The sequence below is a fragment of the Oceanobacillus sp. FSL W7-1293 genome, assembly GCF_037969815.1.
Taxonomy (GTDB): Bacteria; Bacillota; Bacilli; order Bacillales; family Amphibacillaceae; genus Oceanobacillus; species Oceanobacillus oncorhynchi.
This window is the reverse complement of the sequence record NZ_CP150212.1, coordinates 1,949,805-2,007,475: the sequence shown is the minus strand read 5'-3', so window position 1 is coordinate 2,007,475 and position 57,671 is coordinate 1,949,805. Positions and strand designations below refer to the sequence as shown.

The window sequence follows — 57,671 nt, the reverse complement described above, 5'->3', positions numbered from 1 at the left end:
GTGTCTTTTGTTAAATCCGTTAATGCTTCTGAAAACCCCCGCATTCCAAATTTACTGGCACTATATATGATTTCATCTGCTTTGGCAGTTTTGCCAGAATTGGAAATAATATTTAAAATATCTCCCCCATTCCTGCGTTGCATATCTGATAAAACCTCTTTGGTGCAATAAATTGCTCCTTTTACATTTGTATCAATCAACAAATCAACTTCTTTGTTATCCATTTCAGCTAATGATTTAAAAATACCAACTCCGGCATTATTTACGAGACAGTCTATCGTATCATGTGATTCATATATTTTTTTGAACACTTCTGTTACACCTTTGGATTCTGTAATATCCACTTCATATATGGAGGATTTTCCTTTGATTTTTTGCGATGCCTTCTCCAATTTATCAAGTGTTCTTCCCAACAGACACACTTCATAATCAAGTTCAGAAAAAGCATATGCTAATTCTGAACCCAAACCGCTCCCTGCTCCTGTGATAACCACTGTTTTCATAAAATCGACCACTCCTAAAAACCGAATGAACCCGTATGCTTTCTTAACCTGTCCCACCGGAATCTAAAGACATCATTAAACTAAACTGGACCAATCAGCAAACGCTTACAATAAACTAAATAACCTTTCTTTCTTTTTTAGCTGGCTGCACACTTTCCTCTTGTGCCGGTTCCCAAAAATCCGCATTTTTAATTCCAGCTTTCACCGAATCAAATACTGGATCTTTTCCTTGTTTTTTCTGCGCATCATAATCCTTTACTGCCTTTAAGACTGGCTTTGTCAGAAATAGCAATGCTATCATGTTTAGCCAAGCCATGACCCCAAATCCTAAGTCGCCAAAACTCCATGCCAGGGCAGCTGAATTTGTACTATTATAAAAAACGGTGACTAAAAGCCCACATTTCAATACTGTTAATGGCCACTGCAGCTTCTTTTTACGGTTACGGTTAAGATAGGCCAGACTGGTTTCCGCTTTATAGGAGTACGTAATCAAACTGGTAAAAGCAAAGAAGAAGATCGCAACAGCAACGAAAGGACCCCCGAATCCCGGTAAAATCGTTTCAACGCTTAATTGGACATTGTTGGAACCTGCTTCCACAGCACCAATATTGTTCTCAACCACTGTGCCATCATCCAGCTGAACATTATACATTCCAGTAATCAAGACCATAAATGCAGTAGCAGAACAAATAACCAGGGTGGTGATATACACGGATAATGCTTGCACTAATCCTTGTTTAACAGGATGGGAAACCTCTGCTGCTCCTGTTTCAAAGGTTTCACTTCCAAAGCCGGCAGCATTCGAAAAGGCTCCTCTTTGTACGCCCCAGGCGATTGCTGAACCTATGATTCCGCCAAATGTAGCACTTGGATTGATTGCGCTGGAAACAATTAATGAAAGTACATCTGGTATGGCTGTAAAATTAACAGCTAAAATAACAACACATACACCGATATAACCAATTGCCATAACTGGAACAATCGTCTCCGCTGTTTTTGCGATTCTTTTTACCCCTCCAAAAATAACAACAGCCAGTAAAATCACGAGTAACGTACCTGTTATTGCCGGAGCTATACCAAATGCGTCATCAAGAGAAAGCGCTATAGTATTTACTTGAATCCCCGGGACAAGAATCGTCATAGAAACCATTGTCACGGCTGCAAATATGACGGCAAACCATTCTTTCTTTAACCCTTTGCCAATATAATACGGGACGCCTCCGCGGTATTCCCCATCCTGCTTCACTTTATAAATCTGTGCAAGCGTGGTTTCCATAAAAGCAATACTGGCAGAGAAAAAAGCCAAAATCCACATCCAGAATACAGCTCCCGGCCCCCCTAATGTGATTGCAGTCGCTACACCGGCTATATTACCAATACCAATTCTGCTTCCAATCGACATCGATAATGCCTGAAACGAAGAAATACCTGCCTCCGACTTTCCGCCAGTAAATGTCAGTTTAAACATGTCCTTAATATATCGAAAATGAATGAAACGCGTTGCTATGGAGAAAAACAATCCCAGTGCCAGAATAAAAATAACCAACGCTGGACTCCATACAACATCGTTTAATCGCCCTATAAATTCACCCATGTTATCCCCCTTGTTCACGGGCCTAAAAACTAGAATCCATTTTAGGCCCCGTACCAGAAAATCGGTTAATATACTTTATATGCCTGACCCGTTTGCGCTCCAAAGACACTTTTTCGATAAGCTAAGCCAATCCGTTTGGAAGAAACAGGTTCGAACCCTTGGAATAGTTTACCATATTTTTCTTTTGATTTCTCCAGCATCGATGGACTGACATGATTGATCCGGATTCCACGCGGCATTTCAATGGCTGCTGATTTCACAAATGCAGTTACTCCGCCATTCGCCATTGCCGATGAGGATGCTGTTTTCAATGGATCATCCATTAAAACACCCGTTGTCAGCGTAATGCTTCCGTTATCTCTCAGATAATGTAAACCAATTAACACGAGGTTAACCTGTCCAAGCTGCTTGCTGTTTACCGCAATCATATTCTGTTCCGGTGTCAGTTCATCCACTGTGGCAAAATGGGCCGAACCTGCAGCGCAAATGATGCCATCCACCTGTCCTACCTTTTCAAAAAGCGCTCTGATGCTTTCTTCTGAAGTAATATCTACTGGATATTCTGAAGAATTCCGGCTTGCTTGGATAATTTCTGCGTCATCCTTTAATTCTTCATACGCTACTTCTCCGATGGATCCGGTTGCTCCGATTAATAGTATTTTCATATGACATGTCTCCTTACCTTTTCCATTTTAAGCATTTTGTTGATAATCTTGATACAATGTTTCTCTTTCCTTTTCAATTTCTGGATGAAATTGAATTAAGGCGGCTGCTCTTACCTTTTTTACATTTTGAATTGCGCGATTTATACGCTCTGTTATTGCGGGATTTTCTCCAATTACTTTCGATGCTATATTTAATCCGGCGACTTCCCCTTGTGCCATGGCAACCTTTGAGCTTTCTACTCCTGTGATATTGCCAGATACATATAAATCAGGGAGTGTTGTCTCCATTTTTTCATTATGAACCGGAATATGTCCTCCTAATGCTTCGACATATTTAAAGGAACAACCGACAACAGAAGCCAGCTCTGCCATTGGCGTCAGTCCCCCTGAAATACAAACCACATCAGCTGTTTCCGTCTTTTCTGTTCCTGGAATGGGTTCGCCTGCTGTGTTTATTTTTACGGTTTTCACTCCTTCAACAACATCATCCCCGATAATCTCTGTTACAGCCGTTTTTAATTTGATTGGAATCCCATTCATTTTCAATCCATTACTTGGATAAAATTTTGTCGCAAAACTCACGGGCACATGTTTTCCCAGCCTGCCCAGCTGTTTTAGTAAAGGAGAAGGAGCCAGATGGGTCAAGCGCATTAATGACGCTAATACTTCCTGCGGCTGACCAGCTTCCTTTCCTATCTGTTCGGTTACTGGTAAAATAATGGCCTTCACATCTACGCCGCACAGCTTTAACTCATTGGCAATGGCCATCGATAATACATTCGCTCCGATGATAATACAAGAATTCCCCGGCTTTACCCTGTGGACATTCCCCATTACCTGTGCCGCTCCAATTGACATTACCCCTGGAAGCGTCCACCCCGGCAGCGGAATATGTGTTTCACTTGCGCCTGTTGCCAACAGCAGATGCACTGTATCGATAGTGCCGCTGGAAGCATAAATTCTCCAGCCAGCTTCTATTTTTTCCAAATTATAAACGGATGTTTCACATTCTATTTCCACACCTAGAGATACAGCTCTATCTACCAGATTTTCAGATTCTTGGATGCCATTCCACCACTCCCCGTTCGGCTCCTCATGCAATTGACCTAATAACCTGCCTCCCGGGCGGGGAAATTCATCGATCACCTTAACGGCTACTCCATTTTCTGCGGCTGCTATTCCTGCTGTTAAACCCGCTGGACCAGCACCGATAATCACCAAATTCCACATAACCATCACTTCCTTAAAGAATAAACAGTCATCCCATCCTTGACAGCAGTTACACAAGCCCGGACAACTTGCCTGTCCTCCAGCTGAACTCTGCATTCAAAGCAATGACCGATATTACAATAGATTCCTCTGCCTTTTCCGCTTACATCATGCTTTCGTAATTCTCGATATCCTTCTGCTAATAATGCTGAAGCAATGGTATCTCCTTCAAGCGCTTCTATCGTTTGATTATTAAACGTAAAGGTTAATTTGTTTTTATTCGATAAAGGCCCTAAAATCGGGTGCTCCTCAATCCTCACTGACATGATTCATCCCTCCCAGAGTGCCAAATGATACTGGTCTGACCGGCGGACGATAGCTGAGAGAAATGTCATCTGTCCTTGGAGCAGATTCATGGGACTGAACAATTTGATCAATCATGCTCCGGCACGTTCTTCCTCCGCAATATCCCATCCCTGCTCTTGTTCTCAGCTTCACTTCACGAGAGGAACAATGGTAATGATCTATCGTCTGATTAATTTCTTTTAATGTTATCTCTTCACATCTGCAAATGATGATATCTTCATCCGCCATCCGTACTCCTCCTTTGTTTTAAATAAAACCATAATACGGTTTCTGAGCCGTTGCCATATGCGCCCATCGAATCATTGTAATAAAATCAAAAACGGGCAATCCGACTGCTTGTTGAATTGCTGCGGCATAGGGAGGCAAATCACTGCATTCCAGCAGGATAGCCCCAATATCCGGATGATCCTCCACCAGCTCTTTTGCTGCTTGAACAACCTCTTCTCTAACTACACCGTTGTCAAAGCTTCCTCTGCTTTCCACAATGGCAGAGAATTCCGGTAATTTCCCCAAGTCTTTTACCACGACATCATCTACATTGGTTACTCCACAGCTGTCAAACAGACTTTCCGTTATGCCATCACTGTCTGCTGTCAGCATGCCAATACGCTGATGGCTTTTTAATCCTGTTTTAATCCATAGGATCTGGACAACACTCGACATAAAGACGGGGATGTCTACTGCATCGGCAACCTGCTTTTGATAATTCCCAAAGAAGCCGCATGCTCCGCAAATGACTCTTGCTCCCTCTCTTTCCAGCTGCTGTGCTGTTTGAATCACATCGTCCACCAGCGTCGGGTCGCCAACGTGAATTCTATCCTGTGTACAATTTGGAACAACCCGTGGCACAACAGGAAAATCATAGGTGGATAAATTAGCTACGTTGCCAGGTAATACCGGGTACCAGCAATCATCCAGGAATAGAATTCCTACGGAGAAACCCGCTACATATTGCCCTTTTTTCATTTCAATCAGCTGACTGTGATCCGATTTCACAAAGCCATATTCTCGATTTCTGCTGCTCGCCATATTTTTTCCTCCATCATCTCAATTCAAAGCAGCGGCACAGAGAAATCAAACAAAATATATTTTTATGCTGTTTTTCTCTGTGCCTTTGCCTGCTAAAAACCTAAACCGGCTTTACTTCATAGCCTAATTCTTTTAATGTTTTGCTCATCTTCTCTTTTAGCTCCTCGGAAGCTGGCACTAATGGTTTCCGTACGGTTCCGCCTTCCAGGCCAATAATATCTAAACCGGCTTTCACAGGACCAGGTACCGGCTCTGCTTCCACATAATCATATAGCGGAAGTAAACGCTGATTGATAGCTAATGCGCCGTCGATATCTTTTTCCTTTGTAAATAACTCGTACATTTCTACGATTTCTTTTGGAACCAGATTGTGAATAATTCCTGTCGCCCCGTGTCCACCTACAGATAACGTCGGCAGAATCAGGTGTTCAAATCCGGTTAATACAGTAAAGTCATCGTTATCCTTGGTTAAAGCAATCACTTTACAAGTATGCTCCTGGTCTGTTGTATTTTTGACCGCTACAATTCCTTCCTCTTCACTTAATTCCGTAATAAATTCAGGGGAAAGCTCTACATTGGTTGCTGCAGGATAATGATAGATAACAATCCCTATTCCTGCTTCGGCAGCTAATTTTTTATAATATGCTTTCATTCCTTCTTCACTTGTTGTCATATAATATGGTGTTACGACAAGCGCACAATCCGCGCCAACTTCTGCTGCATATTTTGTCAGCTCCAGCGTTTCTTCTTCCCGGTGCGCACTCGTACCTGCCATGACAGGCACACGTCCGCCGGCATATTCTACCGCTGCTTTTAATAGACTCTTTCTTTCTTCTAACGACATCAGCGAATATTCTCCTGTGCTTCCTCCAGCAAGCAGGCAGTGTACTCCGCCGTCAACCAGGTGATTAATCAAGCCTTGATAGGCAGAAAAGTTAATCGATCCGTCCTCATTAAATGGTGTTGGCATTGCAGGTATCATTCCAGTTGGTTTATACATCATTCATTCCTCCAATAATTAAATAGTTTGTAAGATTTCTTCTTGCGCTTTATATCTTGAAAATTTCAAGCGATCAATATTAAATTCGGTTTCTTTTCCTGAAATAAGCTCTGTCATCATTTTCCCGGTAATTGGTGCCATACTGATTCCGTCACCCTCATGGCCGCTGGCAATATAGAAGCCCGGCACCTCATCTACCTCGGATACAATCGGCAAATGATCCACTACCCATGGGCGGATGCCGGCATAGGCACGTATACAATTGACATCCTTTAAAATCGGCAGGAAACGCGTTGCCCGTTCGGCAATTCCCCGCATCACATCATGTTCCGCACTGGTATCATAGCCTTTAAATGCGCGATGTCCGCCTACTAAATAATTACTTGCTTCTGTCGGTTCAATGGTAAAGGCAATATTATAATCTTCTACGAGTTTACTGACATTTCTTTTGTAGTTGATATCTTCAAATTTAGAGAGCATATAGCCAAATTCATGTACTTTTTGATGAACGATCCTGTCTGTCCGTTCTGTTACAAGGACCATTCCTTTTCTTGGCCGAATCGGAATGTCTATCCCGACCATTTCCCCAATATGACTTGCCCAGACACCGGCGCAATTGACCACATTTTTCGTATATAACGTTGTGGTACTGGTTTTCACAGACTCTACAGAGCCATCCGGACCCTGTGCGATTTCTTTTACTTCCTGATTCGTAAAGAGCTGCAATCCGTATTTTTTTGCTTCTTCAATAAAGGCGTAGCAAACGAGATATGGATTCATCGTAGAGTCAACCTCTGTCCAGACACCGCCTGCCAAATCGTTAGCCAAATGCTTTTCGATATCCGGAAGCTCCTCTTTACTTACCATCTTCATATCGTAGCCGGCAGCGACCTGCTGCTTGACATACCCATTTGCAATTTCCAATTCCTGTTCTGTTTCACAAACATACAGGCTTCCCCGGGAGAAAAACTCGTAATCAAAAGAGAATTCTTTTGCTAATTCTTTATACAGCTGAATACTTCGAAAGCCGATTTCTGTATCAATTCCCGGTTTCTTATCACAAATGAGGGCAACAGCATCACATCTGCTCGACGTACCAGCCGCTATATCTCCCTTCTCCACCAAAGCAACTTGGTACCCTTCTTTAGAGAGGTAATAAGCTACACTTGAACCAATAATGCCTCCGCCGATAACAACCACATCAAAACTATTCAATCTGCCACCTCCTTTTTAAAAATAGATTGATAGATTAACTGTCTGCATTGGAGTAAGCGCCTGAAGGCTTCACTTCTAAAGCAATGTTGACCTGCTTTTTATACAGATACTCTTCAAAGCCATATGTGCCTAAATCTCCGCCAATTCCACTCTGCTTATAGCCGCTCCAAGGAGCTTCATTGAATGTTGGATGATAGCTGTTCACCCAGGTAATTCCTGCATGTAATCCGCGAATCACCCGCTGCGCTTTCGCACCGTCATTCGTAAACACCGCTGCCGCCAATCCAAAATCCGTTCCATTTGCCAGCTCCAGTGCTTCTTTCTCTGTTTCAAATACTTGAATAACCAGTACTGGTCCAAAAATTTCTTCCTGTACAATCCGCATGTCTGGTGTTGTATTTGCAAAAATCGTCGGAGCTACATAATTCCCTTCTGCAAGAGAACCGTCTGTTAAACGTTCTCCGCCGCATAATAATTCTGCGCCTTCATCCAAGCCGACCTTGACATATTCAAGAACAGAATCGGCATGATCCGGAGAAATAAGCGGCCCCATTTCAGTTTGCGGGTCCCATCCCGGCCCAATCTTGATTTTGTTCGTACGTTTTACTAATTCATCAACAAATTTCTCATAGATACTTTTCTCTAAAATTAACCGGGAGCCTGCAGAGCAAACCTGCCCCTGTCCGGCGAAGATGCCCAGCATGGCATAATCGACTGCCGTTTCAAAATCCGCATCAGCAAATACGATATTGGGAGATTTTCCTCCCAGCTCTAAGCCGACTTTTTTAATGGTATCCGCTGCATCCTTCATAATTTGCTTCCCGGTATCTGTTCCGCCGGTAAACGATATTTTATCGACATCCTTATGCTGTACTAATTGATTGCCGATCACAGAGCCTGGACCCAACACCAGATTCGCTACCCCGTCTGGAAAACCGACCTCATCGATAATTTCAAATAATCTCAACACAGTTAACGGCGTTTGAGAAGCTGGTTTTACCACCACGGTACACCCTGCAGCAAGCGCGGCTGACAGCTTTTGCGCAGCCATCACCAGCGGAAAATTCCACGGAACAATAATGCTGACCACGCCAACCGGCTCCCGAATCACCATGGCCTGAATTTCATCAGGCACCTCATAGGTTTGACCATGCGGCTGCATCGCCAGCCCCGCATAATACTTAAATTGATGAATGGCATCCTCTACATCGACAATGGAATCCTCATAGATTTTTCCGTTGTTTAATGTTTCTAATTTTGCTATTTCCTCTTTCCGCGCCTCCAGCTTCTCTGCTACATTCAATAGCAGGTCAGCCCTTGTTCTCGCATAGGCTTCACGCCAGCCATCTTCATAGAAGGCTTTTCTGGCAGCTTCGATTGCTTTGTCTGCATCTTCTGCGCCGCCGTCAGCAACTGTTGCAATGACTTGATTGTTTGCCGGATTATAAACCTTTCTGGATTTTCCGGTACTCCCGCTGGTCCACTCCCCAGCGATATACATATTCTGAACTTCTTCCGTATCTTTTAAAACTGCTTCAAATGCTGCTGCGTCACTCATGATACCTTCCTCCTTTGTATCTATCTTTGAAGAATCCAATCAATTCAACTATGAAATGCTCTCCGTCACTGTTTTGACGATGAATTGATAATCCTCTTCTGTAATACTGAGCGGTGGAGCCAGCTGAAGAATATTATTAAAGCCGGCAACCGTATCCCCATTTTTACCAACCAGCAATCCGCTTTGCTTACATTTAGCTACGATCTGATTGATTTTATCGACATGAATTGGTTCCTTTGTCTGTTTATCCTCTACCAGCTCTATTCCCAGCAGCAAGCCTTTCCCGCGGACATCCCCGACATTGGGATGCGTTAATAAATCTTGAAAATCTTCTAGTAATCGTGCTCCCAGCTGTTCCGACTGCTGGAAGAGATTTTCCTCTTCCATAATTTCAATATTCTTTAAAGCTACAGCACAGGCTGCTGGAGACCCGCCGTACGTATTCACATGACGGAAACGATCGTATATATCTTCGCCGTCAAATTGCTCAAAAATTTCTCTTCTGACTGCAGTAGCTGATAGAGGCATATAACCGCTTGTAATTCCTTTTGCCATCGTAATAATGTCCGGTTTCACATCGTAATTCATAAATCCGAACGGTTTGCCCGTCCTGCCAAAGCCGCAAATAACTTCATCGACAATCAGTAATGCTCCATGCGCCTCACAGATTTCTTTGACCCGCTTCAAATAATTCTCAGGCGGCATCAGGATGCCTCCTCCGGTAATAATCGGCTCCATAATAACACCGGCGATGGTTGAGCTAAGCTCCCATGTCATTAATTCATTAATTGCTTCCGCAGAGGATAAGGTCTTCTCATCGTCCGGGTTGCGATAAAGATCAGGCGGTGCTACATGCAAAAATCCTTGTGCTAACGGCTCATACTTATATTTTCTTTCAGCCTGGCCGGTTGCAGCCAGTGCTCCCATGGTATTTCCATGATAAGCACGATACCTGGAAATAAATTTTGTCCGTTGTCCTTCTCCTTTATGCTGATGGTATTGCCTCGCTATCTTAAAGGCTGTTTCATTTGCTTCTGAACCGCTATTGGAGAAAAAGAACACGTAATCATCTTCTAGAAAACTGTTTAACTTTTCAGCCAATTGAATCGCCGGCTGATGACTATGTGCCAGGGGAAAATATGCCAGCTTTTCCAATTGTTCATATGCTGCCTGTGCAATTTCCGTCCGTCCATAACCGGCGTTGACGCACCATAACCCAGACATTCCATCTAAGTATTTATTTCCGTCAATATCTGTCACCCACGCTCCTTCAGCAGTTTCCGCAACCAGAAGATTCGGATCGGGTTTAGACCCTTTCATTGCATGCCAGAGCTGTTTAGCATCTTTTTGCTTAATATCATTTGCTTGATTCATCGATTGAAGCATTGGCCAACCTCCTTATCCACTTAATAACGCGCCGTCACCATTTTCTTTCGCGTATAAAATTGAACACCGTCCTTGCCATTTGCATGTAAATCTCCATAAAATGAATTCTTATATCCTGAAAACGGGAAGAATGCCATTGGAGCAGGAACGCCTAAGTTAATCCCTAGCATCCCGGAGTCTATCTCCTCTCTGAACGTTCTTACGGCCTTTGCGCTATCTGTGTATAAGCAGGCTCCATTCGCAAATTCCGATGCATTCGCTACTTCGATTGCTTCATCAATCGTATCCACACGTACAACCGAAAGCACTGGCGCAAACATTTCATCTTCCCAAATTTTCATATCGGTGCGAACATGATCAAATATCGTTGCCCCGACAAAATATCCATCGCTGTCTTTCTTATCTTCTCTGCCGTCTCTCAGTAAGGTTGCCCCTTCTTCTAAACCGGTTTCAATATAATCTAACGTTCTTTGCTTTTGTTCTTTCCGGATAACTGGTCCAAGAAAAGATGCTTTATCCGCCCCGTCTCCGATAACCACATTATCTGCTGCCTGCTTCAAGCGTTCCGTCAGTTCATCTGCAACATCGCCAACAGCAACCACTACAGAGGCTGCCATACATCGTTGCCCTGCTGAGCCAAATGCTGCAGCAGTAATATTTGATACCGCATTATCTAAATCTGCATCTTCTAACACAATGCTGTGATTTTTAGCACCGGCTAGCGCCTGGACACGCTTTCCATTTGCTGCAGCTGTCTGATAAATATATTTTGCAACAGGCTGAGACCCGACAAATGATACCGCTTTAATTTTTTCATGTTGTAAAATTCCATTCACAACATCGTTGGAACCATGCACAATATTCAATACGCCGTCAGGCAAACCGGCCTCTTTAAAAATTTCAGCCAATCGGTTGGCAAGCAATGGCGTTTTTTCAGATGGCTTTAAAATAAATGTATTCCCGCAGGCAATAGCTAACGGAAACATCCAGCATGGAACCATCATCGGAAAATTAAATGGTGCAATCCCGCCGACGACTCCAATCGGATAGCGGTACATTCCCGATTCAATTCCTGTAGCGATGTCCGGCAGATGCTCTCCCATCATCAAGGTTGGAGCACCAGCAGCAAATTCCACGCATTCAATTCCTCTTTGTACCTCGCCCGTTGCATCATCAAATGTCTTTCCATTTTCTAATGTGATGATTTCAGCAAGCTCTTCCCTGTTTTCAATTAATAATTGCTGATATTTAAACAGAATTCGCGCTCTTTTTGGAACAGCAACTCTTCTCCATTCTTTAAAAGCAAGCTCCGCTGATTTGACAGCGCTATCAATTTCTTCAAAACCTGAAATCGGAACCTTGCCAATTTCTTCTCCCGTGGCCGGATTAAAAACTTCTGTATAATTTCCTGAAGTGGGTTCTACCCATTCTCCATTTATAAAATTTCTTATTTGCTCCACCGTTTTTATTGTCGACATCGTTTGCCTCCTTAATTGGAATTTGTTTGACATATTCTCATTTTATTTAGATAATTAGCATAAGTAAAATAAATATTCATTATGTCTACCATTCAAAAAAATGATAGTAAGGAGCATGCCCATGACATTGCAGCGATATGAAATATTTAATAAAGTAATCCAGCTGAAAAATATCAGCAAAGCAGCAGATGAACTTCATCTTACGCAGCCTGGACTTAGTAACGCCATTAAAAGTTTGGAATCTGATTTAAATTTAAAATTATTGAATCGAAACAGAAATGGAATTACCTTAACCAAAGAAGGAGAAAAAATTTATCAGTATACGTTGCAGATAGAAAAAATGAATGAGGCGTTAATGCAGGAAGCAAGCCATTTGAATGGGTTGAAGACCGGAACGGTGAATGTAGGTTCTTTTTCCAGTGTGACAGGCAATTGGATTCCTGATATTGTAATGAAAATGCAGGAGGAGTATCCAGGAATTGAAGTGAATATTCATGAAGGTGATTATGAGTCCCTTGAAAAAAGGGTGCTGACCGGGGAATTGGATTGTTGTTTTAATACACCGATTGAAAACAGCGGACTAACCTTTACACCGCTTAAAAAAGATGAATTATTTTGTATTGTTTCCAATCAGCATCCCTTACATTCCAAAAATGAAATCAGTGTAAAGGAGTTGTCTTCCTACCCATTTATCAAACCCAAAAAGAGCTGGGATGATGAAATCAACGGTCTGTTTTCAAAATATAACCTGTCTCCTAATATAAAATATGAAGTTTCAGAAGATTTGCCGATTATTGCGCTGGTTGAAGCAAATCTCGGAATAAATATTAGACCGGAGTTAGTACTGCAAAGAGAAAAAACATCTAAAAGTATTCGGATTATCAAATTAAAAGAGGATGCTTATCGAATTATAGGACTATGTACGCCAACTAGCCCGTCCCATGCTACGCAGCTTTTTGTCTCTATTACCAAAGAACTTTATGAAGAACCTTTTCAATTATAAAGACGTCCTTATTTTCATATTTTTATTGCCCATACGAAAGCAGACCAATTACAGCTAAATTGATCTGCTTTCTATTTGTCTAGTTAAACTATAATTTTTAAATTGCTTAATAAACCTTATAAGCCTGGCCAGTCTGCGCACCAAAAACGCTCTTTCGATAAGCTAAGCCAATCCGTTTGGAAGATACAGGTTCAAATCCTTGGAATAGTTTACCATATTTTTCTTTTGATTTTTCCAGCATTGATGGACTGACATGATTAATCCGAATTCCACGCGGCATTTCAATGGCTGCTGATTTCACAAACGCGGATACACCTCCATTGGCCATCGCCGATGAAGATGCCGTTTTCAATGGATCATCCATCAAGACACCTGTTGTCAGCGTAATGCTTCCGTTGTCTCTCAGATAATGTAAACCGATTAATACTAAATTCACCTGTCCCAGCTGCTTGCTGTTTACCGCAATCATGTTCTGTTCCGGTGTCAGTTCATCTACGGTTGCAAAATGAGCGGAGCCTGCTGCGCAAATGATGGCATCTACCTCGCCCACCTTTTTAAAAAGCACTTTAATGCTTGCTTCAGAGGTAATGTCTACTGGATATTCTGAAGAATTCCGGCTTGCTTGGATGATTTCTGCATCGTCTCTTAATTCTTCATACGCTACTTCTCCGATGGATCCAGTTGCTCCGATTAATAGTATTTTCATGATTATCTCTCCACTTCTAAACCATAGTTCTAATTTTCTGTGTACAGTATCTCATAGTGTTTTATAAAATGCATAGATTCTAGCTCATCATATTTTTATATAACTATTCAACAAAACAAGTTTATTTCTCTGCCTTATTGATTTACGATTGAATTATAAAACGAAACTTCACTCAGTGGGAATTTTACAGACGGTTCTCCGTGCTAAATTTTGAAAAGTGGTGCAAATAAGAGCTCCTATTATTTAAAGCAATAAATAAAAAACTCCATCCATCTTATATATATTTCTAAAAGGCATAAGATCAATGGAGCAGTTTATATTCACTTTATAAACAAACTTAATATTAAAACAACTGCTAAACCAGTTAATCCGACTAACGTTTTCATAACTGTCCAAGACTTTAACGTGTCGGCCACACTCATTCCAAAATATCTATTTGCCATCCAAAAACCAGAATCATTCACATGAGAAAAAGCAGTTCCTCCACACGCAATTGCTATTACTACTAATCCTAACATTGGTTCGCTGACATCAAAATGTTGTATCAGCGGAGAAACTAAACTGGCAGCAGTAATCATGGATACTGTTCCTGATCCCTGTGTAATTCGAATTAATGCTGCTGTGATAAATCCGAATAAGAGAATCGGCATATTAATTTGCTGCATCGCCTCTGCAAGAATGTCTCCGATTCCAGTAGCTATTAAAGTCTGGCCAAATACTCCCCCGGCTCCTGTTATTAAAATAATTATCCCAGCAGGCTCTAAAGCTTTCGTTGTGATTTGTTGAAGTTCCCCTTTGGTAAATCCCCTTCTAGTGCCATATAACCATATGGTTAAAAGGCTTACAATTAATAAGGCAATGATAGGATTTCCAATAAACATCAAAATTTCTCTAAATATATTCCCTTCATTCAATAACAAATCAGCCGTAGTATTTCCTAAAATTAAAATCAGCGGTGCAATCAACATAATAACTACGCCGGCAAATCCAGGCAGTTTTTCTGGATCATAATTCACTTCTGATTCTTTAAAATGTTCAGGGACATCTACATGAATTCTTTTCGATATAAATTTACCAAAAAGCGGTCCGGCAATTATCATGGCTGGTATACCTGCGATTGCCCCAAATAAAATGACATAACCCAGGTCCGCACCAATTATACTGGCAGTTGCAATTGGTCCAGGTGTTGGAGGAATAAATGTATGCGTAACACTCAAACCAGCCGTTAAAGGAATTCCATAATAAAGTAATGATTTTTTAGATTTCCTCACCAAGGCATAGGTTAAAGGGACCAATATTACAATAGCAACATCAATAAAAACAGCAATAGAAATCAGAAATCCGCTTGCCCCTAGCGCCCAGACAATATTCTTTTCTCCAAATTTGTCCATCATGGTCAAAGCCAATTTTTCAGATGCTCCTGATGCTCTCAACACTTCCCCGAATATTGTTCCAATTCCAATAATTAATGCCACAAAACCCAGCGTACCGCCCATCGCATCTTCGATATGTGCCAATAATTCTTGCGGCGGCATGCCAACAGCTAACCCTACAAATAAGCTGGCTATAATCAAGGCTAAAAAGGCTTGAAGCTTTGTTCTAATAATTAAAAATAGTAATATTACCATCGCCAGTATTCCTACCGTAATAATCCATGCAGTACTTTCCATAAAATATTTATCCTCCTTCTTTTATAGACTGCTTTATTCAAGGGGGTTTTACTAGATTACTATTATTTAAGGGAGTAAAAAATCAAAATCACACCCCTCTGAGGCTTGAAGAACATGATTCCTGTATAACTGCGGATAGCCTCGCCCTTCTTTAAATACAGGAGGCTTCCAAAACTCTTTTCTCTTTTGTAATTCATCCTCAGAAACCAGCACTTCAAGAATCCCATTTTCTATATCCAAATGTATCTTATCACCATTTTTTAAAAGACCCAACGGCCCTCCCACAGCGGCTTCAGGTGCAGCATGAAGAACCACGGTACCGGAAGCAGTTCCACTCATCCGGCAGTCTGAAATTCGAACCATATCTCTGATTCCTTCTTTTAAAAGTTTTTTGGGAATAGGAATCCCTCCCGCTTCTGGCATTCCAGGCGCACCAACGGGGCCGGCATTTCTTAATACCAAGACGTTGCTTTCATCTACCTGCAAATTATCATCATTTATTTTCTCCTCCATCTCTTGAATGGAATCAAATATGATAGCTTTTCCAGTATGCTTCATTAATTTAGGGTTTGCTATTGCTTTGGGCTTTATAATCGCCCCGGAAGGTACTAGATTCCCTTTTAATAATTTAATCCCTCCATTTTTATAAAGCGGCTTATGAAATGGTTTAATTATTTTTCTATATTCTTCTATTACTTCTGCACCTTCAATATTTTCTCCAAGCGTTTTATTCGAAACAGTTAATTCTTCTAAATGCAGCAATTTTTTTAACTCTGTTAATAATGCAGAAACGCCTCCCGCATGATAAAATTCTTGCATTTGGAATTCTCCTGCCGGTCTTAAATTAGCTAATATCGGAGTTCTTTGCGATATCTTTTCAAAGTCATCTAATGTTAAATCAATCCCAAGTCTTTTAGCTATTGCTATTAAATGTATAACCGTATTGGTTGAACCGCCTACTGTCATCAAAGTAGTGATAGCGTTTTCAAATGAATTTTTCGTAATAAAATCGGCAGGTTTTATATCTTTTTCCACTAAATTAACGATAGCTTTCCCTGTTTCTTTTGCCATTCTTAATCGTTCATTCACTGTAGCTGGGGGAGTAGAGCTTCCTGGAAGCATGATGCCTAATGCCTCTGAACAAGCAGCTATCGTACTCGCTGATCCCATGACCATACAATGTCCATTTGTTGGAGCTAATTGGGCATTTATCTCGGATAATTCTTTCTCCGAGATTGTCCCTGCCTTGTATTCTTGCCAATAATGTCTACAGTCACTGCAAGCTCCCAGAGTCTTCCCTTTATATTCACCATTTTCCATCGGACCTCCAGTAAATAGAATAGCAGGTTTATTGGCACTAAAAGCTCCCATCAATTGTCCTGGGGCCATTTTGTCACACCCTCCAATAAGAACAACACCATCGATAGGCTGTGCACTTATCATTTCTTCCGTGTCCATCGCTACTAGATTTCTATAGAGCATCGTAGTAGGGCTGGTAAACATTTCTCCAACAGAAATCGTTGGAAATTCAAGAGGAATCCCTCCCGCCATTAAAATGCCATTTTTTATAGAATTAATTATCGGTTTTAAATGTGCATGACATCTGTTGATTTCACTAAACGTATTACATATCCCAATAATAGGCTTATTATAATCATTCTCGTCATATCCAAGATTTCTTTGAAACGCCATTTTTATATACTCACTAAATCCTTTGTCTCCATATGATGTAACCCTTTTCAAAACAATTCACCTCGTTGTTAAAAATTAAGAAATTTAGAATAACAAATTTAAAGCTAATTCTTCATTCGATTCCATATGCGCCTGCATGTACATCTTTGCCTGACTGCTATTTCTAGTTCTGATTGCTTCCGCTATCATCAAATGATAATGCGCCGCCTTTTCAATCATTCCTGGAACATTGGTATGTTTTCTTCCCATCGATAACTGCTCTTGAAAATCCTCATAAAATTTTATCGTATAAGCATTATGCGTTGCTTTAGCTATTAATAGATGAAAAGTTAAATCCTCTTCTTTGGTGTCTTCTCCTTTTTTAGCTAACTCCGCCATCTTATTTGCTGACTCAACAATTAAATCAATCTCAAATTGAAATGCTTGTACTGCAGCAATTCCAGCAAAAGAAGGTTCCACCATTGTTCTAAAACTGGTTAAATCCATTAAATCTCTTACTTCTGATTTCGATATAGAGTCATTGCTTCTTTTTGCATCATATGTAACAAATGTGCCTCTTCCCTGCTCGATTTTAACAAAAGACTGGCTTTGCAGCGCTCTCAATACTTCTCTGACAGTAGACACGCCAACATCATACTTATCAGATAACTTAGCCAAAGAAAGTAACTTTGTGCCTTCCTCAAGACTTCCGCTCATAATTTCGTCTTTTAATTTATTGTATACTGTGTTAAAATTCCCTCTCAAAAAGATACCTCCTCTCAACTTATCTGATGAATATAATATACATCAGATAAGTTGAGTTTGCAATATATTATTTTAAAAATTATAAAATCTATTTTACTTATTTGATGACTGGAAGCTTGCTTACAAACAAAAAAAGAAGCCGCTGCAAAAATACAGCGGCCCCCTCTTTCTCCTTACACCCATTTCGTCGTAATAACTTTCTTTCTCGTATAGAAATGTAACCCGTCTTTCCCATTGGCATGTAAATCCCCATAAAACGAATCCTTCCACCCGGAGAAGGGGAAAAATGCCATCGGCGCCGGTACACCAATATTCACACCAAGCATTCCTGCATGAATGGTTTCCCGAAATTGACGGACGCTTCCCCCATCTCTGGTAAAAATACATGCTCCATTCGCAAAGCGTGATTGATTAGACAGTTCAATTGCTTCACTTAAATCCTTCACACGAGCGATAGATAATACAGGCGCAAAAATCTCATCCTGCCATATCTTCATTTCCGAAGTAACTTGATCAAAAATGGTCGGACCGACAAAATAGCCTTTTTCCTTCACAGCTTCATCTTTTCGGCCATCCCGGACCAGATTAGCCCCTTCTTCTTGTCCAGCTTCGATATAGCTTAACGTACGTTCTTTATGCTTGTCACGTATTACTGGTCCAAGGAAAATTCCTTCATCTAAACCATTACCAATTTGAATTTCATTGGCTTTTTGTGTCAAAAGCTTGATAAATTCATCTGCAACGCTGTCCTCTACTGCTACTACAGAAGCTGCCATACAGCGCTCGCCAGCCGAACCAAATGCCGCATTCATAATTTGTGTTGTAGCATTATCCAGGTTGGCATCCTGCAGAACAATCGAATGATTCTTTGCGCCTGCCAAAGCCTGTACCCGTTTTAAATTATCTGTCCCGCGTTTGTAGACATACTCGGCCACCGGCTGCGAACCGACAAATGAAATCCCCGCCACTTGCGGATGATCTAATAATCCGTTTACGACATCATGTGCGCCGTGAACGATATTGAACACGCCGCCCGGGAGACCAGCTTCTTCCAGTAATTCCGCTAAACGATTGGCAAGCAGCGGTGTCCGTTCAGAAGGCTTCATTACAAACGTATTTCCAGTCGCAATCGCCATCGGAAACATCCAGCACGGCACCATCATTGGAAAATTAAACGGAGTGATTCCTCCAATAACTCCGATTGGATAACGGTATAATCCGGATTCCAACTCTGTTGCAATCGAAGCAAGCTGCTCTCCCATCATCAATGACGGCGCTCCTGTTGCGAATTCTACATTTTCGATTCCTCTTTGTACTTCTCCATACGCTTCCGCAAAGTTTTTACCATTTTCAAGAGTGATCAGCTTTGCCAGTTCCTCATGATTATCAACAAGAAGCTGCTGGTACTTAAACAGAATTCGGGCACGTTTTGGTACCGGGATTTCTTTCCAGGTTTCAAATGCCTCTGCAGCTGTTTCTATTGCATAATTAATATCCTCTAAAGTAGATAACGGCACGTGAGCAAGCACTTCTCCTGTCGCCGGGTTCACTACCTCTTCTGTTTTTGCTGTTTTCGCTTCGATCCATTTTCCGCCTACATAATTTTTTAATGTTTCTACTGTTGTCTGTGTCAATGAAAAAACCTCCTGTAATATTTTTTATAAAATAAGACTGTAAAGCACAATCGCCAATACTAATACGATACTTGGAACAATAATACTAACAAGGAAAACGGGTTTATATGCCCGGCTGTGCGTCTCGCCGCAAATAGCTCTTACCGTCGTAACAACGACTCCATTATGCGGAAGCGAATCCAGACCGCCGGATGCTAATGCTGAAACACGATGCATTGCACCAGGGTCTACTCCTTGGGCCAGATAAATAGGCGCGAGAATAGGCAGTGCAATACCTAATCCGCCAGAGGCCGAACCAGTAATTCCGCAAATAACCGTAACCCCAATAGCCAGCCCTAATAATGGCGGCCCAGGCAGATTAACAAGTCCAGTTATCAAGGTATCAAATGCCGATACCTCTGCGGCAACACTCCCAAAACCAACGACCGCACAGGTATTTGCCAGTGCAACCAGTGCATTTTGTGTTCCTTCCGCCATTGAGCTCCAAAATTCCTTAAGAAACTTATTCATCGTCAAGCAGGAAACGGCAATTCCTACGATTAAAGCAATTAACAAAGCAGTTGTTGGATTCATGAACTGGCCTAATATGTTTAGTAAAACAATAACTAAAAAGAGCGGTAAAATAGCAACCACAATATTCGGCAATACTTGTGATTCATTCTTTTTCGCCGCCGCATCCGCTTTTTCTTTTTCCAAAACGGATTTTGGAGGAGAAAATTCTTCGCCATTAGCAACTGCTTTCTTAACCAACGACCCAAGATATAATCCGCCGCAAATCATGATAAGCAAGGCGCATAAGACCCCGACCCAGCCGCCTGCTGTCGGTGTTGTTCCAAAGAATTCTGTTGGAATAATATTTTGAATTTCCGGTGATCCCGGTGCAGTCATTGTAAATGAAATCGATCCAAAAATAAGTGCAGCTGGAATAAAACGATGCGGCAGATTTGCTGCACGGAACAGGGAAACAGCAATTGGATAGACCGCAAAGCCAACTACAAATAAACTTACCCCGCCATATGTCATCACTGCTGCTGCCGCTACCACGGCAAACACGGCCCGTTTAACGCCGAACTTCTTTTTAATCCACTGGGCAATACTTTCCGCTGATTTGGTTTCATGCATGAACTTTCCAAAAATAGCACCCAATAAAAATACTAAAAACCATGAAGCAAAATATCCTGTAAAGCCCGTCATATAATTATCCAGTAGTGCTGTTTCTAAATTCAGTCCCCCTGTAACAGCTATAACTACTGAGCTGATCAGCGCAGCAACGATAATATGAATTCCCTTCATTGTTAGATAGACAAGCAAAGCAAGTGCAGCTATCAATCCGATAAAACTGATTATTTCCATCCCATTTATCCCCCTTGATGTCATCCCTTCTATTACGACGTTTTTTCTACGCTAAACTGATACGAGAAACAAACATGGTAAAGCTCCTCTACCTCTTCTTTTGTTGGTACTCTCGGATTATTTTGCGGGCTGCCGCTCGCCAGTGCATCTTCTGCCATTTTACTGACAGCTGCTTCAAAATTTTTCTGATCGATTCCCCAGCCTTGTAAATTAGGAACATCTAACTCATAGCACAGTTTTTTCACCTCATAAACCGTCAGATCTGCAGCTTCCTCTTTAGAGAGCCTATTTGCCTCCGCATCAAAAAATTTCGCTAAGTCAGCCAATCGATCCACACAATCATCTCTGCTGAAATCAAGCACAGCAGGAAGAAGCATTGCATTAGAAATCCCATGTGGTACATGGAACAGTGCCCCAATCGGTCTGGACATGCCATGCACTAAGCACACCGAGGCATTGGAAAAAGCCATCCCCGCCTGCATGGATCCAATAGACATTGCTTCCCGGGCAGCCACATTCTCTCCTTCGTTATAGGCCGTTCTTATATTCTTTACGATTTGTTCAATCGCCGATAAAGCCAGCGTGTCTGTCATGGACTGTGCTTTTTTCGAAATATAAGCCTCCACCGCATGACTTAAAGCGTCAATCCCGGTAGCAGCTGTAACGGATTTAGGCGATGACATGCTTAGAACAGGGTCTACAATCGCTACATTCGGCATCAGTAATGGCTGCTTAATCATCATCTTGACGTCATTCGTTGTATCCGTGATTACCGTAACATCTGTTGCTTCTGAACCTGTTCCAGCTGTAGTCGGCACTGCTATATGCGGAAGCGGCTGCTGCTCTATTTGTTTCTTCCCTCCCATATACTCGCCAATATATATCCCATTTACTGCAGCGACAGCTACTGCCTTGGCCGTATCAATACAGCTGCCGCCACCTACGGAAATAACAACATCACATTTTTCTTTTTTACATAATTCCAATGCTTCTGCAACATAAACATCTGTCGGCTCTGATTCAACCCCTAAATAGACAACGCTTTCAATCTTATCCTGCAAAAGTATATCTCTGCACTCGCTGACATAACCAAGCTTCTCCATAATACGGTCACTGATAATCAGTGCCTTTTGCCCTTTTTCCGATGCTTCCTTCCCTATCTTTTTAAAAGCATCTTTTCCATAATGAATGGTCTGTGGTATACGAAACACATTACTCTCTCCCATAAGTATCTCTCCTTCTCTCTTTCTTTCACTTTTTAAACAGCAAAAATCATGCCAATTTTTCAGAGCTTTATTGTAAGCGTTTTAAAATAAAAGTGTAGCTAAACAGCTACACTTCACCGAAAAAATGTAGTTATTATGCTACACTATTTATCCAAACCATGCTTTTTCAATTTTTTATATAATGTCGTACGGTGAATCCCGAGTTCCTTCGCTGCCTTTGATTTATTGCCCCTGTTCTCTTCCAGCGCTTTCATCAGAACTTCTTTTTCTTTATTCTTCACTTCCCGCTGGAAGACGTACGACGTCTCCAGCAGGTCAAAACGCTTCAAATAGTTTGGAAGATGGTCTACATCAATCGTATCGGATTCAACTAAAATAACTAACTTTTCCATTGTATTTATCAGCTCTCGGATATTTCCATACCAGGCATAATTCATAAAAACAGCCATTGCTTCAGGTGTTACTTCTTTATCCGGAACATTATATTTCTTACACAAACTTGATAAGTAATGAGAAATTAGTACCGGGATATCTTTCGGACGCTCTCTTAACGGTGGTATGGGGATTTCAATAACGTTGATCCGATAATATAAATCCTCTCGAAAGGTCCCCTCCCGAACCATTTCTAGCAAATTCTGATTTGTCGCTACAACGATTCTTGCCTCCAGCTTTTCTTTTTGGACTGCTCCTACCCGTTCAAACTCCTTTTCCTGCAGCACACGCAATAATTTTGTCTGCATCATCTCAGGCATTTCACCAATCTCATCTAAAAACAGTGTCCCGCCTTTAGCTAATGCTAACTTTCCCGGCTTGCCGCCTTTTCTTGCACCTGTAAAGGCGCCGTCTGCATAGCCAAATACTTCAGACTCAAAAAGCTGCTCCGGTATGGCGCCGCAGTTGACACTGATAAACGGTCCATTTTGGTAATAACTCAGCTCGTGGATGCTTTTAGCGAACATTTCTTTCCCTGTTCCGCTTTCCCCTGTGATTAAAGCGGTTGCATCTGTTTTGGCAACTTTTCGGGTAATCCGCTTCAAATCCGTTATCTGTTCACTGGATCCCTTAATTTTCTCAATCGATGCATGCTCTATTCTGTTCTCCTGCAAAGGCTGCTTCACTCTGTCTTTATTTACAGCTGTCTGCATCGTTTTTTCCAAAAACCGATCATAGATTTGATATAATTCTGTTACGCCTTCAAAAATAAGCATTCCGATTGCACCCACCAGCTTTTCTTCTCTCCATATCGGTATACGATGCACCACCATTGGCTGCCCTTGGATATATTGGATAACTCCCCGCTCGGGCATTCCATTTCTGGCTGTATGATGCAGATTGGTATTCTCAATAATTTCCTGTACTGGTCGTCCAATGGCATCCTTTTGATCAATTCCAGTAAAACGGCTGTAGGCTTCATTAAACTCAATAATGATTCCTTCCTGATTAACAACAGCAACCCCTTCATAAGCGCTTTCAAGAATAACATCCAAAATTTCGGCAGTATGAGAGGTTTGACTCAGCTCGTTCATATAGAACGATAAACATTGCTGTATTTCTTTTCTTGTTAATACGCCTGTCAACTGCTGCTTCTCATTAACTGCAAAAAAGTAAGTATACGGCATTTTATAAAAGTCGATGATGAACTCATCGGCTCGAATAATCGAAAAATCCTCCTGTGATATATAATTCGCAATCGACGCTTCGTTTCCCCCATCCAGATACGCTTTCAGGATTGCTTTGGACGTAATGATTCCAACCGGATTCATAGATTCTCCTACAACAGGAAGGAAATCAGCTGCCAAATTATGAAGAAGCTCTGCTGCAGCTTTTACAGTTTCATTTAAACAAATGACCTCCGGATTCCTTTTCATCCAATTGCCGGCTTGACCATTTTCTTCATTTAATAGCTCTTGTGAATTCATTTGCAGCATGTTATCTTCCTCCAAAAATAAAATACGAAATGCTTTGATTATGCTTCTACAGCTGAGTATACCATAGTCTTATAAGAGAATTCATTTCAATTTCACCTGTGACAACCCTACAAATAATGTTTCGTATACGTTAAAAAACACAGTATCTATCGATGTAGAAATTACCATAGATACTGTGTTTACATGTTGAAATTTTCTTTATTTAACTGCCTTTCTGCTCCTGCATTCAATAATAAATCTATCCCATAGGCAATAAAATAATTAAAATATTAAAATCAACTATGCTATAGTTAAGTGTATTTACTTCTAAGAAGTCTTTTTATCAATAACTGCTCCTTCCGAATAAATCACCCTTCCGCTTTTCAAAATTTCCTCTTTTAACTCTTCTGGAGCATCTTCATACTTAATCAAATCCAAAAATAGCAATGTATCTAACTCCTCTTCTAAAGCAAACGTTAATTCCACCCATTCTTCCTTCGTCATATTTGGAGCAACAAATGCTAAATCAATATCAGATTTTAGTGTATAATCACCAACAGCTCTTGATCCAAAAAGAATAATTTTATGAATGGTATTGATACGTTGACCAACATTCGTTAACTGATTTATGATTTTTTGCTCAATCATCGTAAGATTCACTCCCTCCTTCTTTATACTTTTCTTTTAGAAATTTAAAGGTCTCCTTCATTTCAGGGAAATAACCTGCAATATTTTCATAAATATCTCTTGCCTTCTTTTCATCATATACATGGGAGGTTTCATTTCTATCACGGAGCATTTGCAGCCAAGATTGTTCATTTTGAATCCAATCTACTGCATATGCTTGTTTTAATGTCTCTCTGGGGGATTTTGCTTCAATCCCTTCTTCTTCAAGCATTCGTTTTAACGTTTTCCAATAAAGCTCAAATGTAAACTCAAAGCGTTGAATTGTTCCATCAATATACAAACTATTCTTAGCACCTTCATTTAGAGCCTCTTCCAGTCTTCCGATTGCTTTTTCCAGATTAGCTAAGCTCTGCAAGGTCTTTCTTGCCGACATAAATATTCCTCCCTCTATATAATTAAACGCAACAAGCTTATTGTTATGTATTTTACTATAATGCACGCTATATGGGCAAACGGATGGTAATTCAAAATAGTTGCAGAGTTAATACTTTTTCATTAGGTCGTACTACTCTTTTAATATATTCCCAAATATTTTATCAAAAGCATATAAAACTGGATATTTCATATAATTTATCATATTTATGCTAATTACAAACAAAAAAAGCGGCACCTATTTGTTAATAATAGATGTTCGCTTTTTTGTATATGATATTTTATTTCACTGCCTTTCTCCTCCTAAAAACCTTCGCAATCAATGGATAACAAAGGGACAAAACCGTCAGCAAAGCAAGAACAATCGCAATCGGAGAAGCAAATAGAATATCCATTGGAGAATCATAAACAATCATTGCTCTCTGGAAATTTTGCTCCATATCTCCTCCAACAATCAAAGCAAGAATTAACGGTACAACAGGGTAATTCAGAATACGCATCAACAACCCAATAACACCGGCAATAATTAAAATATAAAAATCAATTGTGCTGTATCCAAGCGTATATGCCCCTAAGAAGGAAAGAATAAGAACAATCGGATAAAGCACATTCGGCGGTGTTTTTAAGATTTTCACCAGCATACCGACCATTAAGATATTAATAATTACTAAGATAATGTTCCCGATAAACATACTGTTGATCAGCGTCCAAATCGTATCCGGACTATTTTCAAATAACAAAGGCCCCGGGGTGATTCCAATCATAACAAGTGCTCCCAGCATCACCGCTGTTGTCCCGGATCCAGGTATCCCCATGGTCAGCATCGGAATCAGCGAGCCGACAGCCGATGCACTGTTTGCGGATTCTGGTGCAACCAGTCCTTCTACAGCACCCTTGCCGAATTCATCTTTATTTTTGGATATTTGTTTTTCCGTACTATAAGATAACAAAGATGCAATCGTTCCGCCAGAACCGGGAAGTACACCGAGGAAGAATCCGATCGGGCCGCTTCGGATAATCGGGGCAAGCGATCGCTTCCACTGCTCCTTCGTAAACCACTTGCTCCCGATGTCCTGCCCATTTGATTTTCCGGAATATTGCGGTTTAAGTAAATTATAAAGCACTTCCCCTATGGCATAAATACCGATAATGATTACAATAAAATTAATACCATCTGTTAAATGCGGCAATCCAAAGGTGAAGCGGTGTACGCCGGATTGCAAATCCACTCCGATAGTACTGATTCCCAATCCTAAAAACATGGTTAAAAAGCCTTTAATAATATTTCCTTGCGATAAGGTCACCACAGCAGATAAGGCAAATAGGAACAACAGCAAAAACTCAGCCGGTCCAAAATTTAATGCAAAATTTGCCAGCGGTATTGCTAAAAAGATAAATCCGAAGATTGCCATTACGCCGCCAATCAGCGAAGCCATCGCAGCAATAGACATCGCCTGCCCTGCCAGTCCCTTCTTCGTCATCGGGTATCCGTCGAATGTAGCTGCAATCGAAGAACCATCTCCCGGCGTATTAATCAGAATAGAGCTGCGGGAGCCTCCAAATAAAGCTCCATAGTAAATCGCTGCCATTAAAATCAATGCGCTGACCGGCTCCATTCCAAAAGTTAACGGAATAAGCACTGCTACTCCCGTTGCCGCTCCAAGCCCCGGCAGAATACCGACAATTGTACCAAGGACTGCTCCAAGTAAAAGCCATAACAAATTAGCAGGCTGGAGCGCTGTCCATAATCCATCTAAAATAATATTTACATCCATTCTTGCACTCCTCCTCTAAGGCAGACTTATTTGCAGCAGCTCTGTGAATCCATACCAGGTTGAAACAGAAACAACCAGTGTTACAATTACATTCAAGAGCCATTTCTTCATTCCGTTTAAATAAAACATAAGCGCTCCCATAAATAATATCGTTGCAATCAAATAACCGACATGTTCAAAAATAAGCGTATATATCACGCAAATTCCAATAATAATTGCAATTAATTTAAATGATTTCAGCTGGGCAATCAGCTCTAAATCTTTGTTCTTCGCATGTATTTGTTTACGTACATTGACTAAATCAGCTATAGAAAATATCAACAATCCAGCGCAAACAAATAAAGGAAAAAATTTTGGTCCATCCGGATTACCTAATGTGGCCGGATCTAATTGTATAATCATCGTGCCATAGATAACGCTGCCAATAATAAACATGACAGGCATGGCATACCGTATTGCTACCTGCATCCTATTTTCCCTCCTAAGGCGTTAAGCCAGAATCCTCTACTATACCTTCAAAAAATTCATTTTGCTCTTGTAAAAATTCTTTTGTTTCTTCACTATTCATATAAAATTCTTCCAAATTATTATTCTCTAAATCTGCTTTCCACTCATCTGTTTTTACCATTTCACTCAAATAAAGGTCCCAAGCGGCGATTTCCTCCTCACTCATCCCTGGAGGGCCCATAATCCCGCGCCAATGCGGAAATTCCATATCAATATCCTGCTCTTTCCAGGTTGGTATATCCGGAAATGCGTCCAGTCTTTCTGGCGATGTAACAGCTAAAATATCTACTTCTCCTGCTAAATACTGTTCAGATAGATCAGATAACGAGTTACTGGTGACATCAATATGTCCGCCAAGTAATGCATTCATAATATCGCCCCCGCTGCTGTAAACAAGGAACTGTAATTCTGTCGGATCAATACCGTATTCAATCACAGCTTGGACAAAGGCCAGATGATTTCCGCTTCCTAAGGATGGGCTGACACCAATCACCAGCGACTTTGGATCTTCCTTTAACTGCTCCAATAACTCTGTACCGCTGTCAATTCCTGCATCCTCCCGGACTGCAACCGCCAGCCATTCCGTAGATAACATGGCTAATGGCGTAAATTCTTCATAGGTTAATTCCGTCTGACCGAGCAATGGACCCGTAATCAATAGACTGGAATTTAACGCAGCAAAATGCGCATCCTGCTGCATCAAGTATTGCCAGCCTACTTCCCCGCCGCCTCCAGGCTTGTTCACTACGGTAATATCTTCTTCGACAGTTCCGTCCGCATTCATCGCCCGTTGTGCAGAACGGGCTGTTCTATCCCATCCGCCGCCCGGGCTTGCCGGAGAAATAATCTCTATGTTTTTTTCAGGAAAAGTCCCTTTCCCTTCACTCGTATTCTCTGAACACCCCGCCAGAAGAATACAGCCAATAAATAATAAGCATAAACGCTTCATGTTAACACCTCACCAAATCAATAATTAAGTAAACGCTTTCAATGATAGGGTAATTATTGCAAACCCAAAGAGGAAAAACAATATTTCGAATTTTATTCACTTAACATTCTTTAATGCCTTTTCGTCCTTTTTATCCATTAAGTGAAAAAAAGAGAATAAAAAAACACCCTGATATCAGGATGTTTTGATGTTTTACTGTAAAATATATCTTCTTTCCGGCCGGCCGATAACCCCATAATTTAAAATAGTAGTGGCTTCTTCATTGGATACAATATGCTCCAAATATCGTCTGGCCGTTGTTCTTGAAATTCCCACCAGCTGGCACATCTTATCAATCGTTACACCTTCAGGATGCTCCTTTAATGATGCTTTTACTTTTTCTAATGTAATGGAATCAATCCCTGTAGGCAATGGCATATTTGTCCCTTTTTCTTCTATGCTTCGCTGGTACCCCCCTGTCAAAAAATAATCGGTATCGTTCGCTTTAAATTCTCCCATTTCTTCAAACCATATCCGATCCTTTATATATTGTTTTATCGTATTTGTAAAATCATCCATTGTCACTGGTTTAATTAAGTACTGGTATACGCCATAACGTTTTGCCAGCTGCAAATGCTGACGGTCTGTAGATGCGGAGACCATAATAATATCTAGCTCCGGAAAATGCATTCGCAGGTAATGAAGCAATTCTGTCCCTAATATATCAGGAAAATAAATATCAAGGATGACCAGATCTACTTTTTCTTTTTCCATCAGCTCCTTGAGTTCTTTTCCATTTAGCGCTCTTCCAGCAACTGTTATCTCTGAAAAAGACTGCAGATACTTTTCATGCAATAAAGCTACCCGATAATCATCTTCTGCAATAACCACATTCATTTTTTCACCACTTCTCCTTTTGGTAAATAGATAGAAAATACGGTTCCGCCGTCAGCTGGCGAGGTCACTTCCATCTCCCCACAATACTTTTTCACCGTTTCATAGACATGAAACAGACCATAGCCTCTATTTTCCCCTTTGCTGGAATATCCTCTGGTAAAAATCTGCCCGGTCTGTTCTTTCGTCATCCCCTGTCCGGTATCTTCTATATCTATCACAATATCGCTTCCAACATCGGTAACCATCACAGTGATTCTCTGTTCCTCCGATTCTAGTACAGCATCCATGGCGTTATCTAATAAATTTCCGAGCATGATAGCCATATCCGTAGCAGCTATTTTCGTTTTATCCAGATGACTCGCTTCCTCTATGACAAGTGATATTTTTTTCTCAGCCGCCTTCGCTATTTTCCCTAATAAAATTGCTTGCGCTCCAGGGTCTTTAATGTTCTTCAACATTGGGAATGCTTGTCGTTTATCAGCGGTTTCTTCCTGAATCACTTTTAATGCTTCCTCATATTGCTCAAGCTGGATTAACCCCAACAGCACATACATCTTATTTTTAAATTCATGTGTCTGGGCACGCAGGCTGTCTGCATAGCCCTCTATCTGCATCACTGTTTCTTGAAGCTGCTTCATATCTGTTTTATCTCGAAAACTGCAAATCGCACCGACAATCTGTTTATTTTCATATAAAGGAATGCGATTCGTAATAAATGTTTTCCCTTGGTACACTTTTTCCTCATCATAGCTCGGCTTTCCAGAGAAAAGCGTCTCCGGCAGGCCAAGCAGTTGAATCGACTGCTGGAGATTCATCGTTGAACTCAGCAATGCCTCTGCAGAGGGATTAATCAAGGAAATCGCTTGCTTATCATCAATCACAATAATTCCTTCTTTTACTGCGTTTAACATGGCTTCCCGTTCGCGGAACATTTCTGCGATAACAGCTGGCTCTCTCCCGAGTGTATCCTCCTGAATACTTCTTGCTAAAAACAACGCTCCGCCAACGCAAAGAATCATCCCGATGGATGCCACGACAACTAATCTTCTGAGCTTACTTACTATGATAGCGTTGATTGATTCTTCCAAGTACTCGACTGTAACCGCACCGATAATTCTTTCACCGCCATTGGCATCCACCTCTTCATAGATTGGCGCAGTGGTCATAATAGCAGGTCCAAGCGCCCCTTCCCCCGATTCGGTCACATAGGAGCCATATAACAGCGTTTGGTCAAATTGCTCTGTTTCTTCCGTTATACCGATGTGGTTTTCATCTGGATGAATGATATATTCTCCGTCTCGTGTAACTACGGTCACAACCGGATTTTCTGCCTGCAGCCGCACACGGTCAATAATTCCCTGTAATTCGTCATGGTCACTGCTGCTGACAGCTTCCTCCAAAGCCGGCATAAAGGCCAGTCCATTAGCCGTCTGTCTGGATAATTGCTTGTATGTATCCTGGGCATTGCCAATCTCAAAGTAAGCAAACACAGAAATAAATAATAAAATAAGAAAAGTAGATAAAGTCAGAAATATAAAGACAATCCGCTTCCGAATCGTCATATTTTTTATCAAAGAAAACATTTATACCTCCTTTTCTATTGATCCATGAGTTTATTTCGTTTTATGTAATAGCATTATCAGTTTATCGGAAATCTGGTGTTGGGGCAAGAGAACTAGATTCGTTGTAGCCCTGTTTCTATATACAATATGGATTATCTCTTTTGTTCTTGTCACATGAAAGAAAACCCTTACAAACAAAGTATACATAGCAGGTTTATAACATCCCCTTAATTTAACTAGAACTTTTTCTCACAATTTCTTCTCTTTTTATGATATATTGTTCTTTATTCTAAAATATTTCACACACCCTTAGAAAAACCTATCATGAGGAGAGACAAGAATGACAACCATCTTATTTAAAAATGCCAAGGTGTTTACCGGCAAAAATACGGATTTTGAAGGAATTGACTTTGCTGTAGATACAGAAACAGGCCAATTTATCAACAAAGAAACAGCAAACGCAGATGAAACGATCGACTTAAAAGGGAAATATGTCATGCCCGGCTTAATCAACGCCCACACGCATATTATCTTAGATCCCTTCTTCAAAATCGGCGGCCTTTCTTCGGTCAATGCAGCTCAGACGGGAGCCGTCGTAAACACGTATATTGCAATTGATAACCTAAATAAACTTTTAAAACACGGCGTTACTTATATACGTGATGTTGGTTCCTCTGACAACATTGATTTACAGTTATCTAAATTAGAAAAAGAAAATAAAATAACAGCTCCTGGAATTATCGGATCCGGTCCTGCCATCGTAATGACTGGCGGGCATGGCGTAGAACTCGGATGGGAGTCGGACGGCGTAGATGAGATTCGTAAACATGCCCGCACCAATATTAAAAATGGAGCACGAAATATTAAAGTCATGGCAACCGGCGGCGTCAGTATGGATGGAGAAACACCTAATGATGTTCAGCTTAGTGTCGAGGAAATGCGTGCTGCGGTGGATGAGGCACATCATAAAGGCTATACTGCCTGCGCACATGCTCAAGGAACAGAAGGAATCAAAAATGCCATCCGTGCTGGAGTAGATTCGATTGAACATGGGATTTATTTAGATGATGAAGCCATCCAGATGATGCTGGATAATGATACTTATCTTGTTCCAACCTTAATGGCACCTTGGGCAATCAATCAGCATCCGGAAAAACTGCCTGATTTTATGGTAAAAAAATCACTTGCTGTTCAAGAAGCACATATTAAAAGTATTGGCAAAGCTGCTAAGGCTGGAATCAAAATCGCAATGGGGACAGACTCCGGAACCGCTTATAATGACTTTGAGAAAGGGCCCTCTCAAGAGCTTGAACAGATGGTCGATGCTGGTTTAACACCATTGCAGGCATTACAATCAGCTTCTATCAATGCAGCAGAACTGTTGAAAATAAATGATTATGCAGGCTCTATTGAGACAGGCAAGCTTGCTGATTTTATTATTATTGAAGAAAATCCATTAGAGAATATCAAAGCTGTCCAAGCGGATAAAATTGTTTATAAAAAAGGGAAGAAAGTAGAATAACTCTACAGAAAACAACTGGACTTGCAAAGATAAGATATATCCTGCAAGTCCAGTTGTTTATATTCACCACACTTTTTTTGCATTTTCCAAATCAGTTAAACTGATAAAGCTCTTTTGCATTGGAGGCGGACAAATGCGATTATGCATTTTTATTTGTTTATTTATTTTCTTAATATCCTTTTCAGTTTGAGCTTCCTGCACAAATACACTGATTTCCTTTTGCAGCTTCAACCATGGCGGTAAATAGCCTGCATCCTTCGCTATTTTTTGAAAATGCTGGAACGTATCCTTTTCCATATAATCCTTTGTTAGCGGTTTTCCCTTTCCCGGCAAATTCTTTTCATAGCTATAATCGTTCTCTTTAATCATATCTCCAATTAAATCATTGTATTTCCTTTCCAAACAAATCCCTCCTGCCCTTATTTGTTTAAGCAATCCAATGAATCATTAAGATCAAGTAAATTAAAATAATACTTCTACTTTTCAGTATACTGTTTAATTATATATCGCGCTATTAATCTTCTTTATTATAAAAAATGAAACGTGCTATACTTTCTTAACAACTATCTCCACATAAAAAAGCTGCCCCATAAAGTAAAATACCTCATGGAGCAGCCAGACTGCATTGCAGTAACATCTATTGTGACATTTTTTTCTTTTCGGAGAAAAGCTTCCCTCTCTCCAGCCATTTTTGTTTGGCTTCTTTCCTTCGCTTTACTTCTGCTTTTACAAGCTTTGGATAAGTATCTTCAGCAAAGTCCTGGACGCTGTCCCAATCTGAAAAGAAAAGAACCTTCATATCTCTGGAACCATCTTCATTACGGCGTTTATTCAGGCAAACGCCAAAAATCCGGTTCGATTCCTCAATCATCTGTTTAAATAAAAGGGGATGTTTTTCCTGATCCCTGTACAACTCTTCCATCATTCCCATATAATGTGAATCGTAATGATGGAACGGCATATCGGAATCAATGCTTTTGCTGCTGCGATAAACTTTACGGTTGTTTGCGTAAATCCATATTAAAGTACCATAATCCAGATTTTCCTTTGTACTTACGATAACTTTTTTCATGTTTGTCATCCTGTCTAGAGGAAAATTTAGCATGGTAAATATCATTCTTAAAATCTCCGTTTATTAAATAATGCTACCTCTACTCTTTAGTATACACTACTTTCACTTTAAAAGCTTGAAAACTTCGAAGAACCTACTTTGAAAACTCCATTTTCCAGCTGTAGTAGTCGTTTTCTTTATTCTTTTCATAGCTTAAATAAGCATTGAATTTCTTTCCTTTTTTACTTGTCAGACCTTTCACAAAGACTTTCTTATCCTTCAACAGTTTTTTCACCATGGTTTTCGTCGGCTTCTTCCGCATCGAAGCTAAATATTTATCATTTTTCCAAATGGCAAATGTACAGCCCTGCTTCCGGTTGCTGCAGTTAAAGGCTTTATAGCCATCTATTACTTTGCCGCCGCACTGCGGACAGGTTCCCACTACTTCATTGGTTGCCCGTGTCTGCGTTACCTTATTGATAATAACGTCCTCTCCATGCTTGATTGTTTCAACGGATTCTGATGTAAAATGAAAAACGAGCCGGAGAAATTCCTGCTTGTCCGCTTTTCCTTTTTGAATATCTGATAAGGCTTTTTCAAGACGTCCGGTGAATTCTAAATCAAATAAATCTTTTACAGGAAAAGTGGTAACCAGCCGTTTACCAAGCTCTGTACAAAGCAAATGCTTACTTTCCGTTGTAATATAGCCTATATCCTTCAACTTTTTAATGGTTTCGGCTCTTGTTGCAGCAGTGCCAATACTAAAACCGGTCAAAATACTGCCCATCAGCTCCTCGCTTTCATCCTCCTGGTAGCTTTTCCCGCATGTTTCCATCACACGCAGCAAGGTTCTTTCAGTATGGTGCTTTGGCGGCTTTGTGACATGGGAAGTGACTTCAGAATCGCTCACCTGGACACGTTCCTGCTTATCCACTGACGGCAGCAGAGTATCCTTAGATTGGATATTCTCTACCTTTTTCCATCCTTCCACTAACTGTACTTTCCCTTTTGAATGGAAAACACCAGATAAATCCACATCCAGAATTTTTGTAGTCAGCTTTGTCTCTTCATATTCTGCTATCGGCATAAATTGCATAATAAAGCGGTTTTTAATGGCTGTGTAGACAATTCCTTCATCTGCCGAGAGCCGTTTAGGCTTCATATAAGTGGGAATGATCGCGCTGTGACTTTCCACTTTTGCGTTATTAAAGACACGCTTTGTTTTCATAAACTTCATTTCATCCTTATAAGGAAGCCCTTCGGAATGTACTTTTAAGACATGGGCTGTTTTTCCAACCAAGCTTTCTTCTAAGGCAGTACTCGCAGTTCGCGGATAGGTAATCAGCTTTTTCTCATAAAGTGACTGAGCGACCTTTAATACCTTATCAGATGTCCATCCCTTGAATTTATTCGTTATAAACCCTTGCAAATTGGATAAATTGAATAGAAACGGCGGGAATTCCTTTTTCTTTTCCACCTGTTTATCAGTAATCATGGCTTGTTTGTTTTGAATCGCTTCGTTAATTGGCTCCAATAATTCTTTTTTCTTAAATTTATCCTCTTTGTTTTCGACATAAGTCCCTTCGTATTCGTGGTTAGCCGCCGTTTGAAAGGTTGCAGTCAGTTTAAAATAATCCTCCGGCTTAAAATTTTCAATCTCTTGATCACGGTCATAGATTATTTTTAAAGTTGGAAGCAGCACCCGGCCTATATTTAACGCTTTGCTTTTACCCTGCTGATATTTTAACGTTGCCACGGATGTCAGGTTAATACCGATAACCCAATCTGCCCATTGCCTGCTGATTCCCGCATCGCGCAACGGCTTCATCCTATCGTTTGTTTGGAGATTTTCCAGACCCTGCAGTACTTCGTTTTGCGTCCATTCATTTAAAAGCAGGCGATATACCACTGCCTTTGGCTTCACCCCGCCCCGGTAGATGATACTATCTGCAATTAACTGGCCTTCCCGGTCATAATCACACGCTGAAATAATTTCCTCCACATCATTCCGCTTCATTAAAGAGTGAATCGTTTTTAACTGCTTTGCAGCTCCGCCATCAGTTTGCGCCCGATTTCTTGGATTGCTTTTCACTTTATATTTAAATTCAGAAGGGATAAAAGGAAAATTATCCATTTTCCAGCTCCGCATTTTCCCATCATAGTCTTTTGCATCATACAGCTCGACAAGATGGCCAAATGCCCAGGTAATCACATAGCGCTCCCCTTCAAAATAGCCGTCTTTTTTCGTTTTTATATTTAATGCATCTGCAATATTTTTTGCGACAGATGGCTTCTCTGCTAAGATTAATCGGACTCCCATTTCGAATTCATCGCCTTTCCTTTAAAGCCATATCAGCTGGTTTTTCGCTATCATTTTTCATATTAGAAACATTCGTTCGATACCTTATTATGCCATAGATTTCACTTTTTTTCTAATAGATACCTAAAATCGCAGCTCCTCATTATTGCTCGCTTATAATTTATCGCTATATGGTTAAACTAGCTTCATTGGTGATTATAATCACTATATTTACTTACAGGAGGTGCGCCATGTCTGAACAAAATAAAAATCGCAATAAGGATAAAGGAAAGCAAAATAATCGCAATAAACATAATAAAACAGGCAATGATACGGAATTTGCGAGTGAAAATAGTGAGTTTCTGAACTTAGACAATAAGAAAAACAAACGGAAAAGGTAGCATCTTTACAAAAAAGCTGAGTGACCAGTTGACTCAGTTTTTTTGTTGCCTAGTTGTAAAACCGCTTCCCTTTTTTCATATTTATATGGAAATGTTTGTTGCTATCCTTTATACTGAAAACAGACGAGGGTCAAAGAAGCCCTGTCCGCTTTATATCTTCATCATTTCCCTTCCTGAAAACATCTTCTTTAAAAATTCCTTCACAGCTTGATTCTATTTTTTATTGCTTCTGCTGCCGCTGTATTTTTCTTCAAAACAAAACCCATATCTGGTTAAAATCCTGCGCATCCCCTTCTATCGCAAGTATTTCTTTTCACGCCCCTGTCGAAAATCATTCCCAATAGTTTTTACAATTCAATATATCCATTTACTTTGACTATCGAAGTTTTACAACCCGGCTAGAATACTTTATGATTAATTTAACATACTTACCTATTTATTGAATTGAAATCACACAAAAGGAAGGAAAGTCTAAAAATGAAAAAACATATAAAATTCTCCTGCTCCAGTCTTCTTCTGTTGTCTCTCATTTTTTTGCTTATTGCCTGTTCAGACAATACAAATGAGGAAGAGAACCCTGATTCTGTCACAGATGAAACTGCTGAAGAACCGGGTGTGGCAGACGATGAAGACTTACCGGATAGGGAGGAATCAGATAACCCTTCAGAAACAGATAACTCATCGGAAGATTCCTCCGAAAATAACACTGATAATCAACCAAGTGAAGAAACGGAAACAGATGCTTCGGAAGACAGCTCTGTTGAAGAGGAAGAAAGTAACGACAGTTCTTCAGAAGACGAAGAAGCGGGGAACGATCAGGCATTATCAGACTATTCTTCCGAAGAAATTGAATACGCCCGCGTCTGGCTGCAGCTTGGGCCAAATCAAGATATCGATGAATTATACGTCGAACATATTCCAGCCGGTACACCGCTCGACCCCAACGATGAAGAAAATGATGTGAGCTATCCGGAAGATGTGATTCAGGTCTCCGGTTCCCGTATTGCAGATGGCATGATTACGTATAGCGGGAATGGAGACGGTACTATTAATGTATATGACATTCCATATGGAAATCGATGGTACGGAGGGATGCCTCGTCCGGATGATGTTGATTTAGAAGAAGTACAGAAAGATATGCGAGAGATGATTGAAAATACAGAGACGGTCACCATTGAGCCTGGTGAGGATGAAGAGGTTATAACTATTATTGAAAAAATGTATATTATTGATTGAGACGATTGAAGATTCTTGCAGGGAACCCCTGATAGAATATAACATCGATAAATAATAAGGCGGCTGGAAAGTATCTATTCCAGCCGCCTTATTATTTATCCTTTATTGAAAAAATCCTGCTAAATATTGATCTTGTGCAATCACTACATAGCTGCCATCAGGATTTTGCATCACATGAACAGTAAGTTCTACAGGAGGCAGGAGTGCATCGATGTCATTGTATTTTTCGATCAACAGCTCGATGGTTTTAGAATCAACTTCATCACGTGCAATGTCACCATCTTCAATAAGCTCAAGCAATTCCTGGTCTACTTCCTGATAAATGGACGTATCACTGATTCCTTCTATAGAAACCGTGACCATAATACTATCAGCCGATTCTGCCTGTGCTTCAACAATCTCATAATCCGCAGTAGACAATGCATACATCACGGCATCCGCTAATTCGATAATTTCTTGTTCTGTCACATTGGTCCCTTGCATATTTCGTTCCGTGTTTTGGATATATATATCCTTGAACATATCCCGCTGTGTCTCAGCTTCTGTTGTTTTCTCTTCTTCCGAATAAGTGTCTGGCAAACGCTCGATAGAGGCTTCCGCATCCTGGAAGACCGTCGCCTGAATAAGTGCATCCAAATAATCCGATGCTTCTGTTTCCAGAGTCTCCCTCTCTTCCTCGCTTAAATCTGTTGCTTCCGCATCTGCGGGCTCTGTATCCTCTGCTGTCACAGTGACCGCCGGAATATCGATTTGTTCGGCATCATTATGATTAGTGTATGTATACAAGTAATTCTGATCATTTGTTAAATCATGAAACGTATACGTAAATTCCTGTTCCATTTCCTGCAGATGATGGGTCTCTTTTTCAATAATCATTTCAAGTGTAAATTTATCAATGTCAAAATCGGAGGGTTCAAAATCCACTCTTTCAGAGCCTTCGGTAATTCGGAGCGTTTGTTCCGCAATTCCTCTGCCTAACTCTTCGATATCCGTTTCATCCCCATTGTAAGTAAGGACATAATCTTCATCTCTTGCTTCCATATCAAATTTGTTATGAATATCCGGGTCTATGGATACGAAAAAAGCAAATGGCATTTTCATCCTGCCTAATTGATTATTAAAGATATGTTCGAGTTCCTCCTGGTCAGCGGTTGTTGTTGCAAAGCTCTCCATGACCTCCCCTTCAGCAGTTTTCATCAAAAAGTCACTATTGTCTCTATACAGAGCAAAGTTTCCCAGATTGTAATAGTCGATATCATTTTCAAAGTCAAACACGCCATTCCCCGATAACGTTTCGCCTTCGATATTTTCTTCAAACTCCACGTCTAAAGAGGTCATATCCTGTTCCACCTGCTCCATTTCCTCCAAAACCTCTGCAGCCTCAGGCTCGGAGCACCCGGCTAAAAATAAAATAATAATGAGTCCAGCTCCAAAAATATAATTTTTCAAAATAAAACGCTGTCTCCTTTCTTTTTAAATGTAAACGTTATACATATATTATACAGGGAGGACAACTGATTGACTACGGAACAAAATCAAAAGAGGAATAAATACCCAACTAAAATACCACAGCACAAAATACTGTGGTATTTTAGATATTTTCCAATGAAATTATGGTAAATTATTCCTAAAAAGTATTTGGTATAATCTTCACAGACTGCGATTATTTATTCCGCATAGATTATATCCACTTTTTGAATAATACAATGATTTGAAACTTATTTCCATCGATATTAGCGTCTATCTGGCCACCTAATTTAATAACCAATTGCCTGACAATATGCAAACCCAATCCTAGCTGTCCGCCAGTTCTGCTGCTGTCCATCCGATACGACCGGTCAAAAATCCGATGGAGCTCCGTTTTGTCATCCAATGCGGTGATATCATTTTCTGCTTCCAGCCTGACACATTCCTCTTCTTCTGCCAGCCTGATGGTAAAATAACTTTCCGCATATCGTAATGCATTTTGAACTATATTACTGATAATCCGATGGACTGCTTTTTCATCTGCTAAAATAGGGGGTACAGCCGTCTCGTCTATTTCTATCTGCAGCTTATTTTTCTCAAAATCATGGTAAAACAGCAGCATCGTATCCACTACCAGCTGATTCAACGATACCTGCTGCATGCTGAATTTCTGGTCCGAAGATTCTATTTGGGAAAGCTCATAAAACTGATCCACCATCATCGTTAAATGATCAATTTTCTTTTGAATAATAGCCAAAAACTCTTTTTTCTCTGCATCTGACAAAGAGGGATCTGCCATCAATTCAGAAAATCCTTTAATCGATGTTAACGGCGTTCTTAAATCATGTGAGAGATTGGTGATTTCCTGCTTTAATGCTTCTTCTCTCCTTTGCTTATGCTGTTGATCCTGCTTAAATAGATGAATCAACTGATTGATATACGTAATAAACCGGAGCAAACCTCTGCTGTGTGTATTTGTACGGATTAATTCGTTTGTACCAAAATTCTCATTAATGCCTTTGAGCTGACTGGTTATCCTTCTGATATCCCAATAAAGTAACAGCAGCATGCTGATACAAACGACTAATAATATACTCAATATAACGATAATCAACCAGCTGCTCACTGTCACCCCTCCTCCTTAATCCATATCCTGTTTCGTAAATCTGCCCGCTCCTATCCATAAAGCAATGACGCTGATGACAGCACCGGTCACCCAATAACGATAATCCAATTGTACTGATTGATTCATAAAGTGCATTAAATTATCCGTCAATAACGCACCTGGAGCAAATGTATATAACTCATTCAATCCATTCACCTGGCGGAAGATAAGGCGCAATATATCATCGAAGAAAATATAGATAACCGCGACAATAATGATATTATATATATCGGCGATTTTCAGCATTTTTAATGCATGTATCAAAATAAAACCGCTGAGCACAATCGGCAGCATATTGAAGCTTGCAATGAAGAAATTGCTGACTACTCCTTGGTCCTCCGCAAAAAAGCTCTGCCCTAATCCTATCATCAGGAGTAAACCTGCTGCACAAACCAACAAAAAATAACCTAGCGTCACAAGCAATTTTGACCAGAAGATGACGCTCCGAGAGATACCGAAAGAAATTGCCTGTTTTGTCAGCGTAATATCCTTACCAGTCAATATGCTATTATACAAATAAGAGATAATAATTATTTGTGTCCCCATACCAATGACATTCGAATAGAAAAAGCTGCTTGTGCCGTATCGGAAATCTGCATCTACACTGCTAAAAAAATATAAAGTGAATGCAGCACCTGTAATTAGGAGAAAAAAGATAGCAGTAGTGAGATATAAGCTTTTCCTATGCAATATACGGTAGTTTTCACTTTTCAAATAGTTAATCATTTTTCGCCATCCCCCTCCACTAAACCTAAGAAATATTCCTCTAAATTCAATGCTTCGACGCGGAATTCCATCACCAATACATCATTTTTGATTAAAAGGCGGTTTATTTCTCCAGCCTTCTCAATATGATTTTGTATCGTGATAACCTGGTCAGGAAGGGATTTATATTGGATATCCTCATAAGTACGTTCTAATAGCTGTGCCGCCTTGGCTGTATCATCCACCTTTAAATGAATTTGTTTCCTGCTTTTTTCATCCAGAAGCTGCTTGCTTACATCCTCGACGATCACCCCGTTTTTGATAAATACAAACCGCGTTGCCAACAGCTGCAATTCCGTTAAAATATGGCTGGAAATCAAGATGGTTATTTGCTTTTCTTGATTTAACCGGATCAATAACCTGCGAATTTCCGTAATACCCTCCGCATCTAAACCATTAATTGGTTCATCAAGCACTAAACAATCCGGGCTGCTTAAAAGAGAAAGCGCGATTCCCAGCCGCTGCTTCATCCCCATAGAATATTCTCTAAATTTTTTCTTCTTTTGATTGGCCAGCCCGACAATTTCCAATACGTCATATATCTGCTTCTTTTCCGCAACTCCCCTTTGAATCCGAAAGTACTCCAGATTTTGAATTGCTGTAAAATCCGGGAAAAAGACCGGCGTCTCTATCATAAATCCCATTCTTTTTTTCGCCTGCATCATTTCTTTGCCTGACTTACCAAACAAGTAAATTTCTCCCGTTGTCGGCGTTAACTGCCCTGCAAGCATTTTAAAAATAGTCGATTTACCAGCACCATTTTTACCAATTAAGGCACAAATCTCTCCTTTTCCTACAGAAAAATCAAGCGGTTTAATGGCTTCTTCCTGCTTAAATTTCTTAGTTAATGTATACGTCTGAATAACAGCACTCATTTTCTCGGCTCCTTCACTCTATTTTCTTATTTCCAGTTTAGCGCAAGAGCCATTAAAATCCTTTAAGCAAATCATAAAGAATTCATAAAGAAAGACAGAACAGAATCAAACCAGCATGAACCCGACACCCCAAATGGTTCTGATATACTCTTCAGGTGTGACTTCAGCCATTTTTCTGCGCAGATTGGAGATATGGACACTAATGGTATTATCATCCCCGACATACGTGTCTTTCCAAATTTTTTCGTAAATCTCTCTTTTAGAAAAAGCATGCTCCGGATGATTAATAAATAAGGATAAAATATCAAACTCCGCATTGGTTACCTGCAATGATTTGTTCTCTAATGTGACAGACAGCTTTTCAGGAAAGATAGTCAGACCACGCCATACCTTTTCGTCTTTTTGTGAGGGCTGGCCAATCGATTTTCGCAGCTGAACCTCCACGCGGGCTTCTACCTCTTTCTGATGGAATGGCTTAGTTATATAATCATCTGCTCCCATTTTCAAGACTTGAACTTTATCCTCTACCCCAATCTTTGCGGAAATCACAATAATTGGAATTGCACTTTCCTCTCTGACCTGGGTAATAAATTCTTCGCCGCTTATCCCCGGCAGCATCAAATCTAATAAAATCAAATCGAATGGATTGCTTTTCAGCTGCAGCAGACCTTCTGTCCCTGAATAAGCAGAAACTGGCGTCATCCCCATTTTTGTTAAAATAACATGCAGCAATTTGCTGATTTCCTGATCATCTTCAATAATTAAAATTCGTTTCTCTTCATTCACGTTTACCACTCACTTTTGTATAATTGCTATTACTTTATTATAATAATCACTCTTTCGTCGTTTGAAAAGTGCACCTGTCTAAATCTTCACCAAAACAAATAAAGGAGTGCATAGGAAATCTAAAATGCACACTCCTTTATATAGAAAAAATAATCAATTAATAACCTGTTACAGCATTCTTTAATATAGGCATGTTTTCTATGTTTAAATGCTTCCCCTCCACACATAAAACAGTCATCTGAGAATCAGTTCCCGCAGCATGAAGCGCTCCTTTTTTCCAAAATGCTGCTTTACCGGCAGTCAGAGGGATTTTGTTCTCCTCCTCGCCGCAGACCCAGCCTTCTCCAGATATAATCATAAAAAGCTGATCCGCCTGCGCTTCGTGGAAAGGAATATTATCCTCTATTCCTAAATACATATAACTCATTCTTATATCATTGGCATCAAATAAAAGACGATGCGCAGTAAATTTCGTTGTTTCTGTATCCATCGATACGCCGGATTCTTGCTCAAACGAAATAATCTTCAATTGAACCGCCCCCTATTCTGATTAAACCCAAAGCCTATTCCGCTTCATAACGAATCATCGTCCACATCCCAATATCTTTAAAACCCATTCGTTTATAAATGCTTCCAGCCGCAGGGTTATCATAAAAAAGACAAAGTGACTTCCCCTCTGCTAATAATGCAGTGCATAATTTTTCCATACATTTCGTTGCATAGCCTTGCCGCTCATACCCTGGGCGCGTACAAACAGCAACTATCATGGCAGAATGGGAATTTTCAGCGGTTGTCGATGCAGATGCAACCATCGTCCCTTCCTCATCACGAATAAAATAGGTGCGTCCTGTCTTATTTTTCTCTGCATGCTCCCTCGATTCAACGGTTACATTACTTGCTGCAAATTCCGGAATAGACTCCAGCATTTTGATGTTCTCTTCATAATCAACAGGCTGCAAATATTCTACCTGCTCAGCTTGTTCTAAAGTCGTTGTGTAGCTTAATTCTTCACAAGATGCATAATACATTTCTCTATGTACACGAATGACTTTATCCATGTGTTTAAGCAAAGGGGTGACAGCCAGTTTCAGACCACTCACATTGCACCGCTGTTTATAGTCGTTAATCCTCTCTGCAAACCCTTTTACATCATACTCCCCTTCACTGTAAATAATGAAATTCTCACGATAGCGCAGGAGAACAGCGATTAAATCTTCCTGTTCCCATTCCCCCCAGACATCTTGAATATCTGAATCATAGCCAAACGCTTCAATATCTCCAATAATAAACAAATTTTCTGCAGCCTTAGGCTCCACTAACTCCATTACTTTTACATGATCCTCTTTTGTCAGTTTTCGTATCATCCTGCTTCCTCCAATAGACGTCAATAGTAGCTTCTAATTTTACATTCTTTCAGCTAAGACATTCATTCCTTCTCTTACTCCTCATCGCATTCCCATCAATCAGAAACATGAATCAATATTTTCCCGGTACTCTTCCTGCTGCTGATAAAATCATGTGCTTCCGCTATTTTTTCAAGAGGATATTCCGCACCGATTTTTATTTCTATTTTTCCGTTCACTATTAATTCAAGGACATTTTGAGATACGGTTTCCAATGTCTCCGGCCTTTCTTTTCTAGTGGTACCTAAGCTGAATCCCAGTACAGACCGGCAGCTCGCGTGCACTTCCTTTGTATTAAAATTGCCAATGCCGCCTGATGAATTCCCAAAATGAACCAGCCTGCCAAAATGCGATAAAACCTCCATACTTCTTTCGGTTATCTCTCCAGCCTGCGAATCAAAAATAATATCTACACCTTTACCATCTGTTGTTTCTTTTATTTTTTCATCAAAATCCGTATATGTATAAACATCATCCGCTCCTAATTCAAGCGGCACGCTGCTTTTTTCAAGGCTGCTGACCGTACCAATAATTCGTTTAGCTCCGAGCAATTTGGCCATCTGAATAATCGTTGAACCGACACCGCCAGCCGACGAGTGAACTAAAACCGTATCTGCCTTACTAATTTGTGCTAAATCATATGTTAATTTATAAGATAAAAAGCCAACAGTCGGGCAAGCTGCCGCCATTTTAAAATCTAATTCATCCGGAATTTTAAAAGTAAGTAACTCCGAGGCCAGGACATATTCCGCATAGGCGCCCCCTTTTGGAAAGCATATAACACGGTCACCAGGCTTGACGCTTTCTATAGATGCTCCAACCTTCTCGACTGCTCCAGCAGCATCTAAACCTAAAATCATCGGGAAATTTGCCTTTGCTTTACTGCCATTTCTGTTCTTAATATCAGCATAATTCACGCTGGTATAAATCACTTTAATTAAAATTTCATCGGGTTGAGGTTCTGGCTTTGGTATTTCTTTGAATTGCAGCACATCTGATCCGCCAAATTCATTCATCACAACCGCTTTCATCTCATTTCCTCCCTTATTTCAGCTCTTTCTTAAACAGAACGCGATCAATGCCAAACCCATCATAATTTGCTTTTACTGCTACACCATCTACTGTTTTATCTCCTCGCTCGATCACAAAGCCCATTTTTTGATGAAACGCAATCGATGTTTTATTTACGGGGGAAGTGATGGAGCGGATGATTTTCCGATCAGCCATTTTAACTTTAGCGAAAAATTTCTCATAAAGTGTTTTTCCAATGTCTTTCTTCCTGTAATCCGGGTGTACACCTACAAAATGGATATATGCTTCATCTGACTGATCCTGTGATAAAAATCCAATTAAAAAACCTGTTATCTCGTCATCTTCTTCTGCTATCAAACTGGTATTCTTAAAATGTTGAAAAAATAATTTAGGCAGCATTCCTGCCATATCACGCCCGCCCCACCAGTCGTTTATCTGCGGAATCAGGATATCGTAATCCAAACTTTGCAAACTGCGAATTTCCATTCTACATTCTCCCTTTTATTTGAAACGATGTACTATCATTCGTATAAATTCTTTTATTTCCCATGATAAAACAGCTGAATATTCTTATTGTTATTACTAATATATCAAAAAATTATAATGATTTCTTTCTTTGTTTGAATTTTTTTAGAATTTATATTTAATTTTTCGCGTCTGCATGTTAACCTTGATTTAAATTAGGTTGACAAAGAGAGGAGCGTTTTTTTGTTCAAATCGTTTAAAAATCAATTCCTCCTTTCGTTAGTTGTTTCAATATTATTCACCTTGAACTACCCCCTCTTACCAACCTTCAAGGTTGCTTGAAGTGGGAGATTCCTAAGAACACCAACCTACCGGTCAATTATGGATTAGGCTATCCCCGCAGTTCCTGCGGTTAATCGTAATGCTTCTTTACGAAGATTCCTGCTTGCGTTAATATCTCTTTGATGATGGCATTGACAGCTATCACACGTCCATGCACGCAAAGCAAGATTTTTAACGTCTTTGTTTTGGTGTCCACAATGAGAACATAACTGACTGGATGGATAGCTTTTCGAAACTACAACAACCTGCTTTCCATACCAGACCGCTTTATATTCCAGCATCGTTCGGAACGCTGACCAGGATACATCGCTAATCGCTTTCGCAAGATTTTGATTCTTTAACATGTTTTTTACAGACAAATCTTCTATTCCGATGATATCGTGGTTTTTGATTATCTCAGTGGAGATTTTATCTAACATGTCTTTTCTTTTATTAGCAATTTTTTCGTGAAGCCGAGCTACTTTTCGTTTTTGTTTCTGCCAATTTGCTGAGTCTACCTGTCGCCTTGAAAGAATCACTTGCGCTTTTGCCAGCTTCTTTTCTAATGTCTGGAAAAATTTTGGATTTTCATACACCGTCCCATTGGAAAGAGTTGCAAAATCAGTTATTCCAACATCGATGCCTACAGAGGAATCTGTCTTTTCATCGTATTCAACTTCCGTTTCCGCTACAATCGAAACAAAGTACTTGCCTGAAGGATTGCGCCGGATCGTTGCATTGATAATACGTCCTTCCACTTCCCGACTTTTGGCAAAGCGAACCAATCCGAGCTTAGGCAGTTTGATATGTTTATCCAATACAGCAATATTTCCATTGACATGTTTCGTGGTATACGATTGGACAGGATTCTTTTTTGATTTAAAACGAGGTGCCTTATTCTGCTTCTTATAATAGCGCGTATAGGAATCATTAACATTTTCCACCGCTTTTTGAAGGGCAATACTATCGACTTCTTTGAGGAAGGGATAGTTTTTCTTCAATTCTGGAACCGCTTTGATTGCCTTATTTTTATTGAAAAATTCTCCCTTCCAATTATTTTGAAGAAGCTGTCCATTTTGTACCATTTCATTCACCGTATGCCAATAGTGGTCTTTTTGTTTTCCCGTAAAATAGTTGTAGACAAAGCGGGAGCAGCCGATTGTCTTATGGATGAAGGTGATTTGTTTTTTGTTCGGATAGATACGAAAACGAAATGCTTTTGTTATTTTCATAGCTTCTAACCTCCTCCTGTCTATTATATCAGAAGAAGGATGTTTTTGGAACACTTGTTCGATTTTATATTGAACAAGTGAGACACTCCTAAGCAATCTTTTGTGCATAGGAGATTCATCTCCCCCTTACCTCTACGCGCTTGAAGAGGGAGTTTTCTCTCCTTTTTTCGATAAACACTTACTTACTTTTTAATTTTACTTATCGAATCAGTGACATAATGGCAAATTTATTTTTGTTCATCACCTTAGCTTCCGTTTTCAATACTGGTTTATTAGCTCAAAAGTATCTACATTCAAAACAGCCTTCTCTAAATGATTCATAGTGCGTGTTCAAAAAGTTCGACAAAAAGGAGATTCGGAAAGCCCACCTCTCCAAATCTCCTTTGCTCATCGCTCTTATTTCCAGACATCTTCAGCAATTCGCACAACATGCCGGATTTTTTCCCATTGCTGTTCCTCACTCAATAAGTTTCCTTCCTCTGTGGAAGCAAACCCGCATTGAGGACTCAGGCAAAGCTGATTCAACGGTACATAGCCCGCCGCTTCAGTAATTCTTGCTTTAACAGCCTCCGGATCTTCCAGCTCGCTGAACTTAGACGTGATAAGACCCAGTACGATAAATAAATTATCACAGTTTACATGACGCAAGGGTTCAAATCCGCCCGAGCGGTCATCATCAAACTCCAGGAAAAGACCATCCACCTGTAAACCGCCAAAAATCGTTTCTGACACCGCTTCGTAACCGCCGCTTGACATATAGGTAGATTGGAAATTCCCCCGGCAAATATGCATTGTTACCAGCATATCACCTGGTCTGTTCGCAATCGATTCATTGATTGCTCTCGCACATAATTCAGCTGTTTTCTCTGGATTTCTTCCTTTTTCAATCAACGAATTTCTGCCCTTCTCTGAGAAAAAGGCTGCCCAGGACGTATCATCCAGCTGCAGGTAGCGGCAGCCTTCATCGTATAATGCCTGAATCACCCCTCGATAAGCAGCAACCAGGTCATCAATAATGGCTTCATCATTTTCATAAATTCCTTCTTCAAAATCTGCTCTGAAAAAGAGCATGTTCGGGCTCGGAATCGCAAATTTTGCAACCGCATCTCCGGCAATACCATGCAGGAATTTATAATGCTCGATCATATAATGATTACTAAAACCAATTTTACCGGTTACCTTAATGCCTCTTTTTTTCGTTTCCACGCCAGTGAACTGTAAACCTTGTTCTGCGGTATAGCCTTCCACACCATCTAAGCCTTCCAGAAAATCAAAATGCCACCAGGCTCGGCGAAACTCCCCATCTGTCACGGATTGAAGTCCTGCTTCTTTCTGCTGTTCTACCAGTTTGATAATTTCCTCATCTTCCAATTGACGCAATTGTTCTGCACTGATTTCTCCTTTTGCCTGTTGTGCACGCGCCTCTTTTAAACGCTTAGGTCGTAGAAAACTTCCTACATGATCTGCTCTGAATGGAGCACGTGTATTTTTTGTCTCTGCTGATATTGCCATCGAATACCCCTTTCTCTTTATCTGCTATATTCATTCTATATTCCATTAAAAAAACCCCTTCCGAAAATAGAAGAGGTTCGATATGATAAAGTCTCTTCTTATCTTCAAGCAAAAATGCTTCTGGAATTAGCACAGTACAAATCAACGTCTGCTGCTAAGGCTTCAGCGGGCCAGTCCCTCCACCTTTCTCGATAAGAATATATGGAATTATACGAATAATTACAGTTTACTTTACATGGAAGCAATGAATTCGTCAAGGAGAATCCCAAAATATAGGAACCTTGCTGCGATCGATTTAAATCAAGATTGCGTTACCTTTTTTTATCGGAAAAAATTTTATAATCTTCACTGATTACAAAAGCAGCCAAATACAAGCAGAAAAATAAAATAGCTGCTCCTTTCCATGATACACTAACTCTCGTAAATAGGGGCTCAATACATATTTTATAAAAACTAACACTAAGCAACCATTGAACGACATAACTCCAAAGCATTACTTTCTTTGTCTGTTTCATTTTCGCTGCTTTAAGGATTAGCATATATAACAAATCAAACAGCATCCCCACCATGTAAGACAGAAAAAGCAATCCTCCGAAGTAAAGAAAATTAATAAAAATACTATCAAAAAAATGTATTTCGATAAGATTCCAGCCTGCTAAAATATTAGATAAACCATATGTTATTAAAATAGGAATGGCTACAATAACTGCGATACTACCCATTACTAGACCAACAGTAAGCAGATTGGCAACAAGGGTAGAAAAATCCGTTTTTTTATTATTCAAAATTCATTGAATCCTCCTTGTCTATACCTATATTATAAGGGACTATTACATCCTAATGAATATATATTCTTTTAACTCACTGTACTACAATATCAACTGAAGATTTCCCTAAATTTTCATGTTTCTGAAACGACAGTAACAACTTTTTTATCGCTCAGTTAGTTTAGAGCCAGTCGCTCCCCCAAATTTTGAGCTGTAGTTTTCGTAGCAAATTCATCTTCTTTTTGATTTAATTCCATCCTATCACATCCTGTGTGTCGATAAACTTCTACTAAATGAAGGTTCTATTTATAAATCTTTTAAAAAAGCTAAATAATTCTCTAACGTTTTCACCTAACGTTCGGCTATAAACAATAGAAAGGGTTCATAATCCCCTTCTGTTCCAGAAATATCTAAAGCCTCGTAATACTTGAATCTATCGTCCTTTTCAATTGTAATTGGAGGAAATCCAGACTTCATCAATTCAAAATTCATAAGTAATCTAGAGGTTATTCCATTTCCATCAGAAAAAGGATGAATATTCACAAATTTTGCATGCAGCAGACTAGCTTTTCCTAAAGGGAGTCTTGAAAACGTATTTTACTTTCTTAGAATCCCTTATACTCTGGAGTGCAAGCCTTTCGTGAATGCCTTAGTTGGGACTGCGATTACTCGCCCCATCAAAACCGTTGCACTTATACTTTATTCCTTGAATTCTTTATGCTTTCTTAAAGTGTAAAAAATAACGAGTTCTCTGATCTTTAAATTTCTTCAATTATATTTTATTCCTCCCAAATGATGCTAATCACCATTATACCATATACCAAGTCCGATCAACTTTCTTAGAATTCTATGAAGGAAACTATAAATGTAAATACTCTCTTCAATACCCCATCAAAAAAAGTACCAGACATCTAACAATAATCAATTGTTACAATGCCTGGTACTTTATTTAGCTTGATATTAGAACCTTAGCTGACACGATTTCCCGGTTTTATCTCTTCTTTTAATTTAAAAGAAAGAATAAATCCAACGATAGCAATAATTGCTGCTACGATAAAGGAAACATTCACACCATGAATAATACCATTGATATCCTCACCTGGTATAGCTGCAGTGGACATGATTGTTACAAGCACTGCTGTACCAACCGAGCCAGCTACTTGGCGGAATGTATTATTCATTGCTGTCCCGTGCGGAATCAATTCGTTAGGCAGCTGGTTCAATGCCATGGTTGTCATAGGCATCATTACCATGGCAATCGAAATCATGCGAATGGCATTCATGGTTGCCAGATAGTTGAAGCTTGTATCCGCAGATAAATTCGTGAATGCAAAAGTTGTCAAGGCTAGCAGTAACAAGCCGCCCCGAGCAAGCCATTTTCCTCCGAATCTATCAAAAAGATAACCGGTAATCGGGTTGGAGAATCCCATTATAATCGCACCGGGCAACAAGACAAGCCCAGATTCAAGCGCCGAGAAGCCAACCATATTCTGCATATATAACGGCAAAATAACATTTGTCCCAATCATCGCAGCGAAGACCAGCATTCCAAGCGCCGTTGCTAACGTGAATGTGCTGTGTTTGAATACCCGGAATTCAAGAAGCGGTTCTTTCAAGTTCAACTGTCTGGTAATAAACCAATAGAGAGAAATGCTGCCGATAACAATCGTAAGAATGACCTGAAGACTGAGCCACCCTGCGTCGCCGGCGACACTGAAACCGTATAGAATTGCACCGAAGCCAACTGTAGAAAGGATGACCGATAAAATATCCAATTTCGGTTTCTTCAGCTCTGTTACGTTTTTCAATAAGAAGTAAGCCGCTATCATATCTAAAATAGCAATCGGCAGTACAACATAGAATACACTGCGCCATGGGAACTGATCCACGAGCCAGCCTGAGAGACTCGGGCCAATCGCCGGTGCGAATGCAATAACTAGTCCAAACAGTCCCATTGCTGTACCTCTTCTATGAACAGGAAAGGTCAGGAATAATATCGTCTGCATCAGCGGCATCATAATGCCGGCCCCTGAAGCCTGCAAAATCCGCCCAACCAATAACAATGAAAAGTTTGGTGAAATTGCTGCAATAAACGTGCCGATAGTGAACAATCCCATTGCAGTCATAAATAATTTACGTGTTGTGAATTTATCAATTAAAAAAGCCGTAACTGGAATCATTATCCCATTTACGAGCATAAAAACCGACTGTAGCCATTGCGCTGTACTCTCACTCAAATTCAAATCTTTCATGATAGGTGGAAGTGCAGTCCCTAGCAGCGTCTGGTTCAATATGGTGACAAAAGCACCGGATAATAATACCGCGAAAAGCGGAATATATTTTTTAATTTCAAATGTATTTTCGCTTTCCATTTTATACCAACTTCCTTACAAAATATTTACTTTTTAATCAACAATAGAACATAATATCATATTTGAAAGAGAACAACAAATCATTCCGCTTATTTTGTAACATTTTTATTCAGTTAAGCCCTCTTTACATCAAAGGATTTTGATTTGGTTAATATGGATAAGCTGATGAAAAGCTTTTCCGATTTACACTTTTTAATTTCATTAAAAAAACCATTGCATAATCTATTGATAAGATACATGAATGGTTTTAGAATGATTGGTAATTTATTTTAACTTTACGCAGCTTTTTATAATCTACCATAATAAAGAAGAAATTAATCCCATATATTAGGTCGTTTCACCCCCATTGTTCTCATATAACTTAACAGTTGTCCCGTATGTACAGATTCATGATACGCAATCCGCAATAACATATCGCCCAGTTTTCTTTTATAACCAACATCTGAACGGTCAATTTCAATATTTTCTAAATCATTTACATGTATTGCCTTTATATATTTAATAAATTCATTGCGGTACTTCTGAGCAAATTCCAATTCATCATCCACTGTTGTAAATACTCTATCCTCAAAAGGATTAGATATATTGGTTAACGCCCTACTCCCTCTGCCAATGATAATTTGATGATAAAGAAACTCCCCTTCTAATACATGCCTAATCATTTCAGAGCAGCTGATTGCATTTTCATCAGGTCTCCATTGCAGCAATTCTTCTGGTATTGCTCTCCAAACTTTTTCGCTTCTGCGTCGGACTTCTTCAAAATTAAGAGTAATCAATTCATTTGTATTCATTTCATAATCCTCCTGTCGTCTTATACAACCTATTGTAGCACGCAGATACTTCGTCTATAATCGAAGTATGAATGTTTTGGGAGGAATAATAATGGGAAGCAGACCTGACTTTTCATATGTTGCAAAACTAATGGCTGATTCATCAAGGGCTGCAATGTTAGAAGCTCTTCTTGATCTTGATGGACTTCCTGCAAGCGAATTAGCAAAAAGGGCAAATGTATCTTTGCAAACAGCAAGTAGCCATTTAGCAAAACTGGTAGAAGGAAATTTACTTCGCGTGGAAAAACATGGCCGGCATCGTTATTTTCGAATTGCGAACGCCGAGGTTGCTCAGGCAATCGAAATGTTGACTGTTATTGCTCCGTCTGCTCAAGTGAATTCGTTGAAGGATTTTTCACGCTCTGAAAAAATTCAAATTGCCAGAACATGTTATGACCATTTAGCAGGGAAGCTTGGTGTATTAATAACAGAGACCTTGGTAGAAAAAGAATATGTGGTGGAAGATCAAGACGTTTTTATAGTAACGAAGGCTGGAGAAGAATTCTTTAACAGCTTTAAAATCGACCTGAATTCTTTACGACAAAAACGAAGACACTTTGCCCGAAAATGTCTGGACTGGAGTGAAAGACGTTATCACCTGGCAGGAGCTCTCGGAAATGCAATTTTACTTCAATTGTTTGATTTAGGCTGGATTGAGAGATTACCTGGCCGTGCTGTAAAAGTTACTGATACAGGAATAAAAGGATTAGAGGAATCTTTGGGTATAGATACGAGCAATTTGGGTTGATTTATTCTATATCCTTATGGGAAAAAACATCATTTGAGCTGCCGCAACATCGGCATATTTCAAATGATGTTTTATTTCTCGTTATCAGCATTATAGAGCGCTTTGATTTCCGCTGTGCGCATTAATTATTTGAAAAAATCATTTCGCTTTCCTTGATTATTGTATAAGCCATGTCCTCTGAAGTATATCCAGTATGCCTTCTCAAATCTTTACCTAATTATTCTTCTTTTATTCAAGCTATTTTTCCCCTTCTTTAATCGACTTCGCAATAGCTTCACATTTTGGGATTGCCCATATGTAATGTTTAAAAGTATTCGCAGCAAAATATCCATATAAATTACTGGTCTTTGTCCATTTATAATATTTCTTCGTCATAATTTCTTCATTAGTATGGGATTGGATCAACTTCATTACCCGATGATGACTTAACTTCATTTTTTTATGGCTTGATTCATCGTTACATTCTGATAGTTTTCCCGAATTTGCATATTAAGCGGCTTGATTGTTCTCCACATATAACCTGGTGCCGGCATAAACGGCGTATCTCCATCCATCCCTTCTCTGTACCATCTTTCAAGCATGGCATGCCATTCATATAAATGCATCAATACATCCCGGAAATTTTTATCTCTTTCTTCTGTCTCTATTGTCATACTTCTTTTTCTAGGCGGTATAGATTCAATGATTTCAAATAACGCTTTAAAATTCTGTTCGCTCTCTGCTAAAAGAAATTCCTTCCCGTTCTTTTCTGTCATGATAAATACCTCCTCTTTTACTACATTTTAACATCAGCATGAAAGGTAGGATAGCTTACTAATTTTCTAAAAAATAACACATCTCATTTTAATCATAGGCGCGGTTCATAAAAACGACTCTCCAGCCATCTGGATCTTCGATGGTAACTCCTTTGCCTTTCCAATAGGGATTCTCTGGCTCTACTTCGTTATATCCCATTTGGGCCAAACGATTTACGACATGCATGATTTCATCCTTATTTTCTATATAAAAAACCAGCAGATTATCTTTCGTAGGTGCAGGGCATGGGCTTCCGTCTTGATGAGATGTAAATTCTAAATGATAGTCCGTATGAGGCAATCCAAAGATAACTCCCTTAATCCCTCTGCCTCCTTCAAATAATTCTATTTTTGTTAAGCCTACACCCGTTTCGTAAAAGCTGATTATTTCATCAAAATTATCTGTCGGTCTGGCTACCCTTACTTGCACTGCCGAAAAATCATTAAATTTCATACTGCCACCTGCTTTTTATTATTTTTATTTGAATACACCATTTAAATAAAATCGATCTCTTCCTTAACCACTGGCAAAATATCATTTTCAATAATTTGATAAAATAGCGCTTGTTCTTCAATAAAAGGAGTGTGTGCGGAATTTTCAAAGGTATACATTTTCTTGAACGGTGCTTCGATGGAATCATAGAAACGTTTCGCTTGTGTGTAGGTTGTTTGATAATCATGCTGACCTTGAAGAATAAAGACAGGAAGCGGAAGCTCAGGCACAAGCTCTGCTAAATCTGCAGCGGCCATTACATGTCCCAGGGACTGCCAGCCTAAAACAGCCCCTTTAAAACTATTGATTCGTTCATTAAATGTATAATTTGCACACGAAAAAACGTGCTTCAATCTTTCCAGATTGGAGTAACCCTCCCGTTTAAAGCCCCCGCCATACTTCTCGGTAAATTTAGTCCTGATGGCGCCATAAGCTCGATTTTCATAAAAATTTTCATCAAAAGCCACATTTTCAATTTGCTTGACAGCACGTTTATCCTTCCTGTCCCTTGCTGTTTTTAAAATATATTGATAGGCTTCTTTTTCTGATTCCAGCTGAGAACCAATCTGTCCTATTCCAATATACGCATAGAAAAGATCCGGACGTTTTTGCGCCGCCAGACTGCCCAGGTAGCTGCCCCAGGAGTGACCAAGAAGAAACACTTTATCCCGTGCGTATTTATTTCTTAGATAATTTGTTACCTCAATTGTATCTTCAATTAACTGCTCCACCGTAACCCCTTTTTTAGCTGTCTCCGCATCATACGACATTCCAGTTCCTCTCTGGTCCCAATAACACACATCAAAATATTGCTCCAGGCTTACCCCATGTGCTTTATTGACGGGATAAGCCGGAAACCCGGGCCCGCCGTGCAAGAATAAAAGTAATGGTTTATTTTGATTTAAAGATTCTACAATGATTCCTTGCTCTGCACCATTGATTTCTACATATTCCTTTAGGATTGTTTTATTGTGTTCCTTGTTTTCCGTATACGCTGATTGCATGTTGACAGCTCCTTATTTATAAAATACGATATTATCCGTCCGCAGAATAACGCTCTAAAAGCTTCTCTTTATGAGACTGGAATACTTCCTCCAAAGTGATGTTATATTTATTGGCGATGACGATAACGTTCCCCAGTACATCTCCTAATTCCTCTGCTAATGCATTTCTATTTTCGGCAATTGATGCCATTGCCTCATCCGGTCTATCCCTGCCAATCTCCAGTGCTCTTATGGCTCTTGCTACTTCTCCTGTTTCCTCTGCTAAAAAACCGATCCGGATGAAAATATCTAATTCCGACCAGCCTCTATGTTCGTAATAATTATTTACCCATTGTTGAAATTCAGTTACATTCATTTTTTTCACTCCTTGATTCAGCTATTGAATTTCCCTTTCCTCTTAATGATATTCGAAGTTAAAACTGCACACGAAACCCTTGAAAAATATGAACTCCCGTGCCAAATCGTACAAAATCATGCTTCCGTAAATACTCCACTGCATTTTTAACTTCATCTAAAATTTCAGGAAGAAGTCCCAATGTATTATGCGCTCCATAAATCATGGAGACATGATTTATTTGCGTGAGCCTCTCTAACGAATTTACTAAGTCTGCCGGATTGGTTGTCGGAAAAAAAGCATAGATTGGAGTTTCATCATATAGCAAGTCCCCTGTAAATAAATATCCGGTCTCTTCATCAAAAATCACAATATGACCTGGAGAATGGCCGGGAGTATGGTAGATAATTAATGTTCTGTTTCCCAGCTCCACCCTATCACCGTCTTTTAAAATTCCAGTTGGCTCACCCTGGAAGGGTTTATATGTATTCGGGTCAAAGCTTTCCGGCACAGGAATCGTAATATCCCTTGCTGTATTTTGTCTTATTTGTTCTAATGATAACCCTACAATACCATAAACAAGCCAATCTCTTTCCGCTTCATGCACAAATATCCGGTCATATTCTCCATGACTTCCAATATGATCGGAATGTACATGCGTCGTGATAACATCAATGGGCAGAGGCGTCAGCTGATCTGTGATTCGCTTCATATTATCAATACCCAAGCCAGTATCAATTAATGCTGCTTTTTTGTCTCCAATAAGCAAAAATGAATGCACTTTTTCCCAATGGCCAAGCTCACTAATGGCATATGTTTTTTCATCTATTTTTCGAACGGTAAACCATGGATCATTTAACATAACCTTACCTCCCTCTCAGACTACTAATACTATATTATCAGAAAATATGGCTTAGACACGCTATTTCCCCTCTGCTATTATTTATATGAAGAAAAAATACGAGAGGACCTTCATATGAAAAAGAAAAAAATAATTATATTTTCAGGAATTCTTCTTTTTATCTTAATCATTACTATATTTTCTAACAACTTTTCTATAGAAGAACGAGAGGAAGATGAAATTGTAGCGGAAGAAATACTGGATTATACATTTGAAAATTACGATATACATGCAGCATCAAGCGGGCATGATGACGCAGAAAATTCCGTTTTATTTTTTGATATCAATCCGGATACAGTTGATATAGAAGAATTTCATTCAGATGTATTAGATAAACTGAAGCAATATGATTTAGCAGATAAATACACAATCGAAATTGAACAGACGTCGACCGAAGAAGCAAGATTGGAAATGTTAGAAATGAATATTACCGAGATAGTTCAAAATTATTTAAAAGAGAACGGCATGGATCAGAATGTTACTTATGCAGCAAATATAGATGAAAATCTCTATATTAATCTAACTATACGTGAGGGAGCAAATATTGATAAAGAGGAATTAGAAAAGATAATGGATGAATTTTTCGACTTTGAAGTTAGTATAGAGAAATAAGTTCATTTTCCTAAAGAATGCGTTATTACATTAGGATACACGTTAAACAGCATTTAGAACAAAGCTCATTTTGCATATATCGTAATATGCCCTCTCACTCTGTAACAAAAAATGATATGATAAATACATAATCTAGTTGAAAGGTGTGATGTCTTATGGCAAATAAATTAAATCAAAAAAGTAGAGTGGAGATATTTTTTGGAAAAAATCATGCTAAGGAGATGTCGCATTGGAAACAGAAAAACAAAATCTTTATTCAGAAACGGAAAGATTAATATTAAGGCCGCTGGAGACCGGGATTATGAAAGCTGGCTAGAAGGCTTTCGTCATACCCTTCCTCAACAGCATAAACATGACAGTCCCAAAATGGACTTGAACGGATGGACACAAGAAAAGTTTAATGAGGCAGTGAAGAGACACGAACAGCTGGCTACGCAGGATGAAGGATATATTTTAAGCGTTTTTCGCAAGTCAGATTCCAAACACATCGGTATGGTTGGATTTTGGACGCTTATGAGACGTGAATTCCAATGGGGATTTTTAGAATACAGAATCCATAATCAATACTGGAAAAACGGCTATGGCAAAGAATCTGTCAACGAAGGAGTGAAATTTGCT

55 protein-coding genes, 1 pseudogene and 1 riboswitch (2 of these 57 cut by a window edge) are annotated in these 57,671 nt (G+C 39.8%); of the genes and pseudogenes, 7 read left to right on the top strand and 49 right to left on the bottom strand.

What is annotated here, in order from left to right; genetic code table 11:
- The 12 genes from MKY65_RS09940 to MKY65_RS09885 form a co-directional block, all read right to left on the bottom strand.
- Positions 1-503 carry the 5' portion of an SDR family oxidoreductase gene (locus tag MKY65_RS09940; RefSeq protein WP_339184398.1) on the bottom strand. 178 nt of this gene lie to the left of the window's left edge, so only the first 503 of its 681 coding nucleotides appear in the window; it begins with the start codon at positions 501-503; its stop codon lies beyond the left edge, outside the window.
- Positions 504-618: 115 nt separating this feature from the next.
- Entirely contained in the window at positions 619-2,097 is a 1,479-nt protein-coding gene (locus tag MKY65_RS09935; RefSeq protein WP_339184397.1) for an alanine/glycine:cation symporter family protein, read from the bottom strand.
- Between the two features lie 65 nt (positions 2,098-2,162).
- The gene (locus tag MKY65_RS09930) at positions 2,163-2,762 is read right to left on the bottom strand and encodes a short chain dehydrogenase (RefSeq protein WP_339184396.1); all 600 of its coding nucleotides are present in this window, start codon (positions 2,760-2,762) and stop codon (positions 2,163-2,165) included.
- 27 nt (positions 2,763-2,789) lie between these two features.
- On the bottom strand, positions 2,790-3,992 hold the full coding sequence (locus tag MKY65_RS09925) for an FAD-dependent oxidoreductase (RefSeq protein ID WP_339184394.1): 1,203 nt from the start codon (positions 3,990-3,992) through the stop codon (positions 2,790-2,792).
- A 5-nt stretch (positions 3,993-3,997) separates the two neighbouring features.
- The gene (locus MKY65_RS09920) at positions 3,998-4,297 is read right to left on the bottom strand and encodes a (2Fe-2S)-binding protein (RefSeq protein ID WP_339184392.1); all 300 of its coding nucleotides are present in this window, start codon (positions 4,295-4,297) and stop codon (positions 3,998-4,000) included.
- Complete coding sequence (locus MKY65_RS09915) at positions 4,281-4,565, bottom strand: (2Fe-2S)-binding protein (RefSeq protein ID WP_289584645.1); 285 nt, start codon at positions 4,563-4,565, stop codon at positions 4,281-4,283. The genes MKY65_RS09920 and MKY65_RS09915 overlap by 17 nt, the downstream gene beginning before the upstream one ends.
- Before the next feature lie 18 nt (positions 4,566-4,583).
- Positions 4,584-5,366, bottom strand: coding sequence for an aspartate/glutamate racemase family protein (locus MKY65_RS09910; protein ID WP_339184389.1), 783 nt, complete (start codon positions 5,364-5,366; stop codon positions 4,584-4,586).
- A gap of 100 nt (positions 5,367-5,466) precedes the next feature.
- Positions 5,467-6,369 (bottom strand): 4-hydroxy-tetrahydrodipicolinate synthase, encoded by a 903-nt coding sequence (dapA, locus tag MKY65_RS09905; RefSeq protein WP_339184388.1) that lies wholly within the window; start codon positions 6,367-6,369, stop codon positions 5,467-5,469.
- A gap of 15 nt (positions 6,370-6,384) precedes the next feature.
- Positions 6,385-7,581, bottom strand: a complete 1,197-nt coding sequence (locus MKY65_RS09900; protein ID WP_339184386.1) for an FAD-dependent oxidoreductase — start codon at positions 7,579-7,581, stop codon at positions 6,385-6,387.
- A 34-nt stretch (positions 7,582-7,615) separates the two neighbouring features.
- Positions 7,616-9,139 (bottom strand): aldehyde dehydrogenase family protein, encoded by a 1,524-nt coding sequence (locus MKY65_RS09895; protein WP_339184385.1) that lies wholly within the window; start codon positions 9,137-9,139, stop codon positions 7,616-7,618.
- A gap of 48 nt (positions 9,140-9,187) precedes the next feature.
- The gene (locus tag MKY65_RS09890) at positions 9,188-10,525 is read right to left on the bottom strand and encodes an aspartate aminotransferase family protein (RefSeq protein WP_339184384.1); all 1,338 of its coding nucleotides are present in this window, start codon (positions 10,523-10,525) and stop codon (positions 9,188-9,190) included.
- Between the two features lie 20 nt (positions 10,526-10,545).
- Positions 10,546-12,003 (bottom strand): CoA-acylating methylmalonate-semialdehyde dehydrogenase, encoded by a 1,458-nt coding sequence (locus MKY65_RS09885; protein ID WP_339184382.1) that lies wholly within the window; start codon positions 12,001-12,003, stop codon positions 10,546-10,548.
- A gap of 121 nt (positions 12,004-12,124) precedes the next feature.
- On the opposite strand from MKY65_RS09885, the gene MKY65_RS09880 reads away from it, so the two are divergent.
- Complete coding sequence (locus MKY65_RS09880; RefSeq protein ID WP_339184381.1) at positions 12,125-13,006, top strand: LysR family transcriptional regulator; 882 nt, start codon at positions 12,125-12,127, stop codon at positions 13,004-13,006.
- Between the two features lie 106 nt (positions 13,007-13,112).
- Here MKY65_RS09880 and MKY65_RS09875 read toward each other — a convergent pair whose 3' ends face one another.
- The 15 genes from MKY65_RS09875 to MKY65_RS09805 all read right to left on the bottom strand — a co-directional run bounded on the left by MKY65_RS09875 (position 13,113) and on the right by MKY65_RS09805 (position 30,687).
- Positions 13,113-13,712: a short chain dehydrogenase gene (locus MKY65_RS09875; protein ID WP_339184380.1), complete on the bottom strand. Its 600-nt coding sequence runs from the start codon at positions 13,710-13,712 to the stop codon at positions 13,113-13,115.
- Positions 13,713-14,032: 320 nt separating this feature from the next.
- The gene (locus tag MKY65_RS09870) at positions 14,033-15,382 is read right to left on the bottom strand and encodes a gluconate:H+ symporter (protein WP_339184378.1); all 1,350 of its coding nucleotides are present in this window, start codon (positions 15,380-15,382) and stop codon (positions 14,033-14,035) included.
- 66 nt (positions 15,383-15,448) lie between these two features.
- Positions 15,449-17,125 (bottom strand): dihydroxy-acid dehydratase, encoded by a 1,677-nt coding sequence (locus tag MKY65_RS09865; RefSeq protein WP_339184376.1) that lies wholly within the window; start codon positions 17,123-17,125, stop codon positions 15,449-15,451.
- Between the two features lie 33 nt (positions 17,126-17,158).
- The gene (locus MKY65_RS09860) at positions 17,159-17,818 is read right to left on the bottom strand and encodes an FCD domain-containing protein (protein ID WP_339184374.1); all 660 of its coding nucleotides are present in this window, start codon (positions 17,816-17,818) and stop codon (positions 17,159-17,161) included.
- A gap of 173 nt (positions 17,819-17,991) precedes the next feature.
- Positions 17,992-19,452 (bottom strand): CoA-acylating methylmalonate-semialdehyde dehydrogenase, encoded by a 1,461-nt coding sequence (locus tag MKY65_RS09855; RefSeq protein WP_339184372.1) that lies wholly within the window; start codon positions 19,450-19,452, stop codon positions 17,992-17,994.
- Positions 19,453-19,476: 24 nt separating this feature from the next.
- Positions 19,477-20,805 carry an SLC13 family permease gene (locus MKY65_RS09850; RefSeq protein ID WP_339184371.1) on the bottom strand — a complete coding sequence of 443 codons (1,329 nt, stop codon included), beginning with the start codon at positions 20,803-20,805 and terminating at the stop codon, positions 19,477-19,479.
- A gap of 32 nt (positions 20,806-20,837) precedes the next feature.
- Positions 20,838-22,031, bottom strand: coding sequence for an iron-containing alcohol dehydrogenase (locus tag MKY65_RS09845; protein WP_339184370.1), 1,194 nt, complete (start codon positions 22,029-22,031; stop codon positions 20,838-20,840).
- 143 nt (positions 22,032-22,174) lie between these two features.
- A complete protein-coding gene (locus MKY65_RS09840; protein WP_339184368.1) occupies positions 22,175-23,959 on the bottom strand; it encodes a sigma 54-interacting transcriptional regulator in 1,785 nt (594 codons plus the stop codon).
- A 306-nt stretch (positions 23,960-24,265) separates the two neighbouring features.
- Entirely contained in the window at positions 24,266-24,586 is a 321-nt protein-coding gene (locus tag MKY65_RS09835) for a nucleotidyltransferase domain-containing protein (RefSeq protein ID WP_339184366.1), read from the bottom strand.
- On the bottom strand, positions 24,579-24,998 hold the full coding sequence (locus MKY65_RS09830; RefSeq protein WP_339184365.1) for a nucleotidyltransferase substrate binding protein: 420 nt from the start codon (positions 24,996-24,998) through the stop codon (positions 24,579-24,581). The genes MKY65_RS09835 and MKY65_RS09830 overlap by 8 nt, the downstream gene beginning before the upstream one ends.
- A 280-nt stretch (positions 24,999-25,278) precedes the next feature.
- Positions 25,279-26,772: a tripartite tricarboxylate transporter permease gene (locus MKY65_RS09825; protein WP_339184362.1), complete on the bottom strand. Its 1,494-nt coding sequence runs from the start codon at positions 26,770-26,772 to the stop codon at positions 25,279-25,281.
- A 15-nt stretch (positions 26,773-26,787) separates the two neighbouring features.
- Positions 26,788-27,240 carry a tripartite tricarboxylate transporter TctB family protein gene (locus tag MKY65_RS09820; protein ID WP_339184360.1) on the bottom strand — a complete coding sequence of 151 codons (453 nt, stop codon included), beginning with the start codon at positions 27,238-27,240 and terminating at the stop codon, positions 26,788-26,790.
- Positions 27,241-27,253: 13 nt separating this feature from the next.
- Positions 27,254-28,228: a tripartite tricarboxylate transporter substrate binding protein gene (locus MKY65_RS09815; protein ID WP_339184359.1), complete on the bottom strand. Its 975-nt coding sequence runs from the start codon at positions 28,226-28,228 to the stop codon at positions 27,254-27,256.
- A 192-nt stretch (positions 28,229-28,420) separates the two neighbouring features.
- Positions 28,421-29,104 carry a response regulator gene (locus MKY65_RS09810; RefSeq protein WP_339184358.1) on the bottom strand — a complete coding sequence of 228 codons (684 nt, stop codon included), beginning with the start codon at positions 29,102-29,104 and terminating at the stop codon, positions 28,421-28,423.
- A complete protein-coding gene (locus MKY65_RS09805) occupies positions 29,101-30,687 on the bottom strand; it encodes a sensor histidine kinase (RefSeq protein WP_339184357.1) in 1,587 nt (528 codons plus the stop codon). The genes MKY65_RS09810 and MKY65_RS09805 overlap by 4 nt, the downstream gene beginning before the upstream one ends.
- Positions 30,688-31,006: 319 nt before the next feature.
- Between MKY65_RS09805 and MKY65_RS09800 the strand changes: the two genes are divergently transcribed.
- Positions 31,007-32,188, top strand: a complete 1,182-nt coding sequence (locus MKY65_RS09800) for an amidohydrolase family protein (protein WP_339184355.1) — start codon at positions 31,007-31,009, stop codon at positions 32,186-32,188.
- A gap of 63 nt (positions 32,189-32,251) precedes the next feature.
- On the opposite strand, the gene MKY65_RS09795 is transcribed toward MKY65_RS09800, so the two are convergent.
- The 3 genes from MKY65_RS09795 to MKY65_RS09785 form a co-directional block, all read right to left on the bottom strand.
- Entirely contained in the window at positions 32,252-32,590 is a 339-nt protein-coding gene (locus MKY65_RS09795; protein WP_052485037.1) for a DnaJ family domain-containing protein, read from the bottom strand.
- 235 nt (positions 32,591-32,825) lie between these two features.
- Positions 32,826-33,260, bottom strand: a complete 435-nt coding sequence (locus MKY65_RS09790; RefSeq protein WP_339184353.1) for a hypothetical protein — start codon at positions 33,258-33,260, stop codon at positions 32,826-32,828.
- Positions 33,261-33,393: 133 nt separating this feature from the next.
- A complete protein-coding gene (locus MKY65_RS09785) occupies positions 33,394-35,559 on the bottom strand; it encodes a DNA topoisomerase (RefSeq protein ID WP_339184351.1) in 2,166 nt (721 codons plus the stop codon).
- 230 nt (positions 35,560-35,789) lie between these two features.
- Here MKY65_RS09785 and MKY65_RS09780 point away from each other — a divergent pair, with 230 nt between their 5' ends.
- Positions 35,790-35,939 carry a hypothetical protein gene (locus tag MKY65_RS09780; RefSeq protein ID WP_175297047.1) on the top strand — a complete coding sequence of 50 codons (150 nt, stop codon included), beginning with the start codon at positions 35,790-35,792 and terminating at the stop codon, positions 35,937-35,939.
- A 477-nt stretch (positions 35,940-36,416) separates the two neighbouring features.
- Complete coding sequence (locus MKY65_RS09775) at positions 36,417-37,175, top strand: hypothetical protein (RefSeq protein ID WP_339184349.1); 759 nt, start codon at positions 36,417-36,419, stop codon at positions 37,173-37,175.
- Positions 37,176-37,277: 102 nt separating this feature from the next.
- Here the strand turns inward: MKY65_RS09775 and MKY65_RS09770 are convergent, their stop codons facing one another.
- From MKY65_RS09770 to MKY65_RS09705, 14 genes are all read right to left on the bottom strand, one after another.
- A complete protein-coding gene (locus MKY65_RS09770; protein WP_339184346.1) occupies positions 37,278-38,624 on the bottom strand; it encodes a DUF6612 family protein in 1,347 nt (448 codons plus the stop codon).
- 232 nt (positions 38,625-38,856) lie between these two features.
- Positions 38,857-39,768 (bottom strand): HAMP domain-containing sensor histidine kinase, encoded by a 912-nt coding sequence (locus tag MKY65_RS09765; RefSeq protein WP_339184344.1) that lies wholly within the window; start codon positions 39,766-39,768, stop codon positions 38,857-38,859.
- A 15-nt stretch (positions 39,769-39,783) separates the two neighbouring features.
- The gene (locus MKY65_RS09760; protein WP_339184342.1) at positions 39,784-40,533 is read right to left on the bottom strand and encodes an ABC transporter permease; all 750 of its coding nucleotides are present in this window, start codon (positions 40,531-40,533) and stop codon (positions 39,784-39,786) included.
- Complete coding sequence (locus MKY65_RS09755; RefSeq protein ID WP_339184340.1) at positions 40,530-41,447, bottom strand: ABC transporter ATP-binding protein; 918 nt, start codon at positions 41,445-41,447, stop codon at positions 40,530-40,532. The genes MKY65_RS09760 and MKY65_RS09755 overlap by 4 nt, the downstream gene beginning before the upstream one ends.
- 105 nt (positions 41,448-41,552) lie before the next feature.
- Positions 41,553-42,233, bottom strand: coding sequence for a response regulator transcription factor (locus MKY65_RS09750; RefSeq protein WP_339184339.1), 681 nt, complete (start codon positions 42,231-42,233; stop codon positions 41,553-41,555).
- A gap of 157 nt (positions 42,234-42,390) precedes the next feature.
- Positions 42,391-42,762, bottom strand: a complete 372-nt coding sequence (locus MKY65_RS09745; protein ID WP_339184338.1) for a hypothetical protein — start codon at positions 42,760-42,762, stop codon at positions 42,391-42,393.
- Between the two features lie 34 nt (positions 42,763-42,796).
- Positions 42,797-43,597, bottom strand: coding sequence for a GNAT family N-acetyltransferase (locus MKY65_RS09740; protein ID WP_339184336.1), 801 nt, complete (start codon positions 43,595-43,597; stop codon positions 42,797-42,799).
- Between the two features lie 95 nt (positions 43,598-43,692).
- Positions 43,693-44,667 carry a zinc-binding dehydrogenase gene (locus MKY65_RS09735; protein ID WP_339184333.1) on the bottom strand — a complete coding sequence of 325 codons (975 nt, stop codon included), beginning with the start codon at positions 44,665-44,667 and terminating at the stop codon, positions 43,693-43,695.
- 13 nt (positions 44,668-44,680) lie between these two features.
- Positions 44,681-45,154, bottom strand: a complete 474-nt coding sequence (locus MKY65_RS09730) for a GNAT family N-acetyltransferase (protein WP_339184331.1) — start codon at positions 45,152-45,154, stop codon at positions 44,681-44,683.
- A gap of 365 nt (positions 45,155-45,519) precedes the next feature.
- On the bottom strand, positions 45,520-46,686 hold the full coding sequence (tnpB, locus tag MKY65_RS09725; protein WP_339184329.1) for an IS200/IS605 family element RNA-guided endonuclease TnpB: 1,167 nt from the start codon (positions 46,684-46,686) through the stop codon (positions 45,520-45,522).
- Between the two features lie 396 nt (positions 46,687-47,082).
- Entirely contained in the window at positions 47,083-48,198 is a 1,116-nt protein-coding gene (locus tag MKY65_RS09720) for a 5-methyltetrahydropteroyltriglutamate--homocysteine S-methyltransferase (protein ID WP_339184327.1), read from the bottom strand.
- 95 nt (positions 48,199-48,293) lie between these two features.
- Positions 48,294-48,396: riboswitch (SAM riboswitch) on the bottom strand.
- Between the two features lie 113 nt (positions 48,397-48,509).
- Entirely contained in the window at positions 48,510-48,983 is a 474-nt protein-coding gene (locus tag MKY65_RS09715; RefSeq protein WP_339184325.1) for a hypothetical protein, read from the bottom strand.
- A 950-nt stretch (positions 48,984-49,933) separates the two neighbouring features.
- On the bottom strand, positions 49,934-51,337 hold the full coding sequence (locus tag MKY65_RS09710) for an MDR family MFS transporter (RefSeq protein ID WP_289585203.1): 1,404 nt from the start codon (positions 51,335-51,337) through the stop codon (positions 49,934-49,936).
- 314 nt (positions 51,338-51,651) lie between these two features.
- A complete protein-coding gene (locus MKY65_RS09705) occupies positions 51,652-52,128 on the bottom strand; it encodes a DinB family protein (protein WP_339184323.1) in 477 nt (158 codons plus the stop codon).
- Positions 52,129-52,219: 91 nt separating this feature from the next.
- On the opposite strand from MKY65_RS09705, the gene MKY65_RS09700 reads away from it, so the two are divergent.
- Positions 52,220-52,915 (top strand): winged helix-turn-helix domain-containing protein, encoded by a 696-nt coding sequence (locus MKY65_RS09700; protein ID WP_339184321.1) that lies wholly within the window; start codon positions 52,220-52,222, stop codon positions 52,913-52,915.
- A 237-nt stretch (positions 52,916-53,152) separates the two neighbouring features.
- Here MKY65_RS09700 and MKY65_RS09695 read toward each other — a convergent pair.
- The 5 genes and pseudogenes from MKY65_RS09695 to MKY65_RS09675 form a co-directional block, all read right to left on the bottom strand.
- A pseudogene (locus MKY65_RS09695) lies at positions 53,153-53,670 on the bottom strand (ClbS/DfsB family four-helix bundle protein).
- A gap of 88 nt (positions 53,671-53,758) precedes the next feature.
- On the bottom strand, positions 53,759-54,163 hold the full coding sequence (locus tag MKY65_RS09690; RefSeq protein ID WP_339184319.1) for a VOC family protein: 405 nt from the start codon (positions 54,161-54,163) through the stop codon (positions 53,759-53,761).
- 41 nt (positions 54,164-54,204) lie between these two features.
- On the bottom strand, positions 54,205-55,206 hold the full coding sequence (locus tag MKY65_RS09685; RefSeq protein ID WP_339184317.1) for an alpha/beta hydrolase: 1,002 nt from the start codon (positions 55,204-55,206) through the stop codon (positions 54,205-54,207).
- A 31-nt stretch (positions 55,207-55,237) separates the two neighbouring features.
- Positions 55,238-55,561 carry a MazG-like family protein gene (locus tag MKY65_RS09680; protein WP_339184315.1) on the bottom strand — a complete coding sequence of 108 codons (324 nt, stop codon included), beginning with the start codon at positions 55,559-55,561 and terminating at the stop codon, positions 55,238-55,240.
- A gap of 58 nt (positions 55,562-55,619) precedes the next feature.
- A complete protein-coding gene (locus MKY65_RS09675) occupies positions 55,620-56,402 on the bottom strand; it encodes an MBL fold metallo-hydrolase (protein WP_339184313.1) in 783 nt (260 codons plus the stop codon).
- A gap of 114 nt (positions 56,403-56,516) precedes the next feature.
- Between MKY65_RS09675 and MKY65_RS09670 the strand changes: the two genes are divergently transcribed.
- On the top strand, positions 56,517-57,053 hold the full coding sequence (locus MKY65_RS09670; protein WP_339184311.1) for a hypothetical protein: 537 nt from the start codon (positions 56,517-56,519) through the stop codon (positions 57,051-57,053).
- 198 nt (positions 57,054-57,251) lie between these two features.
- On the top strand, positions 57,252-57,671 hold the 5' portion of the coding sequence (locus MKY65_RS09665) for a GNAT family N-acetyltransferase (RefSeq protein WP_339184309.1). It continues 171 nt past the right edge of the window; the window shows 420 of its 591 coding nt (coding positions 1-420); its start codon is at positions 57,252-57,254; its stop codon lies off the right edge, out of view.

Excerpts from the sequence above, each read along its gene's own strand:
- MKY65_RS09935 (WP_339184397.1), bottom strand. The coding sequence starts at position 2,097 with ATGGGTGAATTTATAGGGCGATTAAACGATGTTGTATGGAGTCCAGCG.
- MKY65_RS09930 (WP_339184396.1), bottom strand. The coding sequence starts at position 2,762 with ATGAAAATACTATTAATCGGAGCAACCGGATCCATCGGAGAAGTAGCG.
- MKY65_RS09925 (WP_339184394.1), bottom strand. The coding sequence starts at position 3,992 with ATGTGGAATTTGGTGATTATCGGTGCTGGTCCAGCGGGTTTAACAGCA.
- MKY65_RS09920 (WP_339184392.1), bottom strand. The coding sequence starts at position 4,297 with ATGTCAGTGAGGATTGAGGAGCACCCGATTTTAGGGCCTTTATCGAAT.
- MKY65_RS09915 (WP_289584645.1), bottom strand. The coding sequence starts at position 4,565 with ATGGCGGATGAAGATATCATCATTTGCAGATGTGAAGAGATAACATTA.
- MKY65_RS09910 (WP_339184389.1), bottom strand. The coding sequence starts at position 5,366 with ATGGCGAGCAGCAGAAATCGAGAATATGGCTTTGTGAAATCGGATCAC.
- dapA (WP_339184388.1), bottom strand. The coding sequence starts at position 6,369 with ATGATGTATAAACCAACTGGAATGATACCTGCAATGCCAACACCATTT.
- MKY65_RS09895 (WP_339184385.1), bottom strand. The coding sequence starts at position 9,139 with ATGAGTGACGCAGCAGCATTTGAAGCAGTTTTAAAAGATACGGAAGAA.
- MKY65_RS09890 (WP_339184384.1), bottom strand. The coding sequence starts at position 10,525 with ATGCTTCAATCGATGAATCAAGCAAATGATATTAAGCAAAAAGATGCT.
- MKY65_RS09885 (WP_339184382.1), bottom strand. The coding sequence starts at position 12,003 with ATGTCGACAATAAAAACGGTGGAGCAAATAAGAAATTTTATAAATGGA.
- MKY65_RS09880 (WP_339184381.1), top strand. The coding sequence starts at position 12,125 with ATGACATTGCAGCGATATGAAATATTTAATAAAGTAATCCAGCTGAAA.
- MKY65_RS09875 (WP_339184380.1), bottom strand. The coding sequence starts at position 13,712 with ATGAAAATACTATTAATCGGAGCAACTGGATCCATCGGAGAAGTAGCG.
- MKY65_RS09870 (WP_339184378.1), bottom strand. The coding sequence starts at position 15,382 with ATGGAAAGTACTGCATGGATTATTACGGTAGGAATACTGGCGATGGTA.
- MKY65_RS09850 (WP_339184371.1), bottom strand. The coding sequence starts at position 20,805 with ATGGAAATAATCAGTTTTATCGGATTGATAGCTGCACTTGCTTTGCTT.
- MKY65_RS09845 (WP_339184370.1), bottom strand. The coding sequence starts at position 22,031 with ATGGGAGAGAGTAATGTGTTTCGTATACCACAGACCATTCATTATGGA.
- MKY65_RS09840 (WP_339184368.1), bottom strand. The coding sequence starts at position 23,959 with ATGCTGCAAATGAATTCACAAGAGCTATTAAATGAAGAAAATGGTCAA.
- MKY65_RS09835 (WP_339184366.1), bottom strand. The coding sequence starts at position 24,586 with ATGATTGAGCAAAAAATCATAAATCAGTTAACGAATGTTGGTCAACGT.
- MKY65_RS09830 (WP_339184365.1), bottom strand. The coding sequence starts at position 24,998 with ATGTCGGCAAGAAAGACCTTGCAGAGCTTAGCTAATCTGGAAAAAGCA.
- MKY65_RS09825 (WP_339184362.1), bottom strand. The coding sequence starts at position 26,772 with ATGGATGTAAATATTATTTTAGATGGATTATGGACAGCGCTCCAGCCT.
- MKY65_RS09820 (WP_339184360.1), bottom strand. The coding sequence starts at position 27,240 with ATGCAGGTAGCAATACGGTATGCCATGCCTGTCATGTTTATTATTGGC.
- MKY65_RS09815 (WP_339184359.1), bottom strand. The coding sequence starts at position 28,228 with ATGAAGCGTTTATGCTTATTATTTATTGGCTGTATTCTTCTGGCGGGG.
- MKY65_RS09810 (WP_339184358.1), bottom strand. The coding sequence starts at position 29,104 with ATGAATGTGGTTATTGCAGAAGATGATTATCGGGTAGCTTTATTGCAT.
- MKY65_RS09805 (WP_339184357.1), bottom strand. The coding sequence starts at position 30,687 with ATGTTTTCTTTGATAAAAAATATGACGATTCGGAAGCGGATTGTCTTT.
- MKY65_RS09800 (WP_339184355.1), top strand. The coding sequence starts at position 31,007 with ATGACAACCATCTTATTTAAAAATGCCAAGGTGTTTACCGGCAAAAAT.
- MKY65_RS09790 (WP_339184353.1), bottom strand. The coding sequence starts at position 33,260 with ATGAAAAAAGTTATCGTAAGTACAAAGGAAAATCTGGATTATGGTACT.
- MKY65_RS09785 (WP_339184351.1), bottom strand. The coding sequence starts at position 35,559 with ATGGGAGTCCGATTAATCTTAGCAGAGAAGCCATCTGTCGCAAAAAAT.
- MKY65_RS09780 (WP_175297047.1), top strand. The coding sequence starts at position 35,790 with ATGTCTGAACAAAATAAAAATCGCAATAAGGATAAAGGAAAGCAAAAT.
- MKY65_RS09775 (WP_339184349.1), top strand. The coding sequence starts at position 36,417 with ATGAAAAAACATATAAAATTCTCCTGCTCCAGTCTTCTTCTGTTGTCT.
- MKY65_RS09760 (WP_339184342.1), bottom strand. The coding sequence starts at position 40,533 with ATGATTAACTATTTGAAAAGTGAAAACTACCGTATATTGCATAGGAAA.
- MKY65_RS09755 (WP_339184340.1), bottom strand. The coding sequence starts at position 41,447 with ATGAGTGCTGTTATTCAGACGTATACATTAACTAAGAAATTTAAGCAG.
- MKY65_RS09740 (WP_339184336.1), bottom strand. The coding sequence starts at position 43,597 with ATGATACGAAAACTGACAAAAGAGGATCATGTAAAAGTAATGGAGTTA.
- MKY65_RS09735 (WP_339184333.1), bottom strand. The coding sequence starts at position 44,667 with ATGAAAGCGGTTGTGATGAATGAATTTGGCGGATCAGATGTGCTGCAA.
- MKY65_RS09730 (WP_339184331.1), bottom strand. The coding sequence starts at position 45,154 with ATGGAAATTCGCAGTTTGCAAAGTTTGGATTACGATATCCTGATTCCG.
- tnpB (WP_339184329.1), bottom strand. The coding sequence starts at position 46,686 with ATGAAAATAACAAAAGCATTTCGTTTTCGTATCTATCCGAACAAAAAA.
- MKY65_RS09720 (WP_339184327.1), bottom strand. The coding sequence starts at position 48,198 with ATGGCAATATCAGCAGAGACAAAAAATACACGTGCTCCATTCAGAGCA.
- MKY65_RS09710 (WP_289585203.1), bottom strand. The coding sequence starts at position 51,337 with ATGGAAAGCGAAAATACATTTGAAATTAAAAAATATATTCCGCTTTTC.
- MKY65_RS09705 (WP_339184323.1), bottom strand. The coding sequence starts at position 52,128 with ATGAATACAAATGAATTGATTACTCTTAATTTTGAAGAAGTCCGACGC.
- MKY65_RS09700 (WP_339184321.1), top strand. The coding sequence starts at position 52,220 with ATGGGAAGCAGACCTGACTTTTCATATGTTGCAAAACTAATGGCTGAT.
- MKY65_RS09690 (WP_339184319.1), bottom strand. The coding sequence starts at position 54,163 with ATGAAATTTAATGATTTTTCGGCAGTGCAAGTAAGGGTAGCCAGACCG.
- MKY65_RS09685 (WP_339184317.1), bottom strand. The coding sequence starts at position 55,206 with ATGCAATCAGCGTATACGGAAAACAAGGAACACAATAAAACAATCCTA.
- MKY65_RS09680 (WP_339184315.1), bottom strand. The coding sequence starts at position 55,561 with ATGAATGTAACTGAATTTCAACAATGGGTAAATAATTATTACGAACAT.
- MKY65_RS09675 (WP_339184313.1), bottom strand. The coding sequence starts at position 56,402 with ATGTTAAATGATCCATGGTTTACCGTTCGAAAAATAGATGAAAAAACA.
- MKY65_RS09670 (WP_339184311.1), top strand. The coding sequence starts at position 56,517 with ATGAAAAAGAAAAAAATAATTATATTTTCAGGAATTCTTCTTTTTATC.